Here is a 55091-nt window from a genome sequence, read left to right on the forward strand (position 1 = left end):
CGCCCGGCGCAGGGTCACCGGCGCGGTAATTTCCGCAGCGCGAATATTCTCAGGTCACGGCCGCTGCGGCCACCTGCGGCCGCCGGCGGCCGAGCAGGACAAGGATCAGCACCGTGGCGCAGGAGCAGACGAAGGTGAGACCGAGCGCGCCGCGGCTGCCGAACTCGGTGAGCAGGCCGACAAGGAGCGGCGGCGAGACCGCGGAGGCGAGATTGAGCGGCAGCGCGATCATCGACATCGCCTTGGCGAACTCGGCCTGATCGTAAAACACGAGCGGGATCGTCGCCCGCGCCACCGCCATCGCGCCGCTGCCGGCGCCATAGAGCAGGATGAAGGCCGCAACCGCCCAGGTCGCGCCATCGCTCGTCATCAGCAGCAGCATGGCGACCGGGAGCGCCGTGCCGGCGACGAGCCCGGTCGTGATTCCGTCCCACCGCCCTCCGCCGAGAAAATCGAGCCCGCGGGCGCTGACCTGGATCACGCCCAGCATCGAGCCGAACGCAAGCGCCTGCGCCGGGGAAAGCCCCTCCGCCCTCAACAATTCGATCATGATGGCGCCGATGCCGAAATTGACGAAGGCATTCAGCGTGATCGCGGCGACGACGAGGCTGAAGGTGCTCCTGGGAATCGCGGGCGGCGGTGACAACTTCACCGGCTCCCCGCCACGATCACCGGCGATTTTCCGGCGCGGTGCGAGGAACGCATAGAGCGGAAGGTTGATGACGACCATCATCGCCGCATAGACGAGGCACATCCCGCGCCAGCCGAGCAGACCGCTGAGGAACGACGTCGTCGGCCAGAAGATGCTGCTCGACAGGCCCGTCACCAGCATCAGCGCGCCGATGGCATTCTTGGCCTGCCGCCCGGCGACCTCGTTCAGCATGATATAGGCGCCGGTCGAAAGCGTGGCGCTGCCGGCAATGCCGAGGACGATCCAGGCCGCGAAATACAGCGTCGGCTCGCGCGCGAGGGACAGCAGGATGAAGCCCGGCACGGTGAGGACCGTGCCTGAGATCATGACCTTTCGTGCGCCGTGCCGCGCAAACGACTTGGCGAGCCAGGGCGCGCACAGCCCCATCGACACATAGAGAACGGACGTCCCGGCGAACACCGCCGGCAGGCTCATGCCGAGATCGGCCGCGAGATCGCGTCCGACGATGGCGGGAAGACCTATCGTACCCCACCCGACAAGCTGGGAGACCGCAAGCACCAGCAGGACCCCGATGAGCCTGCTGTCAGATTTCAAGAACCGCATTCCAACCGTCGCCTGCCCGGCAGGCGCCGATCACGCCTGTGACGCCAGTCTTACCCGGAGACTCAGCGTACGGAAACGCCGGCCGTCGAATGGCAGCAGGCGGCCGGGAGCATGTCAGGAGGCGGCAGGAGCCGCCTACCCCGCGAGCCCGAGCAGGGATCGCGCCTCGGCCGCAGTCGCCACGCGCCGGCCGTGGCGCGCGACAGCCTCACCGGCGATGGCCACGAGCTCGGCGTTGCTGGCCGCGAGGCGCGCCTTGTCGATCCTGATATTGTCTTCAAGCCCGGTGCGGACCGCATCGGCGCCCCGCGCGAGCGCCCAGCCCATGACCTCGGCCTGGTGGCGTCCGATCCCGGCTGCCGTCCACGTCGCCTTCGGGATCAGCCGCCTAAGCTCTCCCAGCAGGATGTCGAGCACATGCTCGTCCGCGGGCATGGCGTTCTTGACGCCCATGACGAACTGCACATGCGGATGCTGGTCGATCAGCCCTGCCTCGATCAGACGGCGGGCGCCATGCAGATGCGACAAATCGAAGATCTCGATTTCCGGCCGGATGCCATTCGCCTTCATCCCGGTGGCGAGGGTCTCGACCAGCGCGGCGCTGTTCTCGTACACGATGGTCGGAAAGTTCACCGAACCCGTGGACAGCGAGGCCATGTCCGGCTTCAGGTAGAGCGACGATCCGCGCGCCGAGGGATCGCGACCCCGCCCGCCGGTCGAGAACTGAACGATCATGCCAGGACAGTGCTTCCTGATCCCCGCCTGCACCACGGCGAAACGCTCGGGATCGGAGGACGGCGTCTCGTCATCGTTGCGAACATGGATATGGGCGAGCGTGGCACCGGCTTCGAAGGCCTGGTGCGTCGATTCGATCTGTTCGGACGGCAGGATCGGGACCGCGGGATTGTCCTTCTTGCGCGGAACGGAGCCGGTGATGGCGACAGCAATGACAGCAGGGTTCATCTTGCAACCTCATATTGATTGCGCTCACGCGCGCCAAATTCGAATCGGCAGCCTGACTATGCAGTGAGGCCCCGCCGCCGCGAACATCATCGATCGCGGCGGCAGTTGCCTCTACCATATCCGTCAGGTCCGAACCGTGGCAGCCCCGCTCACCGCATCGCCGGCGCGCTGACGGTCATAATCTGCCCGCGGCATCGGAACGGCATTGGGATTGCCGAGATCGTCGATCCTGATCCGATAGGTTTCCCGCGCGGTCAGGGCCGCCAGCGCGGCGATGACCGTGATAGCGAAGGCAATCGCCCCCACCGTCAACGGAATGTTGGTCGAGCCGGGAGGCGCGACGGTCGCAAACAGGGCGGGAAGCAATGCGGTGATGGTGGTTCCGATGTTCTGCGAGATCGCCATCGCCGAGACGCGGGTGCGGGTCGGAAACAGCTCCGGGTAAAAGCTCGGGAAGATCGCGTTGTAGCCCTGATAGACGACGCCCCACATCAGCAGCGACACCAATATTGCCAGCGGCACATTCCTGATGCTGATGGCATAAAGATAGCCGAAAGCGAGCGCGCCCGAGAGCAGCGCGCCGACGACGATCGGAGGCTTGCGGCCGACCTTGTCGGAGAGATTTCCGACGAAGGGAATGACGAACACCGCCAGCATATTTCCGAGCACGGGGATCCATAGATAGACGTCCTTGGCAAAACCGATCCCGTAGGCCGGCTGCACCGCATAGGCCGCGCCGAAGATGGTCGCAACCACAGGAATGACGTTCATCAGGGCCATGCAGATGACCCTGAGCATGTCGCGCCAGCTCAGCCTGATAGCCTGGACGATGGGCGCCCTCGGCGCTTCTCCCCGCTCGCCCTCTCGGGCAAAGGCCGGAGTCTCGTCGACTTCGCGACGAATGATGTAGCCCGCGACGATGACGAAGAAGCTGAGCAGGAAGGGAATGCGCCACCCCCAACTGTTGAAGGCCTCGGTCGGCATGTAGGCCGCCAAGGGCAGGAAGATTGCTGCGGCGAGGATCTGTCCGGCCTGCACGCCCTGAAGGGCGAAGCTGGCATAGAAGCCCCGCCGACCGAACGGCGCGTGCTCCAGGATCATCGAGCTTGCGCCTGAGATTTCGCCGGCAACGGCAAATCCCTGCACGAGGCGCAGAATGACGAGCAGAATTGGCGCCAGGATGCCAACCTGCTGGTAGGTCGGCAGGATACCCACGGCCATCGTCGAGATGCCCATCAGAAACATGCAGACGATGAGAACCGTCTTGCGGCCATGGGTGTCGCCCCAGTGCCCGAGGACGAAGGCACCGATGGGACGAGCCACATAGCCGACGCCATAGGTTGCCAGCGACGCAACGATCGCGACGGTGGGATTCTCCGACGGGAAGAAGATTTGCGGGAAGATCAGCGACGCGGCGGTCGCGTAGATGAAGAAGTCATAGTATTCGAGAGCCGACCCGATCCAGCCGCTCGCAGCGGCCTTCCTGGACTGACTCATCTGATGGGTCGCGGTCATCTCAAGATTCCTCCCTTGGGTTTCTGCTGACGTCCCGTTGGCGGGCTTCGCTCAAAATTGGGCAGCACTCTCCGGCCGCTCTGCGGAGTTTCGCGAGCGCTTGTCACTGCCGATGGGTGTCTGCTTGGTGGCGACGATAGGCTAACGCCGGGCTAACACAATTACCCGGTTATTCGACAAACCTAACACGATGTTATTTTGTGCGAGAGAGCCCACGTCCCGGCGAACACCGCCGGCAGGCTCATGCCGAGATCGGCCGCGAGATCGCGTCCGACGATAGCGGGGTGGGAGGTAGTTGACATTGGACCATTGCATGGTCCATTTTATGAAAATTGAGGAAGGACAATGAGATGCGGGTCTCCGTTACCGACGCAAAAGGACAATTGACCGATCTTGTCCGCCGCGCAGAGGCTGGCGACGAGGTGATCCTGACGCGGCATGGACATCCCGCGGTGCGGCTCGTCCCGGTCAAGCTTCCGCCGGACCGCGCCGCCCGCCGGACACTGCTCGAGGCGGCACGAAGGACCGGCGGGGCCAAAGCTATTCCCGGACCGAGCGCCGCGCGCAGTCAGGACTTTCTTTTCGGCGACGACGGACTGCCGGAATGATCGCGGTCGATACCTCCGCACTGATGGCGATCGTGCTCGACGAACCGCAGGCCGATGCTTGCATCACCGCGCTGGACACCGCCGACGAAATCCTGATCTCGGCGGCCTCCGTTGCAGAAAGCCTGATCGTCGCGGCACGGCGGGGCGTCGACGAAGAGATGAACAAGCTGATTAACGATCTCGGTTTGAACGTGATCTCAGTGACCCAATCTTCGGCCGAACGCGTGGCGCAAATCTACTCGCGTTGGGGCAAAGGCATTCGTCCTGCCGGTCTCAACTTTGGTGACTGCTTCGCCTACGATGTCGCCAAGGAGCATGGCTGCGCACTTCTTTACGTCGGCGACGACTTTGCCAAGACGGATATCGTTGCGGCGGCGTAGTCGACGACCGCCGGGGCGGCGACTTACCGGCCCGAACAGAAAAGCCGCGGGGCAGCCGTCAGGCTGTATGGCCGGGATCCACGTGCTTCGGCGTTTTCTTGTCGCGTTGGGGGGTCATCTTGGCCGGATCCGGCGCATTCGGCACGCCGCGCGGCCCGAGCTGGTCGCGCTGAATGTCGTCTTCGGAGCGGGAGGGCTCAATGCCGTTCGGCTCACGGGGCTTGGTCATCGCAGCCTCCTGAAGTGTTCTGCTCGGGGTGTCCCATCAAATTCCGAGCGCATTCTCGCCGGCTTCGCGGCCGGGCACGCTGACATGGACTTCGTGTCCCTCGCGAAGCGCCAGCGAAGCGGCAGCCACCGCCGACTCGAAGGCCGCTTCCTTGGTGGAGTATCTGTTCCTGACGTCGCCGTCGTGCAGCACGCCCCATTCATCCTGCACGGGCACGATCGTGTATTGAGCAAGGCCCATGGTGAAACTCCTCGAGATCTATCGCTGTGTGAGCTGCGGGTGCGCGGCGGTCACGCGCCACACCGTGTTGCCGCTGTCATCGGCGACCAGCAGCGCGCCGGTCTTGTCGACGGCGACGCCGACGGGCCGCCCGCGCGCCTGGTTGTCGCTGTTGAGGAAGCCGGTGACGACATCTTGCGGCGGGCCGCTCGGCTTGCCGTCCGTGAACGGCACGAACACCACCTTGTAGCCGTTCAAGACCTGCCTGTTCCAACTGCCGTGCTCGCCGACGAAGGCACCGCCGCGATAGGCGGCCGGCAAACTCGCGCTCGTGTTGAAGGCCATTCCAAGCGGCGCGACATGCGAACTCAGCGCATAGTCAGGCACGATCGCCTTGGCGACGAGGTCGGGCCGCTCCGGCTTGACTCGGGGATCGACATGCTGGCCGTAATAGCTGTAGGGCCAGCCATAGAAGCCGCCGTCCTTCACCGATGTCATGTAGTCCGGCACGAGATCGGGACCGAGTTCGTCGCGCTCGTTCACGACTGCCCACAGCGCCCCGGTCTGCGGCTCGAAACTGAGGCCGTTGGGATTGCGCAAGCCGCTTGCGAAGATGCGCCAGCGGCCGCTGGCACGGTCGATCTCGAGGATGGCGGCGCGATTGTGCTCGGCTTCCATGCCGTTCTCGGTGATGTTGCTGTTGGACCCGACGCCGGCATAGAGCTTTGAGCCGTCGGGGCTTGCGACCAGGCTCTTGGTCCAGTGATGGTCGATCGGTCCGCCCGGCAGCTGCGTCAGCACCGTGCCCGGTGCGGTGATCTTGGTATCCCCCTCCGTGTAGGGATATCTGACGATCGCATCGGTGTTGGCGACATAGAGGTCGTTACCGACCAGCGCGACGCCGAACGGCGAGTTGAGATGGTCGAGGAAGACGCTTTGCGTGTCCGGGACGCCGTCGCCATTGCTGTCGCGCAGCAGCGTGATGCGGTTGCTCTCGCCGGTGTCGCCGCCGGATGTCGCCCAGGACTCGATATATCCCATCACGATTTCCTTGGGCCGCTTGATCGGGGCGCCCTTCGGCGCCTTGGATTCCACCACCAGCACGTCGCCGTTGGGAAGCACGTAGAGGAATCGGGGATGCTGCAAGCCGGTCGCGAAGGCCTTGGCCTGCAAACCCTGCGCAACGGCCGGCGTCTCGTCCTTTTTCCAGCCGACGATGCGGGCGATGTGCATCGGCGGCAGCAGATATTGCTGGATGTCGGGTAGCGTCGGGTTGGCGCCCGTTTGCGCCTTCGGATCGCCACTGCCGTCATTGCAGCCGGCCAGAGACAGCAGCGAAGCGCACAACAGCGCCCGAGCGATTGCGGAGTTCATCGCGCAACTCCTACGCCGTGGCGATATACCATTGCCCAGCCGAGCCAGCCGGTGACCGGCAGGATCAATACGGTGATGGCTGAAAGAAGGAGCCCGGTCGGCCACACCGAGGTCCAGGCATCGCGCGTATGGATCAACGCATTGACGGTGGCCAGGACCAGCGCCAGCGCGTTGCCGATCAGATGCGGCCAGGCCGGCGCCTGTGCCCGCACCAGGCGGTTGCCGAGAAAATCGGTCAGACCGGCAATGGCGGCCAGCACGCCGAAGATGACGCCAACGACCAGAAGCCAGGCGGAAAAATCCGCCCACATGATCTCGGCACTGACGACATAGGCGATGTCGGTCAGCAGCGCCCCGATGAAGCACGCGATCGGGATCGGCACCAGCATCGGATGAATCGGATGGCCTGCGATTTGCGCGGTCGAGCGCACACGCAAATTGTCTTGCACGATTGACCTCTTGTCAGATCGCCACCCCTCCCCGGTGGAAAACACCCGCTTCCAGCGAAGGTTCCTGATGGTCGACCACAGCGCCGCCGTGCCTCAACAGCGCTGCGGCGTCGAAGCACTCACGAGGAACCCCTTGCCGGCGCGGGCCTTGATCCGGGCATTGAGATGAACCGGCCCTTCAGGAGACCGCGGAGTGGACCAGCCTGGCGACGGCGCCTCCTTCAATCCAGCCTCGAAGCTCGACGGCGTCTCGCGGCGCCAGACCGAGCAGATCGAATCCCAAAGCCGGCCGAATGCCGCACTCATCCACGAGACGATCCGTGCCGAGGGTGAGCAGGAACTGGAGCGGCGATGGTGGGCCATCGTGCTGTCCGGCCTCGCCGCCGGCCTTTCGATGGGATTGTCCCTGATCGTCCAGGGTGAGTTTCACGCGCTGATTTCCGACGAGGCCACCCGGCGCCTGGTGGCCCCGCTCGGCTACACCGTCGGTTTCCTGGTCGTGGTGCTGGGACGGCAGCAGCTCTTCACCGAGAACACGCTGACACCGATCCTGCCGCTGTTGCACAACAGGGATCTCGCCACGCTGTGGAGCGTGATCAAGCTGTGGGGCTTGGTGCTCGCCTCCAACATCGCGGGAACCTGGGCGGTCGGATCCGTGCTCGCGCACACCAGCATCTTCGAACCACGCATCGTGGACGCCTTCGTGGACCTCAGCCGCCACACCATCGAGGGCACGTTCACGACGACCCTTGTCAGGGCGATCTTTGCCGGCTGGTTGATCGCCTTGATGGCGTGGCTTCTTCCGGCGACCAAGGGATCGCGCGCACACATCATCGTCGTGATGACCTATGTGGTCGCGCTCGGCCAGTTCGCGCACATCATCGCGGGCTCGGTCGAGTGCGCCTTCCTGGTCCAGAGCGGCCGGGCATCGCTCTCACAATATGCCTCGGACTTCTTCGTACCGACACTCCTCGGCAATATTCTGGGCGGAACGACACTGGTGGCCCTGCTGAACTACGGACAGGTCGCCCCCGAAATCGACGACCACAGGGAATAAGGAGCCTGTACAAAAGCTGCCGCCTCGACAGGAACGATGGGCGTGAGCCGCGCTTGCCTCAGCAAATCAACGTGCGGCGACGAGCAGGATCAATCATGAGCACCAATACCAAGAGCCCATTCGACAAGGAACCGGCAGAAGGATCACGCGACATCGTCGATCGTGAATTGCGGCGTGCCGAAGACGCCGCCAACAACAAGGTCGATCATCTCCCCGGCGTGAAGGTCAGCGGGCAGCCCCAGGGCGGCGCAGTCGATCGTGCCCGGAAGCAGCGCGAGGAGAAGGATAGCGAACAGGAATAGAGTCGCTCTGCCGACCCGAAACGCCAAGTCGGTCAAGCGAGACGCATTCAATTCGTTCGGGACTGGCAATGACTGACAGCCCATCGTTCTGAGGAAACGTGGTTCTGGGGAAACGTGGAACTTCCCAGCCCCGCGTATGTTGTGGGCGATGAGTGATGCGGCGGCCAGCACAAGGCGGGGCGCCATTTCTTGCACAGGATTGCCCATCATCGAACTCAGGAGCCGGAAATGAGCCGCGGAATGCCATCGATGACCGCCCTCTTGGGTATGCTCGCAATCGCCGGTTATCAAAATCGGGACAAGCTCGCCGACATGTTTCGCAATGCGACCTCCGGTCAGCCGTCGGGTGCCAAGGATTCCCTGAGCGGCATCATCGGCAATCTTGGCGGCCTTGTGGGAGGCGGCGGCGTCGGTTCCCTGCTGAACGGCGGGATCGGCGAGTTGCTCGAGCACTTCAGACAGAACGGGCAAGGCGATGCGGCTCAATCCTGGATCAATCAGGGGCCAAACCGCGAAGTCAGCCCGCCCGAACTCCAGCAGGCTATCGGTCCGGACGTTCTTCAAAAACTTGAGCAGCAGACCGGCCTGTCTCAGCAGGAGATCCTCGACCGATTGTCGCGCGAGCTTCCGGCAGCGGTGGACAAATACACGCCCGACGGACGTCTTCCGGCGCAATCCGCGGGATAACACTCCTCAAGACTCGAGAAAAGATATGAGCATCATCTGGACGATCATCATCGGGTTCATCGCAGGCGTCATCGCGAAGTTCATCATGCCCGGCGACAACGAGCCCTCGGGTTTCATCCTCACCACGATCCTGGGAATAATAGGCGCGTTCGTTGCGACCTATCTTGGCCAATCCCTCGGCTGGTACCGGCCAGGAGAAGGCGCAGGACTCGTGGGGGCAGTGGTAGGCGCCATCATCGTGCTTTTCGTCTACGGTTTTGTAGCCGGTCGCAGCCGTCGGGCCATCTAACCACAGTGGACGGAATTCCGCGCGTTAGCGGAGAATTCGCCCGGCGCGAAAGGCGATCGGCAAGATGAAATGGATGCTTGTTGTCCTGGTAGGAGGCATGACCCCGGTCAACACCGACCTGGTTTTCGACAAGTTTGCCGATTGCCTTGCCGCCGAGGAGCAGATGCGAAAGCACTATACGGACGCTTTCGAGGCTTGGGACCGATGGGCCGCGGCCAATATCGAGCGACGACGCGAATACTCGAAGGTGCGCGACCTTCAGGCCAAACGGCTGCTCAGCAACATCGGTACGTGCGTTCCTCACGCAGGCGGCGAAGCCGCAGCGCCTCAGCAATTGAGCAATCCGGCACCTTCTCCGCAAGCCACACCTGCGCCGCAGCCAAGCCCAAAAACGTGACGTTTGAGCCCCTAAAAGCCCCCTGGCACGCCGCTAACCCGAGACTTTTTAAGGAGATCAGCATTGAGCGACAGGACCGGCAATGAACCTGCACCCTTGGTGCTTCTCGGCGTGGCAATTATCCCGATCGTTGCGGTGTTGGCGTGGTTCGCTTTCTAGCTTTGAACTTTTTCCGCGATCGCGCGTCATACAGTCGAAGCGTCCCTAAGCTTCACCCGAAAGCCCCGCTTCCCCCAGGCGGGGTTTTTGCTGTCGGCGCTGCATCAACGCACCGATCTTTTCAAGCGCCCTTTTGGCTTGACCACTTTTTCCCGATGCAGCAGCCTAGATATGGGCAGGGTTTTGAGGAGGCACAATTGCCGAAAACCCTAGTGGAATTCAGAGCGCAGAACCTTCGTTTACTTGAGCAGCTTTGTCCGGACGATCCGGGCTACATTCAATCGTGGATCAGGAAGTTCGACCAGCAGAATGGGATCGAACCTGAAGCTCCTGCGAAGTCCCGCCGGGAGCGAGGTGTTGCTTCACCCAAGAAGGCAAGGTCCGGCGCCCGAACCAATTGAGCGCGTGGTTTCCTTCGCTCGGCGCCGGACGCTACGGCCAAGAGGCGCTGGGCTTAGGCAGCTCGCTGCCTTTTCCGGGGAGCGCTCGCCTTTGCCTTCAACTTACACTCGCTGCCTGAAGATCAGCACCAGCTTTTCCGGGAGCGATCGCTTGTCGTGGGAGCCGTCGAGGGATCTGAGGAAGAGGATCATTTGGCAAGGATACGGTCACGACGGCACGCCGCATCTGACAGTCGATCTTCAGCCGTGCGTCGGAATGAGCCAAATCACAAGCTGGACAAGACCAACAAGCAAGCCAACGCATGCGCTGATACCCGCGACGAGCCGCGCCTTCCGGCTTTCGAGTAATCTGTCAATGAAGTTCAAGAAACCATGGCCGGCTGTTTTGAGCTTTCCCTTGACGGCCTGTGTAATAACGAAACTAAAAAAGCCAACCTTAGCTATGGTGGACGTATTCATTCTGATGAAGTCTTTGGCCTTAAATGCCTCAGATTCCTCTTTGCCGGATAGGAAGCCCTGTACCTTGCTGCCGTTTAGCTCCATCAACGACAGCATTTTTGGATCTGGAGCGTAGTCTTCGCCATAGCGATTTTTCAAAACGTCGTTCAGGTTGATCCGAACTTCAATCGGAATGCTTGGGGGTTCTTGGCCAGTAAGCACCCGATATCGATGTTCGATATGCTCAAAGCCAAAGGTAACATTACGCATGTTCCAATGGACCCAGTACTTTTCTCGCCGATCCCGCACGAAGTTGTAAAAATGCGTAAGCAACTCCCGCTCGATCTCGTCGTATTTTCCTTCCACCTCATCGGGCGGTATATGGAGATATTCTGCGGTCGTGTGCGTCGAAAAACTAACAGTCTGTGCAGACGTAAAGTGCCGCACCACGATGGAAGTTATTCTAGGAGACAACGCGCCCGCTTCGGCATCAAATAGCGACTGAGATGAATAGTGGATGATGTAGAAACGGTCCGGGTGCTCTTTAATCTCACTAAAGAATTTTTCCGCACTGGCCACAGTTCAGCTCCTAACGCATCTTCCTCGGCTGGCAGAAATTCCGCCAAGTTCACTCAGCGGATCCGGAGAGAATCGATATTCGAATTGGATAGCATGGAAACAATAAAAGCAACGCCAAGGAGAAACACGGTCGCATCGCAACCTATGTGCTGGCTGCAGAAAAACCACGGAGACCCACAATGACTATCGTTCAGTGGCTTGTTGCGGCTGGTACGAGCGCATTCGTTGCTTTGATCGGCTACTTTCAATATCGCACTGCAAAATTGAAACTTGCACTCGACCTGTTTGATCGCCGTCACGCCGTCTACCTGGTCGTAAGAGCCGCATTGAGAAATGTTTCATCCAAAGGGTCGCTAGATCAAAAAGAAGAGTTTGAACTCGGTGACACGATCGAGTCGGCATATTTTTTCTTTGGAGACGACGTCATCACATACCTGAAGGCTTTCCAGCAGAACGTTATCGACGTGAATGTTTTCTCCGCAGAGATGGTCGATATGCGAGACTCATCGGAGAAGGCAGAAGCGATCAAAAAGGTCAGGACCGCCAAAGAGCGTATCTTCAAATTTTACGAAGAGGGGCAGCCGCTGTTTGCTCGCTACATGCGGTTCGACGAACAGTTACCGTCTGGTCTGAGTGATCGGCTAACTGGATAACCAAGCGACGAATTCGCTCCATGACCACACCTCGACCGATAAGCCGGCGCGCTGAATCTTTGAGGCGAGCCGGGTTTCGTTTGTTACGAGAGCATCGGCCTGCCCCGCCGCCGTTGCCGCTATCAGCGCGTCCTCTGCGTGGTTTGGATTTCCAAACATCATGGCGACGATTGAGGCATTCACTTCGTCAGTGCCCCAACTGCTTTCATCCCACTTCGACACATCCCAAACCGCGCCGGTAGTCGGTACGCTCTCAGACATCCCGTAAATTTTCATCAGAGCGGCACGTTTCGGCTCTGGCGCCAGCGACAACTCATCGCGCTGAACATGCGTGCTCACGAGTCGCAATCGACTGTCAGCGATACGTTGATTGATCGCACTGAGTACGGACTGATCCGCTGCAATCAAGTCGTGCACGTTACTGTCGAGCATGACGCGCATGTGCAATTCCGACGTTCAGAAAACAGCCGCATAATCTTCTTACGTAACAGCGCGTACGTCATCGAACTTCACGCAAGCTCATAAAACCGCACGAAATCAATGAGAGCAATCATTCCTATTTTCGACATCTAGTTAAAGTGATTCAGTTATTTTCCTGCTGCGCCCGATAAGCGCCCCAAGAAAATTGCGCATAACTTTGGGGGACTCTTGACGGAGTTCACACTCAATGCAACACATTGAATCTTAAGTGATATTCGCGATATCGAGTTGGAGCGGGTGAAGGGAATCGAACCCTCGTATTCAGCTTGGAAGGCTGCTGCTCTACCATTGAGCTACACCCGCGACAGGGGCTCCCTAACACGGCCGGGCGGCGGTCTCAACTACCCAGGATCACCTGCCCAAGACAAGATCAACCGCCCAATCGACTGCTTTCCAGCGCCTTCCGGCCCTGCGAACAGCCGCTGGTTCCTCCGACCCGCCTCCCCTTAACAACACCGGAATTGCCGCCTATATTGATGTCTTCTGCAACCAACGAAAGGAGGTGATCCAGTGTCTCTTACCAAGCGCTGTCACCTCGCTGGGATCGCCCGCTAAGCTTTGAATAAAGGCTTGGCATCGGGGCGCTCTCAGCCCTGGACCAGCGAGCAAGAAATCGGGCGCGACGGGGCCTCCCCGCCGCGCCTTTTTCGTGGGTCACGCGCCTGCTGCGCAGGCGGGCGGCTCGCCGCCGAGCACCTCGCGGACCCTCAATGACAGGTCCGCCTTCCGGTACGGCTTCCTCAGCAGCGCAACGCCGGAACCGAGATGACCCTCGTGGTCGAGGGCGTTGTCGGTATAGCCGGACGTATAGAGCACCCTCATCCCCGGGCGGAGGCGCCGCACGGCCTCGGCCAATTCCTGCCCGTTCATGCCGCCGGGCATGATGATGTCGGTGAACAGCAGATCGAATTGGGCACCCTGCTGCACCAGCGCAAGGGCGGTTGCGCCGTCGCCGGCTGCGAGGGTGCGATAGCCGAGGCTGCCGAGCTGGGCGATGACATAGCCCTGCACCAGCGGATCGTCCTCGACGACGAGAATCGTCTCGTGCCCGCGTGCCGCCGCGGGCGCCTGCAGTGGCCCGGTCATGGCCTGCGCTCCGCCCGCAGATCGCGGCAGAAACAGCCGAATCACGGTGCCGCGGCCCTCCTCACTCTCGATCGCGACGCTGCCGCCGCTCTGCTTGGCGAAGCCGTAGACCATGCTGAGGCCGAGCCCGGTGCCGCGACCGACCCCTTTGGTGGTAAAGAACGGTTCGAACACGCGGTCGCGGAGGTCGGCGGGGATGCCATGGCCGGTGTCGGCCACCGCGACCATGATGAAGGCGCCGCGCGTGGCGTCGCCGTCACCAGCACCATCCGCGCCATCGAATTCGCGGTTCGCGGTCTCGAGCGTCAGCGTGCCCCCGCCAGGCATCGCATCGCGCGCATTGACGGCGAGATTGATGATCGCCGACGACAGCTGCGACGGATCGGCCATCGCCGGCCAGGCGTCGTCCGCGAGGCGGGTGACGATTTCGACGTTTCCGCCCAGGGTCGGCTTCAACAGCTTCGCCGTCTCGAGCACGAGGCCGTTGACGTCGATCTCGCGCGGCTCCAGCGGCTGGCGACGCGCAAAGGTCAGGAGCTGCGAGGTGATCTCCGCGCCTCGCGCCGCCGCATCGTCGATGAGCTGGGCGATCGCGGCCAGGTCGGGCTTGTCCGTCAGCCCCTCCCGGATGATCTCGATGGTGCCGGTGATGACAGTGAGCACGTTGTTGAAGTCATGCGCGACGCCACCGGTGAGCTGACCGATCGCATCCATCTTCTGCGACTGGCGAAGCCGCTCCTCAGTCTCGTGCTGCTCGGTCAGATCGGTTGCCGAACCACGATACCCCATGAATCGTCCGTCGGCACCCAACACCGGCTGGCCGTTGACGCTGAAATGGCGCACGCGGCCAGCCGCATCGCGGCCGCGATACTCGAACTTCCGGAACGGCTCGTGGCGATCCAGCGTCGCCAGGTGACCGCGCCATTTCTGCGGCTCGGCATCGCGGTCGAAGGCGGCATCTGAGCGGCGCCTCCCGATCAGCGTCCTCGGGTCCATGCCGAAAGCATCCGCCCGATCCGAAATGTAGGTGAACACGTGATCCGGGCCGGTCTCCCAGAACCAGTCGGATGCGGTCTCGGCATAATCACGGAAGCGCTGCTCGCTCGCGCGGGCGTTCTCCTCGGCGTGCCGCCGGATCTTCAGGTCACGCTCGAGATTCTCATTGGCCTCGCGCAGCTCGCCATAGGCATGTTCGAGGTTGGCGCACATCGCGTTGAAAGCAACAACCACCTTGTCCAGCTCGTCGGCCTCGTAAGGCGGCCGGCGCTCCAGGCGCAGCGGCGGCGGCGGCCGTCCGAGGCTGTATTTGCCGACGTACTCGGCGATGGCGACGAGATGCCGGGTCACCAGCAGATGAAACATGTAGATGATGAACAACGAGACGAGGAACGTCTTTGCCGCCTGGCTGGCCAGAATGACGAGGGCCCTGTTCAGCAATTGCTGGTAGACGTCGGTCAGCGTCGCCTCGACCCGGAGCGTGCCGATGGCACGCGAGGTCCCCTGCACCATGGTGCTCAGCGGAAATTCCCGGGTCATGATCGAACGGGTGTTTCGCTCGCCGACTTCGACACGGATCGGATTGGGCCGATCGGCGATTTCGCGGACCTCCGCCGCACGGATCTCAGGCAGCCGCAGAATGCCATCGAGCTGGAGCTTGAGCTGGTTCTGGTCGAGATTCCACAGGCTCTCTCCGAGGCTGCCCGTGGTACTGCGGCCGATCTCGTCCAGCCGCGTCTCGATCAGTCCGACCTCACGATTGTAATCCAGATAGAGCTGGAGCGCGGTCAGGGTCAGCGTCACGACCGAGGAGAACAGCAGCACGGCGGCAAGCAGCCGGGGCCCCACGCCGCTGCGCGACCAGTTGAAGATGCGCGACAGGAGTGCCGCGAACATCGCAGGCGCGAGCGCGGCGCCGATGCCGGTCAAATCCTGCTTCGCAGCCGCCGGCGCAATGGCGCGGCCGCGCTTGGTCTCATCGTCACCTGCGTTGCCCATGCACCACGTCCCCGAAAATGGCGGCACCTGCTCAGCCTACCGGCCGCAACCGCGAGCGAAGTGAACGGTTGAGGCCCTGCCTCAGCACGCGATACACGTGGCGATCCTGTCGGCCGATAATCCTGCCGGCCCTTGGGCGACTTGAGCTCGACGGGGTCATTCTTGCGCCCAGCAACAGGATTCCCAGGCAAACTACCATCTCGCGTGCTAGAATGACATCGGTGAAAGTCCGGAGCCGCCCGCACAGCAGGAAGGCGCTGTCAACGTTGCGGACCGGCGCAGCTGCCATCTCCGGTAGATCGCGCGGCACCGGAATCCGGTGGTAGCAGAGCACGCCCAAAAGGCATGACCAGGGAGATGCGGCATGAGGCGGATAGTCGTGGTCTGCCTCTTGCTGCTCGCGGCAAGCCCGTCGCAGGCGCAAGAGGTCATCCGGCTCGCACGCATCGCCGATATCCCCGATCAATATGTCGGCGGCGAGATGCTCCGCGCGGTCTATGCCCGGCTGAACATCAATCTCGAATTCGAGGATGTCCCCGGCAAGCGCGCACTCACGCTGTCGAGTACCGGCGAGGTCGACGGCGAGGTCCAGCGGATCGGAACGCTCTCTCGCGACTATCCGACGCTGATCCAGGTGACACCTGCGATCAATTACATCGAGCCCACTGTCTTCACCACGAAACTGCAGTTCGACGTCGCCGGCTGGAATTCAATCAGGGACTACAGCATCGGCATCGTACGCGGCGTCGGCTCGTCGGAAGCCGGTACGCGCGGCATGACCCGGGTCACGGCGACCACAAGCCTCGACAACATGGTCAAGATGCTCGATGCCGACCGCTTCGACGTGATGGTCACCGACCTCTTCAGCGGGTTGGCTGCGGTGAGGAAACTCAATCTCCAGGCCAGGATCCGTCCGCTCTCACCGCCACTCGAGCGCATCAGCATCTACCACCATCTGCATGAACGGCATCGCGATCTCGTGCCGAAGGTCGGAAGGATAATCGAGCAGATGGAGGCGAGCGGCGAACTCGCCCGGTTGCGGGAAACGCTGATCAAACAGGTGCTGAGCGGGATGTGACACCCGGTCAGTTCGTGCGAGTCCGCTCCCGCACCGCAACTGCGGCGATCAACAGCCCGACGCACCAGGCCATGGCCGCACGCGGCGGCTCGCCGCCGAGAAGCACGGTGAAGATGCCCGCAAGCAGGCATGGCGCGATCGCCTTGCCGGACCTGCTCGCGAGCGAGAGCAGGAACGGCATCGCGGCGATCGATATCTGCACGACGTTCATTGTCGCAGGCTGTTTTGCAAGCGTCGGGCTTAGAAGCCGCAAACGTTCATCGCGCGCGGGCGCTTGCCGCGCCGGCTTTCGACGATGCGCTCGCCGCCGCTCTCGGCCGAGCTGCCGTAATAGCGGTGGTGGCCGCTCTGGTCGTGCAGATCCGCAGCGTCCGACTTTCCCGCCCGACGCGCGTCGCAGATGATCTTGCAGATAATCTTGATGGTCGACATGGCCGCCTCCGAAGTGTTCTTGGTGGCCATCAGTCGCGCCGATTTCGAGCGGCGTTCACACCTTTCGGCCGCAATCGGGTTTCGGGAAGGTTTCGTCGCCGCACCCCGCGACGCAATATTTTCCGCAGCCCCATTGTCGGCTGCGACGGTGGTGATACGTCCTTGGGACGCGCGCAGCGAAAATCAACGAGGTGACGATGCTTTACGCCATCCTGGCCTATCACGTGGAAGACGAGATCTTGTCCTGGACGCCCGAGAAGGACGCCGCGGTCGTGGCCAAAGTCATTGAGGTTCAGGCTCCGCTGCGGGCAAGCGGGCATTTTGGCCCGGCCGCCCGCCTGGATGAGACGCGAAAGGCCCGCACCCTACGGGGCCCCGGCGCGGGCGTGGTGCTGGACGGCCCGTTTGCCGAGACCAAGGAGCAGCTTCTGGGCTTCCACCTCGTCGAATACGACACGGACGAGGAGGCGATCGCGGCCGCGCGGACCCTGCGCCAGGTCAATCCGTCAGCGGTCTACGAAATCCGCCCGGTCAAGCTTTACGTGCCGGCCGACGGGTTCGGCACGACACCTTCCGGCGAATGAGCGGCAGGCCTAATTGTCCGTCCCGGTCGGCCCGACATAGAAGCGCTGGATCAGCAGCCCGCCGAAGGCGATGAACCACACGAACGGCGCGACTTGCGGCGCGAACGCCGCAACGACGGTGCCCGGGATGAACACCAGCAGCGGAAACAGCGAGGCCATCATCTCGTGGCGCCAGCCGCCCAGGATCCGCCACCACAGCCAGGCATTGAGGCCGGCGATCGCGGTCAGGTGCAGGCCGTAGAGCACGGCGACCGCACTGCTCACGGGGTAGTTGGTGTAGAGGCCGTTGGTCACCGGCAGCAGCACGATCGACAGCAGGAAAAACAGATTGAGGATCACCGCGCCGCGGCTGCCGACGGGCTGGCGCGCCAGCCGCCGGTGATGGCTGATCCAGAACACGCCGGCGATGATGAAGCTGAGCGCAAGACCCGCGAGCTTGCCGGAGTAGACCCGGGCGAGATCGTTCCAGTCGGGCGCGCTGGTGAAGACCGCGGCCCTGGGCAGGTCGTAGGCGAGCAGCGTCATGGCGACGCCAAAGATGGTGTTGCTGAGCGATTCCAGCCGTCGCATCTCGAACTGGTCGGATTTGAGCTCGGTCATGCCGGGTGGGCGCTTTTTCGGACTGGAACCTCGGGCCGTCTTGTCCCTAGGTCTTAACATCGGTCTCGTCCAGACGCATTGCGATTCGCAGCGGGATCGCCGACTCTGGCTGTTTCACCGGGGCGATTCGTGGCGACATATCTGGACACGCTCAATGCGGAGCAGCGCCGCGCCGTGGAGCATGGCGTGGCCGATGGTGCGACCGTGGGCGCGCCCCTGCTCGTCATCGCCGGTGCGGGCTCCGGCAAGACCAACACGCTGGCCCACCGGGTCGCGCATTTGATCGTCGCGGGCAGCGATCCGCGCCGCATCCTGTTGATGACGTTCTCGCGGCGCGCCGCAGCCGAGATGGCCGGCCGGGTCGAGCGCATCGCCCGAAAAGTCCTCGGCGAGAACAATGCCGCGGTCATGCGCGACGCGCTCGCCTGGGCCGGCACCTTCCATGGCATCGGCGCACGGTTGCTGCGCGAATACGCCGAGCGGATCGGCGTCGATCCTGCCTTCACCATCCACGACCGCGAGGATTCCGCCGACCTGATGAACCTGGTCCGGCACGAGCGCGGATTGTCGAAGACGGAGAGCCGCTTTCCCGCCAAGGGCACCTGCCTGTCGATCTACTCGCGCTGCGTCAATGCCGAGATGGAGATCGAGAAGGTGTTGGGGGTGCATTATCCCTGGTGCGCAGGCTGGGCGGCCGAGCTGAAGGGCCTGTTCGCGGCCTATGTCGAGGCCAAGCAGGCCCAGCACGTGCTCGATTACGACGATCTCCTGCTCTACTGGTCGCAGATGATGAGCGATGCGCTGATCGCGGAAGAAATCGGCGGCCGCTTCGATCACATATTGGTCGACGAATATCAGGACACCAACCGCCTGCAATCCTCGATCCTGCTGGCGCTGAAGCCGGATGGACGCGGCCTCACCGTCGTCGGCGACGACGCGCAGTCGATCTATTCGTTCCGCGCCGCTACGGTCCGCAACATCCTGGATTTTCCGCAGAGCTTCTCGCCCCGCGCCGAGATGATCACACTCGACCGCAATTACCGCTCGACGCAACCCGTGCTGGCGGCGGCCAACGGCGTCATCGGTCTGGCGCGCGAGCGCTTCACAAAAAACCTCTGGACCGACCGCAGCTCCACGCAAAAACCACAACTCGTCACCGTGCATGATGAGACCGACCAGGCCCGCTACATCGTCGAGGAGGTGCTGGCCAATCGCGAGCAAGGCGCGCTCTTGAAGCACCAGGCGGTGCTGTTCCGGACCTCCTCGCATTCGGGCCCGCTGGAGATCGAGCTCACCCGCCGCAACATTCCCTTCGTCAAGTTCGGCGGGCTCAAGTTTCTCGACGCCGCGCATGTCAAGGACGTGCTGGCGCTGCTGCGCTTCACCGAGAATCCGCGCGACCGCGTCGCTGGCTTCCGCATCCTGCATCTGTTGCCGGGCATCGGTCCGGCGACGGCGCAGCGTGTGCTCGACCAGATGGCGGAGAGCTCCGATCCGCTCGCCGCGCTCGGCCAGCTCCCGGTGCCCCCGCGCACCGGCGCGGACTGGACCGACTTCGTCCGCACCATCGAAAATTTGCGCTATTCGGAATGGCCGGCCGATCTCGAACGCGTGCGGCTCTGGTACGAGCCGCATCTCGATCGCCTGCACGAGGATTCCGAGACCCGCCGCGCCGATCTGATGCAGCTCGAGCAGATCGCGAGCGGCTACGCCTCGCGCGAGAAATTCCTGACCGAGCTCACGCTCGACCCGCCGGATGCGACCAGCGACAAATCCGGGCCACCCTTGCGCGACGAGGACTATCTGATCCTCTCCACCATCCACTCCGCCAAGGGCCAGGAGTGGAAATCGGTGTTCGTGCTCAATGTCGTCGACGGCTGCATGCCCTCGGATCTCGGCGCCGGTACCAGCGCCGAGCTCGAGGAGGAACGCCGCCTGCTTTATGTCGCGATGACGCGTGCCAAGGACGATCTGCACCTCGTGGTGCCGCAGCGCTTCTTCGTCCACGGCCAGGCCGCCAAGGGCGACCGCCACGTCTACGCCTCGCGCACCCGCTTCATCCCGGAGCAGCTCGTCTATCTGTTCGAGCGGACCGCCTGGCCGAAAGCCGGCGCCGGCGCGGCCCGCACGGCGGCGCAAGGGCCGAAGATCGACATCGGGGCGAGGATGCGGGGGATGTGGCGGTAAGCGAAGCAAGCAAGAACCGATAATTACGAAGGGCGCCTTGCGACCCATCCGCGCCGGACGGATGACTTTCGCGATCTCATCATCGCTACCGGCAGGCCTCAGATCAAGAACATCGGAAATATGAAATCATTGACGGCGCTGAGCCCCCCTTTGCGTCTTCGATGAAATAGCCATTCTTGACCGACCACCGGCGACCCACGCCGAAATCATCTCCGCGGCTGCCAAGAACAGAACTGACAAACTCATCAAGGTCCAAACGGCTTCTGAAGCCAGCATACGGCACGAAGCGCAATTCAAAACCAACAATTCCTCCCTTGCACTCAGCCGGCCCGCCAATCAAGAATGTCTTCTCGAAGATGTCCCCCTGCCGGTCCGCACTGAATACGGATGCAGACTTGAACTCGGTCTCGGAGGGGATGTAGCCAAGCGTGCCCTTAAGCTCGTTAAACAGGGACTCTAAGTCGCGAGCCTTCGTAGTCGCCAATGTGTGAAGGAACACCGTCAAATCTCGGCGAACATGACGAGGCAGTTCGTGGGGAAAATCAAAGTCGTACAATCTTAGTGATCGCGGGCTGAAGGTCTTGCGGATCGCCGGAGGACCAGCGACCCCCCAATCGAAAATCCAATCCGATCCGCAGGCTGGACGCTGACGATTGGTCGCCAAGGCGCGTCGATAATCGTCGTCTTCCTCCGCGGACACCACCTCTTGGCCTCCTCGAATTCGCTCATACGGCAACCCTATCGTACCGGCTATATTCGCCCGACTTATGCAATCTATCTTTTCAATGTTTTTGGCATCTGTAAAATCAGCGCCGCGCAGATCCGCCATATATAGGTTCGCGTACTCCAGATCTGCGCCTCTAAATGCAGTGTTTCTTAAGTCAGCGCCGCGAAAGTCGGCGAAGGCAAGTCGCGCCTCACCAAAATCCGCACGTCGCATACTTGCTTCTATTAATCGAACCCTCGACATCTCAGCTGCCCGAAAGTTCGTCGCGACCGCCGTAGACAACTCCATGGTGGAACCACTAAGGGCGGCTCCTTGTAGGCTCGCATCGTCCAGCACAGCAAATTGAAGGTTCGCCTTGTCAAGTCGGGCCTCATTAAGCGTTGCTTCGCGCAAAAAGGCTTCCATAAGGTTGGCGTTACGCAGATCGACGTTAGAAGCACGTAGCTGGTAGGCGTCGACACGTCTGATATCGACGTTCGCCAAATGCTTCTGTTCCTCCGCTAAGGTTGTCTCCCGGAGACGGAGATCTGCGCGAATACGGAGAGCGTCGAGAAGAGAGAGACCGACACGACGCGTCCAAGTATCTAGCTCAGCATACACCTCAAACGGACGACTTGCATTTACGGCCGCGTCTGACGTTGCCAAAAGAGCCAATGGCAGCGCAAAAGATGCAGCAACCAACGCAACTTGCGCTGATCGAAGGCGACCACTAGCCGCTGACCTAAAAGTCGTACGACCGCGCTGCAGAAAGTAACCGGCCCCCAAGATGGAGATCGTGGTCATCGCCGTCAAAATCCATATCCCCGGCCAATCGTGGCGTCGGAGGTATACTGTCCAAGCGGCAAAGACGACGGATGGCACGACCATCCAAGTCAACACATAGAAAGTCGACAGTCGAGCAAGCTCAATTCCATCCAGCATCGACGTACCAGATCTCCGGCGGACATAACTACCCAGCAACCACAGCTCGGCTTTTCGATGCCTCGGTTCTCCGTCAGGAAATATGCTGGGCAGGTCAGCAAACTCCTCCCATACTTGTTGAAGGGTAAGTAGTAAGTATAGCCACAAGGCCACGATTAACGACGGCATCGCCACGACAAAAACGGCAGTCGGCACAGTTATTGTTGTGCCAAGAATTGGAAATGAACCACCGTTCGAGAGCAATGACTGATCGGACACGTTCAGGAGTCCGATGACTAGGGTAATACAAGCGCCGATTACAGAAAAAAGAAGAGTAATGGCCGACTTAGATATCTCCGACAGTCTCTTCAAATTTGGAAAATCAGCCGCGGCCCCCGGTAACGTTGCAGCTTCGAGGTTAGCGCCCGACAACTGCTTCGCGGTCATTCCCCGACAATCCACGAAGTTCGCGCCAGTCAAAACCGCTTGCCGGAAGCTAGTCCCTGCGAGCAAACACCCTCTAAAAACTGCTTGCCGCAAATTACTGCGATCAAAGCGCACGTTGGTCAAATCGCAATTTTCGAATTCGATATGGTCGAGGTTAACATCTGTAATATCGCGATCTTTAATCGACTTCTCGGACAGCCTTGCAGGCTTTCCCTCGGTGCCGCCCGACACAATCCAACGTTCGTGAGAAGCGAAGCAGTTGTCTATATCAAGACAGATCGCATCAATTTCCGCCATTTGCCCCTCGCAAATTCGACTAGAATTGCAGAAGCAGCTCGACTTAGCAACCTCAACGGGTAGACCAGTGGGTCGCCTCGCGCACCCGCTTCATCCCGGAGCAGCTCATCTATCTGTTCGAGCGCACCGCCTGGCCGAAAGCCGCCGCCGGCGCGGCCCGCACGGCGGCGCAAGGGCCAAAGGTCGACATCGGCGCGCGGATGCGGGGGATGTGGCGGTAGACGGTTGCAAATGGACCCGACGTTGCGAGAAGGCTCGGCGCACACAGACGTTGGCGATCGAAGGGGTTTGACGGATCGCATGTGAAGCTAAATTTCTGACTTCCTACTTCCCCGAAAATTGCCAAAGTGAAGAGGCCACGATCATGATTCCTATCAAGCAGACAGCATATCGCGGTGCACCCTTCATGGAGACTTTGTTGAGCCCTACCTCGATTGCGCCAGCGCCAGCTTGAGGCGCTTTATCTTCTGTCTTTTTTCCTCCTTTCTCACTGGCCGTCTTGGCCGTTGAAAAAATATCATCCGGAAGAAATGCACCGCCGAGGGTTACGACTATGCCAAGCATAAGCCTTGGCAGAGGCACAAAGACAACGAATAGTAGAAAAGCCCAAAAAGCGTTGAAGCTTGCGACAACGAGGGCCCATAGCCCGCCAATCCCCCAAACCAGCAGATACCATCCTTCAATCAGTATCCAAATGGGCCACGGAACGCGGATGGTCTCCGCGTGCGCGGTTTCGATCCCCGCCAAGTAGATGGTAACGACCGACAGCACCAGCGCTAACGTTGACATTTTCGGCGACATTGCAAATACCCCCGTGCCTTCGCAACCGAAACTAGAAATACGTATTAGAAAATGAAAACCACACCAATCCACCCCAAACGGGTGTGCAGATCCACACGCGAGAACACAATCTAACGTAGATAGATCAAGTTGTCACTTCGTAGCCAGGCCGCCAAGGGCAACCGCCATGTCTATGCCTCGCGCACCCGCTTCATCCAGAAATCCCTCATCCGTTTGTTCGAGCGCACCGCCTGGCCGAAAGCCGCCGCCGGCGCGGCCCGCACCGCGGCGCAGGGGCCGAAGATCGACATCGGGGCAAAGATGCGCGGGATGTGGCGGTAACGCCGGCTACGCGCCCAGCCGGTCGAACTGGACCTTGCCTGCCTTCATCACCAGCGGAATGTGCTCGCCCTGGCCGAGCAGGCAGGCCACGTCGCGCAGCGGATTGCCGTCGACCACCAGCAGGTCCGCAATGGCTTCGGGCATGACGCGGCCGAGCTTGCCCTCCATGCCGAGCACCTCGGCGCCGATCAATGTCGCGCTGGCGATGACGGCGCGCGGCCCGAGAATTTCGGCGCGGATGCGGAATTCGTCGCTCTGCAGACGCTGCGACGGTCCGAGCAGGTCGCTGCCGAACCCCATCTTCACGCCGGCGTCGCGGTAGATCGTGAGCGAACGCAGGCCGGCGTCGCGGACATCGGCGATCTTGGCCACGCTCTCCGGCGGCAGACCATATTGGGCGCCCTCGTTGGCCAGCGCCTCGTAGGTGACGAGCGTCGGCACCACATAGGCGCCCTTCTCGGCCATCAGTTGCGCGGTCGGAGCATCGACCAGATTGCCGTGCTCGATGGTGCGCACGCCGCAGCGCACCGCGCGCTCGATCGCGGCAGCGGTGTAGGCGTGGGCAAGCACATAGGTCTGACGCCCGCGCGCCTCCTCGACGATGGCGCGGATCTCGTCCTCGGAGTAGCCGAAGGCGCCGACCGGATCGGTCGGTGAAGCGACGCCGCCGGAGGCCATGATCTTGATCTGATCGGCGCCCATCTGGAGCTCTTCGCGGGCCGCCTTGCGCACGCCGTCGACGCCATCGGCAACGCGCGCCAGCGCGCCGACACGCACGCAGCAGGGGCACGGTGCGTCGCTGGCGAGATAGTCCGAGCGCGCCCGCATGTCGCCGTGGCCGCCGGTCTGGCTCAGCGCACGTCCCGAGACGAACAGCCGCGGACCGTCGGTGAGACCGGTCTCGATCGCCTGCTTCAGCGCATGGCCGGCGCCGCCGGCGTCGCGCACGGTGGTGAAGCCCCGCCGCAGCATGCCGCGCAGCAGCAGCGTCGAGCGCAGCGTCACCAGCACGTTGGGCATGTGCACCTGCTGCGCCAAATTGAGCTCTACGGCGATCGCATGCACATGCAGGTCGATCAGGCCGGGCATCAGCGTCTTGCCCTTCAGATCGATGGTGCGGTCGGCTTCCACCTGGAGCGGCCGATCGGAGACCTCCTTGATCAGATTGTCCTCGACCATCACGTGATGTCCCTCGAGGAGGTCCGGCTGAAGCGGGTCGAGCAGAGCGGCGTTCTTGAAGAGCACACGGGACATGACGACTTCCTGTCTGATCAGGACTGGGTGAGCAGCGCGGGCAAGGCGAGCTGGGCGAATGGAAGACACGCTGCGATATCGTCCTCGCCGTACCAGCCTGCCTCATGGAGTAGATTGAGCGAGCCGAGCGTGCGCCCGCGCCAGCACACGGGCATGTTGAGCACGCTTTCGCAGCCGAGCGAAGCGATCAGCTCGTGATCGGAAAACACCTCGCGCAGATCGTCCCGGGTGCGGCCGATATAGCCCTCGCCGCGGTCGAGCACGGCCTCGGTCCACGGCCCCGGCGCCAGGCGCTTGCGTCCGCCCGCGGGGTAAGGTCCGGGGAGATTGGAATACACCCGCGCTGCTTCCCTCGTGTCGTCGTCATAGGTCAGGATCGTGAACAGCTTGTGCCCGATCGCCGATTTCAGGGCGTCGTCCAGCGCCGAGTACAGGGCATCCGGCTGATCCGGCCTGCCCTGCGCGGCCGCCACCGCGCAGAGCAGCGGATCGGATCGGTGTTTCGTCTTCCTCATGCGACTTCGCCCGCCGCGATCTCTTCCAGCGAACGGCCGCGCGTCGGCACCCCCATCAGCACCACGGTGAGCGCGCCTAACAGCAGCACGCTCGTGGTGAGGCCGAACACGCCGGCGAAACCGAAATTTGGATAGAGATAGCCGACCAGGATCGGCGAGACGATCGCACCGATGCGGCCGATCGCGGAAGCGAGCCCGGCGCCGGTGGTTCTGACCGGCGTCGGAAAGACCTCGGCGGTATAGGCATAGACGCCGGCATAGGTCCCGTTCATGAAGAAGGACAGCAAGATTCCCGCCACCATGATGTGCTGGTCGCTCTGCGCGAACGCCAGCCCGAGCGCGCTGGCGCCGCCGAGCACCATGTAGGAGGCGATCGTCGCCTGCCGGCCGATGCGCTCGTTGAAGTACGCGGCGCTGAAATAGCCGGGGATCTGCGCGCAATAGATCGCAATCGAATAGGCGAAGCTCTTGGTAATGCTCATGCCGTTCTGGACCAGAAGGCCGGGAATCCAGACGAAGAAGGAATAGTAGCTGAACGTGATCGCAAGCCACATGATCCAGGTCATGATGGTGACGCGCGCCTGCCGGCCGGCGAGGAGCGCGGCGAAATTGGCAAGCAACGTCCCACCAGTCGCGGCAGGCGCCGCGGCTTCGACGACCGGTTGCGGCAGGACATGGCCTTGGCTCGCAAAGCCGGCCTCGATCCTGTCGAGCACGGCTGCGGCTTCCTTCTCCCGGCCCCGGCTTTCCAGCCAGCGCGGCGATTCCGGCAGCGCCCTGCGCCACCACAGCAGCATGACGACCGGCACCGCGGTGATCACCAGAACGATGCGCCAGCCGTTCTCATAGGCGGGCACGATGAAATAGCCGAGCAAGGCTGCCGCGACGAAACCGAAGGAGAAGAAGCCGGCCAGCGCGCCGGTAAAGCTGCCGCGGTAACGCCGTGCGACGAATTCCGCCAGATAGGGCGCAATGATTGCGCTCTCCGCGCCGGTGCCCATGCCCGCGACCACGCGGGCGGCGAAGAAGGACGACCAGTCGTTCACCGCCGCGCTGACGATGGATGCGACGCAATAGAGCGCCAGCGCCGACATCATCACCGCACGACGGCCGATCAGGTCACCCAGCGTGCCCGCCAGCAGCGCGCCGAACAGGAAGCCGATATAGGTGCTGCTGCCGAGCACGCCGATCTGCACGCTCGACAGATTCCAGGTCGTGCGCAGCACCGGCAGGATGAACGCCAGCACCGCTGCATCCATCGCGTCGAACGTATAGCCGAGCCCGCCCATCAAGAGCAGATGCTTATGGAAGCGCGCGAATGGAAGGCGCTCGATGCGCGCCGAGATCATCGACATGAAAGTCCCCTCTGTCTGGCGGCCCGGCACTCCGCTCATTCCCGCGGGGAACCATAGACAAGGAGATATTATCGTCATAATTTATAATCATGATCTAGTACATCACTGTGGTGAATGTTCTGTCGTTCCGAAAGCTCGACCTCAACCTGCTGAAAGTGTTCGAGGCCCTGATGACCGAGGGCAGCGTCACGCGCGCTGCCAACGCGCTTCTGATGACACAGCCGGCGGTCAGCAACGCGCTCGCACGCCTGCGGGACGCGCTCGGCGATCCCTTGTTCGTCAGGTCCGGCACGGGCATCCGTCCGACCCAGCGCGCCGTGGTGCTGTGGGAGCCGATCGGGGAAGCGCTCGAGACCGTCCGCGGCGCGCTCGATGAGCAGGTGTTCGATCCGCGCCGTGCGCAGACCGAATTCAGCCTGTCGATGTCGGATTACGTGGCTTCGCTGGTGATGCCGAACCTGCTGAACCATTTCGGCAAGGTCGCGCCCAAGGCGCGAATCCACACCGTCCCCAACACCGTCGTGGAGATCGCAGATCAACTCGAGGACAATCGCGTCGATTGCGTGCTCAGCGTCTATGTCAACGAGGCGCAGCAGCCGGCCGCCATCCGCTCGCGCTCGCTGTGGACCGTCGATTACGCCTGCTTCATGCGGCGCGGCCATCCGCTCGCGGAGATGAAGCGGCTGAGCACGCGCAGCTTCCTCAACGCGGGGCATGTCGATGTGAGCCTCGCCGGCAAGACCTTGCCGTCCTACGACCTCTTCCTCGCCTCGCGCGGGCTGTCGCGCAACCTGGTCGCGACCGTCAATCACTACAGCGCCGCCTATGAGGTCGTGCGCCAGTCCGACCTGATCGCGGTGCTGCCGAGCGATTTGCGCTCGCAATCCCGGCACGCGCCGTTCATGCACGCCATGCCGCTTCCGCTCAAGGCGCCGCCGCGCATCGTCAGCCTGTTCTGGCACCAGCGCAACGACACCGTACCGGCGCAGCGCTGGCTGCGCGAGACCCTGGTCGAGATGTTCGCCAGGTCCGACTGAAGCCACGGGCGGCGCGCCCCCCCGACACCATGAAAAAAGGGAAACAATGGGTTTCTCGAAGCAGCATTGTGCACCAGTCCGCGCTGCCTAGCTGCAACCGAGGCAATCCCCTCCCCCAGTGACAGGCGCGCAAGCCGCGCCCGCAGAGATCTCAGCAATGACCGCACCGCTCGAATTCGGACTGGACACCTTTGGCGACGTCACCAGGGACGTCTCCGGCGCGATGCTTCCGCACGCGCAGGTGATCCGCAACGTCGTCGACGAGGCGGTGCTCGCCGACGAGTTCGGCCTCGACTTCATCGGCCTCGGCGAGCATCACCGCGCCGACTTCGCGATCTCCTCCCCTGAGACCGTGCTGGCGGCCATCGCGTCGCGGACCAGCCGCATCCATCTCGGCTCAGCCGTGACGGTGCTGAGCTCGGACGATCCGATCCGCGTCTTCCAACGGTTTGCGACACTCGATGCGCTCTCGAACGGGCGCGCCGAGGTGATCCTCGGCCGCGGCTCGTTCACCGAATCCTTTCCGCTGTTCGGCTTTGATTTGCGGGCTTACGAAGCGCTGTTCGAGGAGAAGCTCGATCTGTTCGCAGCACTGCTGTCGCAAGAGCCGGTGACCTGGGAAGGCAAGCTGCGTCCGCCGCTCAAGGGGCAGCTGGTCTATCCCCCGGTCGAGAACGGCACGCTGAAGACCTGGATCGGCGTCGGCGGCAGCCCGCAATCGGTGGTGCGCGCGGCGCATTACGACCTGCCCTTGATGCTCGCGATCATCGGCGGCGATCCCGCGCGCTTCGCGCCCTTCGTCGATCTCTACCGCCGCGCGTTCAGGGAGTTCGGCCGCCCGGCACAGCCGATCGGCGTGCACTCGCCAGGCCATGTCGCCGAGACCGACGAACGGGCGCGCGAGGAGCTGTGGCCCGACTACAAGGCGATGCGCGACCGCATCGGCAAGGAACGCGGCTGGCCTCCGATGGGCCGCGACGAGTTCGTGAACGAGGCCGAGCACGGTTCGCTCTATGTCGGCTCGCCCGAGACGGTCGCGCGCAAGATCGCCAAGACCGCAAAGGCACTCGGCATTTCGCGGTTCCAGCTGAAGTATTCGGCGGGCCCGCTGCCGCACGAGAAGCTGATGAAGAGCATCGAGCTCTACGGGCGGAAGGTGGTGCCGATGGTCAGGGAGATGATGGGGTGACTTGCGCGCTACGAAAGCCCGCCTGCGCCGTCAGGCTACGGAGCGGCAGCCTCCGTTAGCTTCGCTTGACGCTGATCTGGGCTGGCTCGCCCAGCCGTAGCTCGCGAAGCGAGCGAAGGATGGTGGGGGAGGCAGGACTCGAACCTGCGAAGCCATAAGGCGGCTGATTTACAGTCAGCTCCCTTTGCCACTCGGGACACTCCCCCGCTCGACGGCAGCACAATCGGGCCGGACCTTGCCGGCGACCGAAGACGGCCATGGAACGTGAAGGCCGCGACAGCCCGGATGGGGGCGCGACCGGGCGCGGTTATCGGCGAAGCGGTGGGGTAAAGTCAACCGAGGCGAACAGCTAAAATCGCCCCCGACACCACCCAAATTGCCATATTCCGGGACCCGTGACACAAGCGAGCCCATGAAGGATCGAAAATTCAACCCGAGGGGCCCCCGCGGCGGGTCTAAGCCCTTCAACAGGCCCGGAAAATCGGCCGGTCGCCCGGCCCGGCGCGATCGCGATTCGGACACCGACGGACCTGTCATCCTCTATGGCTGGCACACCGTCACCATGGCGCTCGCCAACCCCCAGCGGCAGATCCGCAAGCTGACGCTGACCGAGAACGCCGCAAGGCGCCTGGCGGACGAGAACATCGCGATCCCGGTCACGCCCGAGATCGTCCGGCCCCAGGAGATCGACCGGCTGCTGTCGCCCGACGCCGTGCACCAGGGCCTGCTCGCCGAGGCCGATCCCCTGCCCTCCCCCGACATCGAGGATCTTGAGCAGGACGGCATCGTGCTGGTGCTCGACCAGATCACCGATCCGCACAATGTCGGCGCGATCCTGCGCTCGGCGGCGGCGTTTGCGGTGAAGGCCATCGTCACCACGGCGCGCCACAGTCCGGAAGCGACCGGCGTGCTGGCCAAGGCCGCCTCCGGCGCGCTGGAGCTGGTGCCGATGGTGACGGTGCAAAACCTCGCTCGGGCACTGACCACGCTGAATGAGCTCGGCTTCCAGACCGTCGGGCTGGACAGTGAAGGCAGCGCGGATCTCTCCGAGGTCACCCTGCGCGAGCCGCTCGCGCTGGTGCTGGGCGCTGAAGGCAAAGGCCTGCGGCAATTGACACGCGAGACCTGCAGCGTCGTGGCGCGGCTCGACATGCCCGGCGAGATCAAGAGCCTCAACGTCTCGAATGCCGCCGTGCTCTCGCTCTATGTCGGCGCCAGCCGTCTCGGGCTGATGAAGCGCTAACAAAACAAAACGCCCGTCCGCATCGCGGACGGGCGTCTCGTTGGTTCAGCCGATCAGGCGATCAGTAATAGCGGCGCAGCACGCGGTGGCCGCCATAGTACGGCGCATGGCGCGGGGCGTAGCCGTAGCGCGGACCGTAGCCGTAGTGCGTGCGCGGCAGATAGCCGGCGCGCGGGCCGTAGCCGTAGCGATACGGACGGTAATACGGGCGGCGGTAGGGATAGGCGGCCGGCGCTTCGACCGCGGCGGCGCGATAACCATAGCCGTGTCCATAGCCATAGCCACGGCCGTAGCCGTAATTGGCGGGCGCAACCACCGCGTCCTCACGATAGGTCGGATACGGCGCGAAGGCGCCCGGGCCGGTGTAGGTCGGGCCCTGGTTGACGTGATAATATTGCGTGGTGGGCTCGGCGAGACGCTCATAGGCGCCGTAGCCGTAGCCGTAGCCGGCCCCATAACCGCCGCAGCCGGTGTTGCAGCCGGAATAGACCGGCGCGACCGGCTGGCACGGATCGAAGCCGCAGGCCGCGGCGGGCGCGGTGGCGGCGAACATCACGGCAGCCGCCGCGACCAGTCCCGAAATCATCTGACGCATTACTCTCTCCTGTTGATTTCCGTTTTTTTGGATTTTGTCGTTTCTTAACCCGGCGGCCTGCCGGGTATCTCTGCATGCGGCCGCGGCCGAGGACGCCGCGGGTGGTCATTGATCTCAGGCGCGAGGATCACCGGCGGCGGATTGACGGGTACGTCCATCTGCGGCGGCAGCGGCGCCGATTGCGCGCCCCAGCTTTGGTAATAGCCCTCGGCGGGCTTGGGCAATTTGCGGTTCGCGGGCGGCTCGACCTCGAGCCGGCCATAGCCGGGCCGCAAGCCCAGCGTCGGGTAGTAGTGGCCGACGTCCGTGGGCTGGCGCTCGGCGACATAGCGCCCGCCATAGATCGTGGGCTGCACTTGCACGTTCTTCCCCAGGCCCCAGGTCCCCTCGACCACGGCATAGGACGCGTCGATGTTGTTGATGATGATGGGCACGCCGGGGCGGCCGGGGACGACGATATCGAAGCCGCCGCCGGCAAACGCCGTCGCGGGCAGTCCGATCAGAAAGGCGGCGAGCGCAGATGCGCGCATGAGGGGATCCCATTTATCCGGCGACAACCTACCCGATGGCGACGCAGAGAGGGTTAAGGCCCTGTCACCAATTGCCGGTAAGCCTAATGTGTAAGGATTGCGCGCCGCTCAAATCCTCCAAAGCGAGCTAGCGAAGCGTTAACGCCGCCGGATCCTGCAGTCCGGAACCATGGCGCGTGCTCACTTCCGTTTGACTATCGCCGACGAAAATCCCCCGGTTTCAGCGGAACGTCCGGCGTCCTTGGCGTTTAGCCCCCGTCAACAAAACGGGAGCCAAACAATCATGAACGTCAAACTTCTCGGAGCCACGGCGATTGCGGCGACCCTGGTGGCAGGCTCTGCCATGGCGCAGGCCGTGATCACCAATCCCGGCCGCTGCGCGGCGCAATTCCCCAACGCCAACTGCCAGAACGTCGGACCGGGAAATCCGTACACCGATAGCGGCTATCGGCATCGTCGCGTGTCCTATCGCCAGACCAACAACGGCGACTGGAATAACGACTGGAACAGGAGCCGCACCGGCTTCTGGCCGACCGACGTCGCCGCCGGCGCGGTCGGAACAGCCGCTGGCGTGGCCGGCGCAGCCATCGGCACTGCGGGCGCGATCGCCACCGCGCCGTTCCGTGCCCCGAACGACGCCTACGCCTACGACAATCGTTGGGATAATTCGTGGAATAATTCTTGGGACAATCGCGGGTGGGACACCCGCACCTACGCCCAGCGCAACGGCTTCGTTTGCACGCCCGGCACCTGGTTCAAGGGCCAAGACGGTCGCCGGCACATCTGCCAGTAAGGCGGCTTGAACCGAACGCGACAGATCAGGCGGCCCTCGGGCCGCCTGATTCATGTCTGCATCGGGGATCGCGGGTTCTGGCACTTTCCGGTCAAGTCTGGTATTGCGGCGCGCACGCGGGCGGATAGACCCGGCATACGCCGGCCCTGCCCGTGTCTCCAGGCGTCGCCGGCTTAGCTCAGCGGTAGAGCAGCGGTTTTGTAAACCGAAGGTCGGGGGTTCAATCCCCTCAGCCGGCACCAACGTTTACAATGACTTAGCGCAGAATGTAGCCCCGATTTTTCTAGATCAAGGCGCGAATGGTGTTGGGGGATACAGGGGCTACACTCCGGTAGTGAAACTCGCAGAGGTGTCAAGCCAGCGAGAGATGCTGCGCCAGAAGCGGGGATGGCGCGACATGCGGTTCTTGCTGCTCTGCTCGAGCTACATTGACCTTGACCGCGAGATTGGCGTCCTCGGTACTGTCACGACACGCGCCGTCCAATACTTGCGCGGTGTGAAGGATGAAAGGCGCGAAGTAGAGATCCTCGCGGCGCCGCGCTCGATTCGGTTGCCAGCATTCCCGGAAGGCGATCGCGAGACGAACCTACTGGCCCTCATGCTCCAATTGTTCGGCAAGTCCGTCATATTCTTCAGTCAGATCCTTCAGCTTTTCAGCGAATTCCGGGTGAGCCGCCCCTTCGGCTAGTTGACGCAACCACACGGCCCTTTTGCGCGACCTTTCCGCGTCAAGATCGATCGGAGCTTTCAGATGCATTTGCTCTTCCTCCTATGCTCACAGAAAAGCCGCCCCGAAGAGCGGCCTTTCCATTCTTGAACGTGATTGTGTGCGGCGTTCCAGCGCCGTCTTTGGCAGACGTCGCAGCATACTCCCACTCCTCGGGAGATTACCATCGTGCAACCCACCAGACCTTTCGTGCTGCCGACAGTGTTGCGCTAGGCTCGCGGACACGCCGTGCTTTCGTGGCTTGATCACCGAAAAACTTTCGAAATGTGCCAAGCCATACAGGCAAGTAGAGCAATGCAGATGCCCCCCTGCCAATTGAGGTTTTTGACACAGAGCCACATTCACGACCGAACCTTCCCGCCCGAACGGATGTCCTGATAGTCAGGATTTTCCCGACGGGCGACAAGCGATCTCCCGACTGCCTGGCGAGCTGCCAATCACTACATTCCGTTCGGCCTAAAGTGATCGTTCATGGAAAATCCCGGCGAAACGCATATTTTTGAGAGCGCCCCGGCCGGCATCTTTTTTCCGCAGCATCAGAAACACGTAGAGCCGAAAACCTTTGCGTGTAGATGCCGGCAAGTCTCAGGCTGCAGGCATGGCCTTGCGTGCGTACACTTACCTGCCTGCTTCTGTCCGCATGTGCAATTGCTTGATCGTCAACTTCACTCTACCCCTCCACGCACGTTGTCGAACCACGCGCTCCTCACAAGAGCCGCTCGGCAGGAGTCATCTGAATGTATGGCAGCCTGCTGCTACTCGTTATTCTAATCGCTGTCTCCGCCTTCGGCCTCGTTGCCTTAGAGGTCGCGGCACGTCGATCGTCTGGCGGTAAATCTCAAGTCACCAGGCCGAAGCGGCGTGTGAGATAATCCACGTTTCGCAGTCGGTCCGCTGGAGATTGCTCAGTCGATAGCGACCGTGCAACGGCAGCTATCGCGGCGGCCTGTCCTTTACCGGCAGATGCGCATTCGGAGGCGAATTCGGTGCGCCACTCGCTGCATATCATTGTCCGCTTCATCGAATGGAACGCCCCGGCTTCTCCGGTGGTCCATCACGCTTTGCTTTGGGATGCTTGTCCAGCAGTATCGATAGAACCCGGGGATGGCGCGCAACCGTAAGCATCAGGCGCTGCTTGGGATCAAGGGCTTCGTGCGCCAGGGTCCTGCGACAGTCGGTGATCTTGCGCGCTTTGCCGCGAGCCAACTCTACTCCCGCTTGACTGATGCCTGGGAGTGCCGACATGCGCTACGCATTCGCCTCCTGGACGATGGCTTCCAACCCACGCCGTGACCGATTGCATTTTGGGCGGGTTTGTAGGGTCGTCTCTACGTCTCGAAAGGCGACTATCTGGTGAGCAGGCCTGAAATCAGGGCCGCAGCGCCGAGGCCAATGAACGACAAGATCATTGGAGGATACAGAACCAGCGCTGCTTCAAAGCGCAGGAACTTCGGTTGCACGCCGGTCCGATCGGGAAGCCCGATGAAGATCAGGATGCCTGCTACCGCAAGCATCGCAGCTCCGATCAGCATGTTCATATTCGCCTTCCTCCACATCACGGAGCAAAAATCGCAAGCACGAGAGTGCGACTGAGCTGTCGTTTTGGAAAGAACCAACCGTACGCTTTGGTACCGATTTTCTTGAAGACCGCTTTTGAAGAGGCCCCTCAGATCTGCTTCACGCCATGACCGGCATTGGTGGCCAGGCCAAGAACCCGCTCGCGAGTGCGACTTCGCGCTGCGTCCACCAGCATCGTGCCTGCCCAGCGATAGACGTTATGCTCCTTGACCTGCTGTCGCATAAGCTTCATGCGCTCGGCCTGCTCCTCGATTGGCATTGTAAGTGCAAGCTTGATAGCCGATGCCATTTCTTCGGTGTCATAGGGATTGACGATGAGAGCCTCGGATAATTCTCGTGACGCCCCGGTGAAGCTCGACAAGATAAGAACCCCAGCGTTGTCTTCTCGCGAGCTAACGAACTCCTTCGCGACGAGGTTCATTCCGTCATGCAGGCTGCTGACGACGCAGGCATCGGCCGCTCTGAACAGCCGGAACACGTCTGACGGCTCGTAGTGCCGCGCGACCAAATGCATCAAGGGTTGGCGACCGCGGTGCCGCTCGTTTATTTCGGCAGCGAGCGCCTCCGCTTCAGCCTGGAGCTTCGAGTACGCGTTGAGTTTGCTGCGCGTCGGTGCTGCGACCTGGATGAAGGCAAGCCGATCTGTCCAGGCCGGATTTCGCGACAAAAGCGCGTCTACAGCCCGCATGCGATCAAGAATGCCTTTGGTGTAATCGAATCGCTCAACGCCTACGATCAGCCTCGTATCCTCCGCCAATCCGAACTGGGCGAGGATGCTAGATCGGCATTCCGTGGGAGGTGGTAGCTTTTCCAGTTCCCTTGGCGGCCATTCGATCGAGATTGGATAAGCACGTATTCTGGTCTCATGTCCTCCAAGGCTGACTGCCTGCACTTCGCGATCGATCCTGCTCTCCAAGAAGCGATCCACACCCTCGATGAAGTTGTTGCAGTGAAATTGGGTATGAAATCCAACAATGGTGCTGCCGAGCAATCCTTCGATAATCTCCGCCTTCCATGGGCAGATGCTGAATGTTTCCGCATTCGGCCACGGAATGTGCCAGAAGGTTATGATCGTCGCCCTGGGCAGGCGCTCACGGATCATTCTTGGAGCAAGCGCGAAGTGATAGTCCTGGACCAGCACAATGGGGTCCTCGGCGCGCGCCTCGGCAACGACTGCATCGGCAAAGCGCTGGTTGATCTGCCGATACATTTGCCAGTCGCTGGACCTGAACGTAGGGCGCACGAAAGCGATATGGCACAATGGCCAGAGCCCTTCATTGGCAAAACCGTAGTAATATCCGTCCTGCTCTTTCTCAGAGATCCAGATGCGCCGAAGCGTGTAGGCCGGGGCTGCCTCGGGGACGCGGAGCCTATCGTGGTCGTCGACGGTCTCCCGATCGGCGCTGCCGCTGCCGTGTGCGATCCAAGTGCCACCGCAGGCACGCATGATCGGCTCCAGGGCCGAGACCAATCCACTCGCCGGCCGCTGCACCACAGTCCCCGCTTCCGAAGTGTTGTGAATGTAGGGCTCCCGATTGGAAAGGACGAGAACTTCGGCGCCCGGGAGGACGCTTTGCAGCACCTCTTGAAGCGATTTCGGCGTCCACTCGATCTGGCTTGTAAACGTAACTTGTTCGGCGCTACGCAACAGCTTGTGAATTTCTCGATCAATAGACGAGCCACCGAGTTGAAGGTGCACTCCCTGAGCACCTCGACGGACCTCCTCGACCGCGCGTCGCAATGCCTTCATCCAGCCGCGCATCATGAGGACGGCGAAAATGATCGTGCCAACGGTCAGGACCAGAACGACGCCGGCAAGCGCGGCAAGCAGATACGCCAGCACCTGGCTGGACCTGGCCGCCGCGAAGCTGAGGTCGGTTAGAATGACGAGGTAGGAACGACCTCGGCTACTCGCGATCGGAAACGCAGCTACAAGAATTCGTCGCCCGCCGCTGGCGATGCTTGCGAAACTCTCGTTCTCGGATTTGGCCGACTTTTCACAGGAGAAGCTCGCCGGCATCTCCGGTGTTGGCGCGAGCAACGAGCCTTCCGGATCACAAAATCCAACCGCGAGAATCTTCTTGTCGAGCGCCACTCTCTTGAAAAGGTCCGAGAGCCGGTCCCAGGCCTGGTCTTCCACATCACGACTAAGCAACGGCTGGATGGCGTTGAAGACCAGCTTGGATCTGGCTTCAACATCGCTTCGCGACCACTGCTGTACGATTCCTCCGGTAAATGGCGAGATACCGAACGCCACGACTGCGGCTACCGCCAGGCCGAAAATGCCATAGCGGAAGAACTCCTTGTACGATATCGGGGTCACTCCGGAGCTACCCCGACTGTCCGCAGGCATTTGCTCAAGCCGTCTAGCAGGCGCAGCTCTCGCGGCGCATTGGGCACTGCCGATTGCGCTAAGCAATAGTGAGCGAACATATACCAGACCAAAGGACGGCTGCTGTTAGCTCGGATTGGCGAGCCGCTTCCCCTCCTCAAAGCCCGTACGCTCGTTGTTGCAGGTGAGACAAGTCGCACGTGCCATTTGCGTACCGTGGATTGCCAGCCGTTCATGCCGATGCGGCGTCTTTTCCTCGCAAGACAGGCAGTACGCTTGCGGAAAGACATTGAGTGCCGTTTGATTCGATTTGCTGATCATGAAAGCCCCCTGCGCAATATCCTTCGGAGGTCGCCCGCGAGCAAGCAACAGCGGGGCAGATCGGCTACCTATTGTACAGAACTGTACCGTGTTTCGTCACATAGCAAGCTGTGCGCGCTCTGCCGAAGATCACTCCTGTCCCACACAGCAGCCCGCCAACGTGCGGGTGAATTAGCGCGCGGCGGGAGTTGGAATCCCAGCGTTCCTCGGCTGGGGTCCGCCCCTCCTGACGGCATGACCTGTCCATCCGTCCCGGGCAAGGTCGGTGGTCGATTCCCCTGCCCGTCGTTCAAAGCGCGAAACCGGTTGTACGGTTGCACCCCGACTAACCTTGCAAGTCAGCGCCTCTTGAATTCGCGCTTCACTTGCGCTTCTTCGGCAGCGCGTTCTTCCCGACGATCGAAAGCGCAATCAGACCGAATGTGATCAGGCGCGGGATGAAGTACACCGGCTCGCTCGCATTCGTCACTTGCACCACAGCCAGGACAAACCTCGCGACGGCGTCGATCACAAACGCAGCCGCAAAGAGCAGGAAAAAGGTGTCGCCCGTCTTACGCCAAAACTTCAGGAAATATATGCTCGCCAGGAGCGATGCGAATGCCGTCGCACCTGAAAGAACGGGATTCAAATGGTCCATCAGTCGGCCTCCCAGATCATGCCGATAAGCAGGACCGTCATGGCGAACAGGCCGATCGATAGACGCACGGCGGAAAGATCAACTTGAGGAAATACGATCTTATCGATCCAGAGAGCAGCATTTTCGAAAGTCAGACCCGCGAAGCAGACCGCGCTCCATAGGAGCAACTTCGACCTGTTACCGATATATGCCCGAATGAGCAGCCATGCACAAAAGCCGCTCGTGATCGCGCAAAGTGTGTAAATCACCGCAGCCATGACTAATCCTTTCGAATCCTGAAGGCATCTGAAAATGCCTGGATGCGGTGTGGGCTGTTGTGGATGATATGTGTGATCGGGATCAAATGCCGCGAATACGCCAAGGCCAAGCTATCGACCACTGGCCGCAATTCGGGCCGCGGCGCAAACGCATAGATCCCCGCTTCGCCGTCGAGGAAGCCATCCTTCCTCAGGGACGCTAGAGCATCGGCCATCTCGGTCTTGCCCGCGTAAAGGCGTGCAGCGAGCGACTCCACGTCGAAGCGCTCGCCGGGCCGCTTGTGGAAGAACAAAAGGGCTTCGAGCTGCGCCACAGAGCGAATGTAGCGTCGGACAAGCTCCTCTACCTCTTCCGGCAGTGCTTCATCAGACATCGTCGACCTCAGCCAGCGGCAAGCAAGCTGATCGATTCAATGCGGAAATTCAAGACTGCTTTTCCTGCCACTACAAATCTAAGCCGACCGGATCAAAGACAACTGGAAAAGGCGGCGTCGTCTCAGATGACACCGCCGATAAGCATGCTGGAAATAGGGACCGAGATCGGCTCAGTACTTGAATTCGGGCATCTTCTTCAGCTGATCCTTGTTGGCGTTCAGCACCACGTGATCCGGATACCAATTGTCGCTTCGGTGGGCCGACGTTGATGCGCTTCCCGTCGTGCTCGTCGAACCGGCATTGCCGGTCTTTCCAGCGCCATCGCTGGACGCAGTCTTCACCGGTTCTTTGGCGAATTTGAGCTGATCGAACGTTACGGCGACGTTGTGTTCGCCCATTCCAAGGAATCCTCCCACCCCGATCACCACGTTGGCAACCCGCCCGCTGGAATCAAGGATCAGATCATTGATGTCGCCGATCTTCTCGTTGCTATTGTTATAGACGTTCACGCCAACGAGTTTCGATGCACGCCATTCGCCTTCCTTGTGCATGGAGGCGGTCGAGGCAGCCGGCTGCACGTTGGGCGCCGCGGTCGTCGCGCTGTTCTGGGACGACTGCGCCATGACCGGCGTAGCCAGCAGCATCGCGGAGGCAAGAATGCAAAGTGATGTCTTCATGACGATTGCTCCTAGTTGTGTTGGATCATCGTCAACTCATCGCACGCTCGCAAGTTTCGTTTTCCTGAATGCGAATGTACGCTCCCGCACGAGACTTATCCGACCAACTTGAGGCGGCTGCGCATCTTTTGATGAAGCATTGCACGTGTCACGGAAGGGTTGCATATGATGAACTCGACCATAGCGATAATGTCGTCCCTGGTGCGATTGCAGCAAGGGTTCTCGTAAGCGGCAAGAAGCCTTTGGGCCTCCTCCAAGGCTCCCACCAGAACTTCGGTATCGGTTCGGATCCGGCTTTCTTGCGATGACATCTCCGCCTCTATCGCTTCAAGAATATCTGGATTCTATTGGCTGCCGTACAGGCGACTTAACGGCAGTAGGGAATCGCGTTCACGAATATGCAATGCGGAGGGGCGGCACCGCACAAGGACGGTTGTGCGCCGACAGGATTATCCCCTGACAATCGCAAGACATCGCTTTCAGCCTGGCCTCGTCCATGACGACGATCCCTGCTCTGCGACAGCCAATCACTCCGTCGCGCATCATACTCCCGAGAGCGACCGTAACGCCGGCGCGCCGGACCGCGAGAGCATTGGCTATGTAACTATGCGTGAAAGGTATCTCGCGAGACCCGAGCCTGTCGCTGGCAACCAGGAGCCACCGCGCGAGGCGCTGGTGCAGCGTGTGCCTGGAATTGCAGGCTGATAGCTGCGAACTGTGAATCAGGATCGCCTGAACATAGCCTAAAAGCATCTTTTCAAGCTCGACGTCCCTCTTGATCAAAGAAATCAGCTGATCGGACTGGATCCGAAGCGCTTGGCCCGGCACTCTCACGCTGCAGCGGTGCGGCGAAACGTGCATGCCCAGGACCAACGGCACGCCGACAAAATCCTTCATCCCGAGCGTATGGATCTCGACCGGCAGGCAGTCGCCCGCACGGGTCGTGACAGAACACCCGCCGGACTCGATGAAGTAGGCATGGCGAAGAGGAGTGCCGCGATCGTAGAGAATTTGTCCTTTGTTCAGAGACACCGTCTCGCAGCTTTCGAGCAAACGGCACTGCGATGAAGCCGACAGTCGGGAGACGAGTTCGTTGCGGCTAGTCCCGCAGAGGGGCTCGTCCAAACCAAGCCGCTTCGAGTTGAATTCGTTTTCTATCAACCGCAGCGGCGATGAAGAATGTTCCATGTCAAGCCCAATTCTAGACCGCTACAATGATTGCCTGTACGATGGGATCGATCGAGCGATCCTGGGAGTCAGGGTGACCGATAGTAGTGTCGGGAAAAACCTGACAAGAACCAGAAAACATCGAGGAAGTGCCAGCACGTGGGCGTTTTGCTGTCTCATTTGATACGCACCCGCAGGGAGGCGCCCACCTCAATGTCCCGTCGCGCAGCCCGCCGCCCCTTGATTCTCGTCTTCATCGCGGCAGCGATGCCTCTTGCGCTTTTTGCGGGTTGGGTCGTTTTCCTGAACGCGCAGCAGCAGCGCAGGGGTTCTCAGGCTGCCGCCGTGGAGACGCTCGATAGCGTCGTCAACCGGCTTGCCTCCGAGATCAGCCTCCAGCTCGAGATCGCCGAGACCGTCGCGGCTTCCGCAACACTCGACAAGCCGGACCTTGACGCGTTCTATCGGGAAGCGACGCGTGTCAACGAAGCACGTCCTCTTTGGCAGACGATTCAGCTCGTCGACCCCGACGGGAATCAGGTGCTTGATGTCAGCCGTCCACTCGGAGATGGGATGCGCGCCACCGCCGACCGAGAGAATTTCGAACAGATCCTGAAAACGAGAAAGCCGGCGATCGGCGGAATTGGGCCACGTGGTCCCATCACCGGCAAACGCGTGGTGGCCGTCAGGGCCCCCGTTGAGCGCGATGGGCAATTGAAGTTTGTCCTCACGGTGGCCTTGGTGCCCGATGCAATAAGCCAGATTTTGAAGAGCGCAGGAGCCCCGGCCGGCTGGGTGGGTTTCGTGGTCGATGCCAAGGGGAACATCGTCGCCCGCACCTTCGGTGAACAATCCGAACTCGGACAATCTGCCAGCGCTACGGTCCGCCAGGCGATAGCCTCAGCGCCAGAAGGAAGCTACGTCAAAACCACGCCTGCCGGCGAACAAGTCGACTCGATCTACAAAGTCATCCCCGGAACCAGCGGATGGTCGGTCCATTTCGGAATACCGACGCAGGAACTGAATGGTCCCGTCCAGCGCTCAGCCATTTTTCTTGCCGGGGGTGGGGTATTGAGCTTTGTCTTGGCTCTGACTTTGGCCTGGTACACCATACGCGACATTTCGCTTCGCCGGCGCGAGCAAGAGGCGCAGGCAGCATTGGCACTCAGCGCAAGTGAAGAGCGACGGAGGCTGACGATCGATGCCGCAGATCTCGGCGTGTTCAGCTGCGATTTTGCGAGCAGAGAAGCGATCGTGTCGCCCCGCGCCCGGGAGATGCTCCGGATAGACGGTTCGCGCTCCGAAGGAGATACGATCGTTCCGATAGGTCGGATACTGAGCTGTATTGATCCCGCCGACCAGCGGAACTTTGAGGCTTCCTTGCTGAGTTGCCGTTCGGGAAACGTGGCGATTGCTGATTTCCGGACCGCTCCCCCTCACAGCCGGTGGCTGCGGGCCAGCGGACGGCTGTCTCGACTCGACGAAAACAACCTAGACGTCGTGTATGGCGTCATTCTGGATATCGACGAGACCAAGCGAGCTGAGCTGGAGCGACAGCAACTGCTTCGACGTCTTTCCGAAGCGGAAGAAAATGAACGCCGTAGAATCGCAAGAGAGCTTCACGATCAGATCGGCCAGACGGTCACAGGTCTCCTTCTCGGTCTAAAGAACCTGGAGCCGCTTCTTGGCACGAGCCCGAAACGCAAGCTCGGATTGGAGAGGCTCAATTGGTTGCAAGGACTCGCGAGAGGGATTGGGCGCGATATCCATCAAATCGCCTCTGACCTGCGCCCGACCGCCCTTGACGACCTGGGCCTTTACAAGGCGCTGGAGGCATTCTGCGCGGAGATCCAGCGCCGGTTCGGGATCAGCGTGGATTTTCAGCCTCTGGGCAGAAGAGATCGTCTCGGCCAGGACGTCGAAATCGCGGTCTACCGCGCCGTCCAGGAGGCCGTGAACAACGTCGTCAAACACGCGCAAGCTCGAAACGTCAGCGTGGTCATCGACCGACGCACAACTGAGCTTAGGATCGTCGTCGAAGACGACGGGAACGGCTTCGACTTTCAGGAATTCTCGCAGGGCGAGAGCCGCCACGCAAAATTGGGCCTGTCCGTCATCGAGGAGCGCCTCACGCTGCTCGGTGGATCTTTGGCGATCGAATCTGAACCCGGCCACGGCACCTCTCTTTTCATGAGAATACCGGTACCAATAGAGGAGATGGGCTATGTGCCCGATCCGGATCACGTTGACTGACGATCATCCGCTTGTTCTGGCCGGAATGAAGGCGTTGCTTCAGGACGTGCATGACATTGAGATCGTCGGGGAAGCAACGGATGGACAGGCCGCCCTAGACATCATTCGCCAGGCCACACCGGACATTGCCATCCTGGACATTTCACTTCCCGGTATCAGTGGCCTCGAAGTTGCTCGAACCTTAGCGACGCAGCTTCCTCAAGTTCGTCTTCTGGCGCTGACCGTGCACGAGGATCACGCCTACGTTCAGCCGATGCTGCAAGCGGGAGCTCGCGGCTATTTGCTGAAGCGCTCTGCGGCCGACGAGCTCGAGCGCGCAGTTCGCGCGATCGCTGGAGGTGGTTTGTATCTGGATCCAGCAATAGCGGAGAAAGCACTTCCATCCGCGCAGGGCGCCCACTCGTCTTCCGGCGCTTCCACAGCCGGCGAGCTGACACCGCGCGAGAGTGAGGTTCTCAGATTTATCGCGCAAGGCTTCAGCAACAAGGAAATTGCCAATCAGCTAAGCATCAGCATCAAGACCGTCGAAACTTACAAGGCCAGGGCGGTCGAAAAGCTCGGACTGTTCACGCGTGCCGACATCGTGCGCTACGGCGTGGCCCTTGGCTGGTTGAGTCATTCGGGAAAGAGTGCGGATCAAGTTTGAGCGGGAAGTAGGTGGGCCAAACGGCCCTGCATGGCATGAGGACGTCAGGATTATCCCGACAGGCCCCGCTCATCTCCTGACTGCCCGATGGGACGCCGTCCACTATCTTCCATGAAGCGGACGAGAGAACCAACGCGAATCGCCGGCCGAACGGCTTTTGCACTCCGCACCTTTTTGGACGGATCAAGTTGCTTGGAGGCATATATGAGAAATGTACTTTTCCGAGGACGTGCCCGTCGTCGGCTCTTTGCACAGTATGAGAAACTGCCCGAGCTCGCGACCCGGACGAACTCGCGGCTAGATGCCCGCACCGCTAGAACCGCGGGCATTTTCCTCGCTTGCGTCTACATCACCTGTCTCCTGTTCTCGGCGTACGCGATTGCTTGATGGCAACAGGCGTGTGAGAACCGACAGAATCACGAAGTTGGATTCATTGTCCCGATCCCTTGCAGGAACTCGTTCGATTATGGATACAGTCGTGGTTCTCCTGGTCCTCGGTATGTTGTTCACGGCTCTTTGTTTTGCGGCGCTGGAGATCGCGGCACGTCGATTTTCCGGACTTTTGGACGTCAGCTTCCGATGTAATGTGCGGCGCACCCATCTCACTGCGCGATGAAGATTGCTGTTATGCAAGATGAGGGCCGCCTCGATCGACGGCCCTCCAAGTTTGCGTTTATCGGCAGACACGCACGTGCTTGACGATACGCCGACCATGATAGCCGCGCGTGACGATGGCTCGCACGGTGCAGACCCTCCGATGATGATGATAGTGATAGCCGGCCTGCATCGTCTCGGATGTTGCCGCTGCGCCGACCGGTGGCGCCATCATCGCATTGGCAGGAACCAAGAACTGAGTGCCCGCAAGCAGAGCAGCGGCCGCAAATCCATAGGCGATTTTCTTCATGGTTTTTCCTTGTCGTAAGCCCCCTCCGCACTTCTATGTCGTTGCAATGAATGCGGAGTGAACGACGATAATGCAATCGTCGTCGCGATCTTTCGCCGCAGATGCAGAAATGGATAGCTGACTCCGTCGCGGAGACGGCTTGGGGATTGAGGCGCATCCTAATCCGCTTACCGTCCCGCAGGAACTGCCGAAGTCGCTTTTGATTATTCACGTCTCAAAAGTCGCCATCTCGAACGCACTACCCTCATTGGGAGTAGAGCGAACAGCGGCCTTAACGGGAGGGAGTGAACAGGCACTCTCGCCAGGACACAAGGGAGCCTGCCGTGCTTTCGCTGATGGATGTTGCTGCCGTTCTGCTGACATTGTCTGCCGTCTTCGGCTGGCTCAATCACAAGTTCCTGCCGCTCTCCCGCAGCGTAGGTCTTCTCGTGATGAGCGTCCTGACGTCACTGCTCCTGATCGGCTTGGATGCGGCGTTTCCCACAATTCAACTACTAGACCAGCTTGCCAACGGGCTCCGGCAAATCGACTTTGCCGAAGTCGTGGTGAATGGGATGCTTGCATTTCTGCTGTTCGCCGGCGCGTTGCACGTAGATCTGGACACGCTCAGAAGCCGCGCCATTCCGGTATTTATTCTGGCCGTTCTCGGCACCTCAATTTCAACCGGCCTCGTAGGCCTGATGTTCTGGTTCATCTGCGGCCTTTTACACCTACCCGTATCGTTGGCTTGGGCGTTCGTGTTCGGCGCGCTGATCAGCCCGACTGACCCCGTTGCTGTCCTGAGTACGCTTCGCAACACCAAGGTGCCGAAAGAGCTGCAGATCGAGGCGGAAGGCGAGGCATTGTTCAACGACGGCGTCGGGATCGTTCTGTTCACGATCATGCTTCGCTTTGCGAGCACCGGAGACGGCGCTCAGGTTTCGGCCGCCGATGTCGCTGAGTTACTCGTTCGCGAAGCTGGTGGCGGATTAGTGCTGGGCTTGTTGACTGGCTATGTTGCGTATCGCGCGATGCGGCTCATCGACGACTACGCCATCGAGGTGCTGATCTCCCTTGCCCTCGTCACTGCAACCTACGCACTTGCGCTGCATCTGCACGTCAGTGGCCCGCTCTCCATGGTCGCCGCGGGCCTCCTCATCGGCGACCGAGGACCTCGATACGCAATGAGTGAGCGGACACAAGGATATCTGTTCGCGCTCTGGACCCTCATCGACGAAATTCTCAACTCGGTCCTTTTTCTGCTCATCGGGCTGGAGACCTTGATACTGCGCTTCGATCCTCGCAGCCTCGGTCTGGCAGCAGCGACGGTGCCAATCGTTCTCTTCGCCCGCTTTGCGTCCGTTTCGGTTCAACCATTCCTGTTCGGATGGACTCGCCTGCTCTCCTTGCGCAACGCGCCCTTTCTCACCTGGGCCGGCGTCCGAGGCGGAATTTCAGTTGCACTCGCCCTGTCCGTGCCGGATGGCCCGGCCAAGGCCGCAATGCTCGCCTCAACCTATGGGGTCGTCCTGTTCAGCATCATCATTCAAGGCTCGACTCTAGGCTGGGTGGCAAAGCGGACCGTCGGACAATACGTCTCGTCTCGAACTGTCGCTGAAGCGCGGGGCGACAAGCGCTCACTCTAACCGGTTCAATCCTCATAGCTGTCGATGACTGCATCTGCGATTACGCGTTTGGTCAGGACGCCGACGATATCCTTAACGCGCGGGCGCGAGGCAGAGCGGACAACGATTGCCGCGCCGGCCCGATGGCGCTTCAACCTGGCAAACACCAAGCTCAAAAGGTCCTGATCGCGGCAAATGACCATCCGCCGCTCGACGAATTGCTCGACGATGAGAGATGGATTCGATTGCGACTCCGCCCATAAGCCGGAACGTGGTGGGATCAGCCCGACAATCCGCCCTTCGCGCTCAATCACGATAGGAAGTGCATCGTCGATATCTTCCGCAGCCATGGCCTGTTTTAGTGTCGTTCCTACTCCGGCGACGATAAAGCGCGTTTCCATGATGTCCTGAGCCTGCTTCACCAAGTAGAGGTTGATATGCCGCTCCTTTGGAATGCGGTGACCGCGGTGGCGCAGCTTGACCGTGTAGATCGTCTCGTTGACGAGTGCACGCCTGACGCCTGCCGCCAACGCCACCGCAACGATCACCGGAACGATGATTGCGTAGTCGCGCGTCATTTCGAAGACCATCACGATCGCGGTCATGACGCCGCCCGTACCTGCACCGACCATTGCCGCCATTCCAATGATCGCGGCCGAAGATGGCGTCAGCCCTGAATGAGGCAGGATTGAATTGGTTGCGGCGGCAAAGGCGGCCCCCAGGGTGGCGCCAAGGTAAAGCGATGGCGAGAATATCCCGCCCGACGCCCCACAGCCGAGACTGACCGTCGTTGCCAACAGCTTCAACACAAACAGCAGCACCAGTAACCCCGCCGCCGTCATCTTGTGGTCCAGTATCTCCTGAATGACGGAGTAGCCGACGCCGTCGACGTAGGAGTGGCCAAAGGCATGGGTGAGCACCACCATCATCAGGCCGATTGACGACATGCCGATGATATTTTGAACATACTCGTTGCCAGACAGCTTCGGAAACCCGTCTTCCATGAAGACGAGCAGACGGATAAACGCCCAGGCTGCCGCTCCAGACAACAAGCCGAGCAGGACAAATGCGAGAGCTTCCTGCGCATTGAAGGATGCGACCATGCTGAATTGCATATCCGGAACCGAAAAGGCCGGGTCCGGACCGATCAGGATGCGCCCGATCGTGGTCGCAGCCCCCGTGGCCACGACGACTGGAAGGAATGTCCGGTTTGAAACTTCCGGCAGAAGAATTTCCAGAGCAAACAGCACGCCGCCCAGCGGAGTATTGAAGGTTGCGGCAATGCCCGCGCCCGCGCCCGCGGACAGCAGCGTGATCCTCTGCCGGGTCGAGAGCCCGATGAATTGAGCAAAGGCTGAACCAAGGGCTGAGCCTATCTGAATGATAGGGCCTTCGCGCCCGACAGCGGCGCCGCTTCCGATCGATATTGCGGACGCCAGCGCCTTTATCAAAGCTACCGAACCCCGAATTTTGCCGCGCTTGTAGAATATGGCGTCCATCACTTCGGGTACGCCATGTCCCTTTGCTTCTGGAGCGAACCACCTGACGAGAAAGACGACGATGAGGCCGCCGATCACAGGCGCAAGAAGAACAAAGTCGCCGAAAGGACTAGGGCCCTCACTGACGTTTGCGTCGTAAACGACGCTCAGCCTGCCATTGTAAGACAAGTTGTGCACGAGGCCGATCAGCGCGCGAAAGCCGACGGCGCCAAGTCCGGTCATGACGCCAATCACCAAGGCGAGCGCGCAAAGCACGAGAAGGCCGACCTTCCGCTCTTCAGCAAACGGCTTGATGCTGCTGCCGATCAGGGCTTTTCGCGTGCCATAAGTCAGGACCGAGGGCATTTGACCACTATTGCGCACAGACACCGATATGAACTCTGGTTCCGAAAGGCGGTTCCTGCCAAGAGGCATGGCGACAATCTGCGCCCATCACCGTCATTGGACACCCTTAGTCGCTGCCCGTCCATTCATGGTGCCCTCCCAGCGGTAGTCAGGAAGCTCCAGTTCGTCGGCGATGTCCCGCCCAATTGCGAGCCTCGCCAGCCCCGGTATCGAGAAACTTCTGACCACGACGTTGCGGAAGAGCATTCCCACACGCGTTCTCGGCGCCAGCGCCCCGGCAAAGCGCTCGGCACCCTGCTGTTTCCGGCCTATATAGCTCTTCAGCCGCGCCTCGTATCCGGCAAATGCCTCCAGATATCTTCCGCCGGCCATGGCGAGTTCACCGGCCAAGACATAAGCTGAAATCATCGCCAGCGCCGATCCCTGCCCTGCCAGGAGCGAGACGCAGAAAGCGGCATCACCAACGAGCGCCACCCGACCTCGTGACCAGTTCGGCATCCTGATCTGACTGACGGTGTCGAAATAGAGTTCACCGGCGCGCTCCAGTTCGGCGAGCATCTGATCGCACTCCCAGCCATCTCCGCCATAGATTTCACGAAGGAGCGCCTTTTGCGAGGCCGGCGCTTCCGGCAACACTGAGCGATGCTCGGCAAATACCAAGAGAAACAAGGTGCGATCATCACGCAGCGTGAAGCGGCCTACCATACGGCCCGGCTGACCGTAGATCAGATACACATCCTCGTCGCGCGGACGATAGCCGTGAGCTTCGAAAGCGGCCACGATATACCCCAGACGCCGCTCGAACTGAGCCAGCGGACCAAAGACCAGATTGCGCACCGCTGAATGCAGACCGTCTGCCCCGACGAGAAGGTCGAACCTGCGCCTGCCGCCGTGCTTCAGCTCGACTTCGACGCAATCTGGCTTCTCTTCGACGAGAATGATCTCGTCTCCGAAAATGGCTTCAACGCCGCTGGTCCGTTCGAACAGCATGCGCGAGAGGTCACTGCGCTGAAGAGTAACGTATCGTCCATTCGTCAACTCGGAGAAGACTTCGGTACCGAAGCCGGCCAGTCGACGGCCAGCTTCATCTACGATCCGAAACTCTCGGGCGTAGTAGCCGTGGCGATTGATCTCCGGCATCAATCCCATCCGTTCAGCGATGGTGTAGCCGAGCCCCCAAAAGTCGATGACATAGCCTCCGCTCCGTAGAGCGGAGGCGCGCTCGAGGAGCGTCGGCCGGAAGCCGGCTGCTTTCAACCAATAGGCAAGCGTGGGTCCGGCAATTCCAACCCCGGAGATTAGAACGCTGTTCATGCCATCTCCTTAGAAACGAACGACGATCAGCAACACGATGCCCGAGCTCGCTCTAGTGCTTCGGTGGTCTTCGGATGAGAATTATTCGCTTGCGTACAAGAACATTTGAGGCCGCAACAGAGTATTACATACATCGCGACGCGATCGCCGCGATGATGTTCCGAGTAGTCTCGCCTGCGCAACTTCAATGTCGAGCTTCGGAAGCTGGACTGTTCCGACAAAGGAGACGAATTGGAAGACAAATTGACTGTTCATGTGAGGCATATCGAGCGCACCCTTCGTGTAAGCGCAATCGCTCTATTTCTCGCGCTCTCGGTCTGGCTGCTTCGCGACATACTGTTGCTCTTGTTCAGCGCCGTGGTCATCGCTTGCGTTTTGCGCGGCGCCAGCAACGCGGTCCGTCGGGTAACGCGCCTCGGGCCATACACGTCGTTGATTTCCGTCATTCTCGTGACAGGGCTCGCACTCGGTGCGCTGCTGTGGTGGCGCGGCAGCGCTATTTTCATCCAGGCCGACGAGATCAGCCAGCAACTGAGAACCCAGCTGGCACGGATCTGGAGCGAACTGCAAAACAGCTCGTGGGGTTCGATTTTGGCTCAACAGTTGCAGATCGCCGGCAAGTCTCTGCGCACTGGCCTGACAGGCTACGTCACCGGCGTCGTTGGCTCCGTTCTCGGCATAGGTGGCACTCTCGTCGTGACGGCGGCGACAGCGATATTCCTCGCTACGTCGCCCCAATTGTATCTCGAAGGCTCGCTTCGTTTGCTTCCAATGGCCTGGCGACCTCGCGGCCGAGAAGTTGCCGGAGAGCTCGGTGCTACGCTTAGGCTCTGGTTTCTTGGTCAACTCGTCGACATGCTGATCGTGGGCCTGCTCCTCGGATTGGGCCTTCTCCTCATCGGTTCGCCCCTGCCACTATCACTGGCCCTGCTGGCGGCCCTCCTGAACTTCGTGCCATACATCGGGGCACTTGCAGGCGCAGTGCCGGCGATCCTCGTGGCGCTGGCACAGTCTCCTGTCCTCGCCGCTTGGGTCGCTCTCTTGTTTTTGACGATCCAGCTGTTGGAAGGAAATGCCATCGCACCTTGGATTCAGAAACGAACTGTCTCGCTGCCACCCGCACTGACGATACTTTCCCAAACGATCCTTGGCACTCTCTTCGGTTTGATCGGGCTGATCGTTGCCACGCCCCTGATCGCCGTTCTGCTCGTTGCTGTCCGCATGATCTATGTCGAAGGCTTCCTGGAGCGCGAAAGTAAACAGGCTGCCTAGTTCAGGAATACTACTGAAAAGGTACGGAGGCGATGGAGTTGGTACGGTGTCGTACACTCGTGTGTCTGACCGGAAATTGGCGCGACATAGTGTCCCGAACGCTTGACTCTAGAAACCAAGATTGCAGGCTGATGTTGAGACCGCATTCTGAAATGACAGGAGCCACAGATGCGGAGACTCACACTTGCCCTTTCTCTCACCGGCCTGATCGCGATATCTCCTATCAGCAGTACCCAGGCTGCGCCTCTGACACCGCTCTCGGCAGCCGCGAGCCCGGCGGAGCACACGTCGGCAGTGCAAGATAGTCTCACCCAGGTTCGCTGGCATGGCGGCTGGGGAATTGGCGCCGGCCTGCTGGCAGGAGCCTTGATCGGCTCCGCCATTGCAACTCCGTACTATGAGGAATATCCGCCATACTATGGTTACAGATACCCCTACGGCTATGGTGGGTACTACCCGGCTTACGCCTATACACCTTACTGGGGTGGCTACGGTTGGGGGCCGCGACCATACGCCTGGGGCCCGCGCCCCTGGCGCTATAGCTACGGCTGGTCCGCGCCGAGGCCGTGGGGATATACGGTCCGGCGCGCGCACCCTTGGCGTCATAGCTACGGCTGGGCGCCGCGGCACTATCGGCACCACCATCACGGCGTGATCCGTGCGCACCATCGGTGGTGACGCGTTGCGCGTGTAGCAAAGTGCCCGGCGCATTCAGATGTGCCGGGCGACGATGGGTATTTCGTTGGAGAAGCCGCAACATGGCGGAATTGCTGCAGGACGTCCGTCAGCCGTTCGAAAGACTTCGAGAGGCGATCACGGTGCAAGATTGGCTGTTGACGTCCTGCTTCCGAGTAAAATTTGCACCTACGGCTCGTTCCGCCGGGTGTCGAAGCTTGTGCTTCCACAATGCGGACATTTCGGAATCTTGTGTCCTTTTGTGACGTGAGTGGCCTGATGACATCGCTCACACCTGAAGTCTCCAGTCTCTTGGGCTGTCTCACCTGCATGCGCCGCCATGATACTTCTCCCTGTTGAGCGCGGGCGCCCCATATGGTCCAAGCGTCGCGCGCGGAAAGAGTTGCTAATTGTGTTCGGGGTCGCCAAAGCAACACCCTCTTGGCCTACATGCGTTCTTTCACGCCGGTCTCTACGAGCCACCAATTCACTGGATAGCTCGTGAGAAATCCCGCGATCATCGCAATCTGCATCATGAACCAGAACTCTGGCATCGACGGCTCGAGCCTCACCCCGAACAGATTCCTGAAGATCGCGAACTGCGCGACTGCCATGAAACCGTACATCCCGATTTGCCACGCAGTCAGGGAGAGAGTGTCTGCCTTCACGGCCTGGACGATTCCTGCGCCCGGCGACAAGTCGCGCATCGGTTTGATCGTGAAGTACTGGAATGCAACGCCGAGCACGAAGGCGAACAGGAAATCCACAACCCAGATCGCGAACATCTTCTCTGAAAACAGGCTCTTCCATCCCGCCCAGATCGCAATCACCGGAAACGCGAGCGCAAGGCTCTCGGCGATGATGTCCCCGAGTGTACATCCGGCGCCACAGTGCATGGCACCTTTCGCGACCATGACCGGAAACGGCGTCTCCTTCCTGCTGTCGGAGTGCTTGTTCTGCTCAGTCGCATCCCGGGCCGCAAGCCGGCCGAACCGGTAGTACAGCCAGAACGTCAGTACGGTGCCGAACAGACCGTTCACTGGCCAGACAACATTCATGATCCACATCCGCTGTGGGTGGCGGGTTAGGTCGATCGCGATGATGATTGCGCAAACAAATCCGACAGCCAGACTAGCCAGCGCCAGATCTTTCAGCCAAATCGGAGTCATTGGCTCCTCCGTTTATCGGAGAAGAAACGTTGTGAAGATCGCCTTCGTTCAAATCGGGCTTGTGGTTTCCCACGATCATCGCGGGGCCGAGCTCTGGAGAATTGATTATTTCACATTCAATTCTCAGACACGCAGGCGACGTCCGATTTGCCGATCGTACTCGCGCTGTATCAATCCAGAGCACGAACAGGCGGAATGCTCCAGCTGGGCCCGGTCGACCAGAGTTATCGCTGCTCGGGTGTTGCGGATGATGCCGGCCTGTTCGAAAGTCTCGAGACATTCGCTGACACTGGCTCGACGGATCCCCAGCAATTGAGCCAAAACAGCATGCGTGATCGGCAGTTCTCCAGAGTCCATTGCGCTTGCCGCGACGAGAAGCCAGCGGGCAAGTCGCTGCTTGACGGAATGGAGTGAGTTGCAGGCTCCCACCTGTGACGTTTGAAACAAGACAAGGTTGATGTAGGAGAGGATCACTCCACGGAGGGCCCCAAGATCGTCAAGCGCGGCGAGAAAGGCCGGCGTCGGAATTCGCAGTGCCGTTCCGCCCACCTGAACGACCCGACGGTGCGGCGGCATCGGATCCTCCGGCGCCAAAACGCAGGGGGCGCCGATCATTCCCTCGGAGCCGACCAGCCAAGCCTCGACGAAGCGCCCGGCTTCGACCTTGGCAGAGACCGATACGAGACCACTGCCGAGGAAGTAGACATACTCCATCGGCAAACGCCAATGATGAAGGACTTGACGCGGCTTGAGCTCGACGACGGTCCCGATCGACCGGAGTACTGTCAGCTCCGCTTCTGGGATGCAGCGCAGGAGCTTGTTCCGTGCAGCCAGGGGCTGAACGCGGGCTTCAGGCTCAATCGATCTCGGAACCAGGCCTGTCGCCTGACCGTCCTGCATTGCTGCTGCTCCCCGCAATCTCCGAGGATCGGTCGGAACGGTCCACGGGTCTGCGGAGAGTACGCACTCGGGGCATCGGCGGTTCCTTTTTCAGGACTACTCCTATTCTCCGTTCCATCATCCTGATTTGAGGCCTTCTCCTCGAACCGAGGGGGCTCGGACCGACGCGCTGGAGGGCTTCGGACGTTCCGGCCCAAACAGTTGAGTGATGCGATGTCGGTACGAGACCGAACGAAGGCATACGACGTTCTCTGGGACGGAGCTGGTTCTTAAGGTCTCGCGGAAAGCAATTCAGAGCCGGCCAGCGCGGGGGAATCCAACTCTTCCTCTCCAAAGATCAGTCGGCCAGCGTGGCTAAATATTTCGTAGCCATCATCGCGCGCGACCGCGACGAGCGTTACGCCGGCACGCTCAGCGGTCTCGATCGCCAGCGAAGTCGGTGCGGAGACGGCGATGAGCAACGGCACGCCCATTCGTGCCGTCTTCTGAACCAGTTCGACGGAGACCCGACTGGTCATGAGGACAGCCCCCCGCGACGTTTCGAGGCCGGCTCTGGCCGCCGCACCAGCGAGCTTGTCCAGTGCATTGTGACGTCCGACATCTTCCCTTACCAATCGGATGTCATGGCCGTCCCAGAAGGCCGCAGCGTGCATCGCGCCCGTCGCCTGGTTTTGATGTTGGAGCGGTCGCAAGGAGCGCATCGCCTCCAGAATGTCGAAGGGGCGAAACCCGCCCTCGCTGACGACGCGCGTCGGCCGCGGGCAAGCCTGTTCCAGGCTCTCAATTCCGCACAGGCCGCAGCCGACCGGCCCAACCATCGCCCTCCGCCTGTTGGCGAGGAGATCACCATAGGATTCGTCGAGCCAGATCCGCACTTCGCAACCGAGCTCGAGCTCGACGACTTCGATGCTGATGATGTCCCCGCCATGCTCCACGATGCCCTCGCTCAAGCTGAAGCCTACGCCGAAATCCAGGAGGTCAACGGGAGAGGCCATCATCACCGCGTAAGTCGAGCCGTTGTACGTGAGCGCTATCGGCCGTTCCTCTGCGACCTTGCGTGAGGATGGAATCGGGCTACGCCCGCGCCACACCAGCTCTGGTTTGTCGCGCGTACAACGATCCTGCATATCCCGCTCCGAGGTTGGCTTCTGGCAACCTCAGCCATCGGGCCGCGTTCCCTGGCCATCATCCATTGTCGGGCCCCGCTCCCGCTGTTCAACATCGCGCGATCAAAACCATTCCGCTGGTACGGCACCGCGCACAGATTTCCTGAGCGGAGAATGCGTGTGTCGCCCGTCCGTCGATGGTCTTGCAGGTGCTGGGTTTTTTCACGCGCTTGCCGCTCAAGCCGCCGTCCCGCCGAGAAGCGGCTGCTCAGGAACCCGCGCGGGGAACATACGTTGCCGATGCACAGGCTGGCCGGTTCCCGAAGAGAGCAAGATCATGGCGCGACCCAACGAAGCTGGTGACCACACTCCAGACACGGTTGAATACGACGGCCCAGCTGGCGGATGGGGGTCCCTGAAAGGAATAGCGCGGATCTTCGGCAAGGAGTGGGATTCGCCCGCGGCCTTGAACACCCTTCGCCGGCAGAACAAGCCGAAAGGCTTCATGTGCGTTTCCTGCTCATGGGCCAAACCTGCGGATTATCATGCCTTCGAATTCTGCGAGAACGGCGCCAAGGCAACGCTCTGGGAGCTAACGTCGCGCCGCTGTACGCCGGAGTTCTTTGCCGAGCATACCCTAACCGAGTTGTTGTCATGGAGCGATTATGACCTCGAGCAGCAGGGGCGCCTGACGCATCCGCTGCGTTACGACAGCACTACTGATAAGTACGTTCCCTGCTCCTGGGACGAGGCATTTCATGCTATCGGATCGCAATTGAGGACGCTCGATCCGAAATCGGTCGTGTTCTATTCGTCAGGGCGCGCCAGCCTCGAGACCTCCTACCTGTATGCTCTCTTTGCACGGGTGTACGGCAACAACAATCTGCCGGACAGCTCCAACATGTGTCACGAAACGACCTCAGTCGCTCTCAA

The 55091-nt window shown here is 61.0% G+C and carries 57 protein-coding genes and 3 tRNA genes (1 of these 60 running past the window's edge); 23 read left to right on the forward strand and 37 right to left on the reverse strand.

From position 1 onward, the window contains the following. Positions 1-49: 49 nt before the first annotated feature. From AC0L3C_RS30570 to AC0L3C_RS30580, 3 genes are all read right to left on the reverse strand, one after another. Complete coding sequence (locus AC0L3C_RS30570; RefSeq protein ID WP_473409795.1) at positions 50-1255, reverse strand: MFS transporter; 1206 nt, start codon at positions 1253-1255, stop codon at positions 50-52. Between the two features lie 135 nt (positions 1256-1390). Next, the gene (locus AC0L3C_RS30575; protein WP_473409796.1) at positions 1391-2218 is read right to left on the reverse strand and encodes a 3-oxoadipate:acetyl-CoA acetyltransferase; all 828 of its coding nucleotides are present in this window, start codon (positions 2216-2218) and stop codon (positions 1391-1393) included. Positions 2219-2341: 123 nt separating this feature from the next. Next, positions 2342-3733: an MFS transporter gene (locus tag AC0L3C_RS30580; protein WP_473284529.1), complete on the reverse strand. Its 1392-nt coding sequence runs from the start codon at positions 3731-3733 to the stop codon at positions 2342-2344. Between the two features lie 350 nt (positions 3734-4083). On the opposite strand from AC0L3C_RS30580, the gene AC0L3C_RS30585 reads away from it, so the two are divergent. Together AC0L3C_RS30585 and AC0L3C_RS30590 are read left to right on the forward strand one after the other, a co-directional pair. Next, positions 4084-4341, forward strand: coding sequence for a type II toxin-antitoxin system Phd/YefM family antitoxin (locus AC0L3C_RS30585; RefSeq protein ID WP_027567528.1), 258 nt, complete (start codon positions 4084-4086; stop codon positions 4339-4341). After that, positions 4338-4721: a type II toxin-antitoxin system VapC family toxin gene (locus AC0L3C_RS30590; RefSeq protein ID WP_473284531.1), complete on the forward strand. Its 384-nt coding sequence runs from the start codon at positions 4338-4340 to the stop codon at positions 4719-4721. Before AC0L3C_RS30585 ends, AC0L3C_RS30590 begins: the two co-directional genes overlap by 4 nt. Before the next feature lie 58 nt (positions 4722-4779). Here AC0L3C_RS30590 and AC0L3C_RS30595 read toward each other — a convergent pair whose 3' ends face one another. The 4 genes from AC0L3C_RS30595 to AC0L3C_RS30610 are packed head-to-tail and all read right to left on the reverse strand — an operon-like array spanning position 4780 to position 6992. Further along, positions 4780-4950 carry a hypothetical protein gene (locus tag AC0L3C_RS30595; protein WP_473287601.1) on the reverse strand — a complete coding sequence of 57 codons (171 nt, stop codon included), beginning with the start codon at positions 4948-4950 and terminating at the stop codon, positions 4780-4782. A gap of 36 nt (positions 4951-4986) precedes the next feature. Then, positions 4987-5190: a hypothetical protein gene (locus AC0L3C_RS30600; RefSeq protein ID WP_007602912.1), complete on the reverse strand. Its 204-nt coding sequence runs from the start codon at positions 5188-5190 to the stop codon at positions 4987-4989. An 18-nt stretch (positions 5191-5208) separates the two neighbouring features. Then, complete coding sequence (locus AC0L3C_RS30605; RefSeq protein WP_473409797.1) at positions 5209-6543, reverse strand: PQQ-dependent sugar dehydrogenase; 1335 nt, start codon at positions 6541-6543, stop codon at positions 5209-5211. Continuing rightward, entirely contained in the window at positions 6540-6992 is a 453-nt protein-coding gene (locus tag AC0L3C_RS30610; RefSeq protein ID WP_473409798.1) for a DUF2231 domain-containing protein, read from the reverse strand. The genes AC0L3C_RS30605 and AC0L3C_RS30610 overlap by 4 nt, the downstream gene beginning before the upstream one ends. A 193-nt stretch (positions 6993-7185) precedes the next feature. Here AC0L3C_RS30610 and AC0L3C_RS30615 point away from each other — a divergent pair, with 193 nt between their 5' ends. The 5 genes from AC0L3C_RS30615 to AC0L3C_RS30635 all read left to right on the forward strand — a co-directional run bounded on the left by AC0L3C_RS30615 (position 7186) and on the right by AC0L3C_RS30635 (position 9724). Further along, positions 7186-8049, forward strand: a complete 864-nt coding sequence (locus AC0L3C_RS30615; RefSeq protein WP_473409799.1) for a formate/nitrite transporter family protein — start codon at positions 7186-7188, stop codon at positions 8047-8049. 95 nt (positions 8050-8144) lie between these two features. Further along, positions 8145-8351, forward strand: coding sequence for a hypothetical protein (locus AC0L3C_RS30620; protein ID WP_473409800.1), 207 nt, complete (start codon positions 8145-8147; stop codon positions 8349-8351). Between the two features lie 228 nt (positions 8352-8579). Beyond that, positions 8580-9038 carry a YidB family protein gene (locus tag AC0L3C_RS30625; RefSeq protein ID WP_473409843.1) on the forward strand — a complete coding sequence of 153 codons (459 nt, stop codon included), beginning with the start codon at positions 8580-8582 and terminating at the stop codon, positions 9036-9038. Positions 9039-9063: 25 nt separating this feature from the next. Further along, positions 9064-9327: a GlsB/YeaQ/YmgE family stress response membrane protein gene (locus AC0L3C_RS30630; protein WP_473409801.1), complete on the forward strand. Its 264-nt coding sequence runs from the start codon at positions 9064-9066 to the stop codon at positions 9325-9327. Positions 9328-9391: 64 nt separating this feature from the next. Then, complete coding sequence (locus tag AC0L3C_RS30635) at positions 9392-9724, forward strand: hypothetical protein (protein WP_247287070.1); 333 nt, start codon at positions 9392-9394, stop codon at positions 9722-9724. Positions 9725-10524: 800 nt separating this feature from the next. Here the strand turns inward: AC0L3C_RS30635 and AC0L3C_RS30640 are convergent. Then, on the reverse strand, positions 10525-11301 hold the full coding sequence (locus AC0L3C_RS30640) for a hypothetical protein (RefSeq protein ID WP_473409802.1): 777 nt from the start codon (positions 11299-11301) through the stop codon (positions 10525-10527). Between the two features lie 179 nt (positions 11302-11480). Between AC0L3C_RS30640 and AC0L3C_RS30645 the strand changes: the two genes are divergently transcribed. After that, the gene (locus AC0L3C_RS30645; RefSeq protein WP_473409803.1) at positions 11481-11954 is read left to right on the forward strand and encodes a hypothetical protein; all 474 of its coding nucleotides are present in this window, start codon (positions 11481-11483) and stop codon (positions 11952-11954) included. On the opposite strand, the gene AC0L3C_RS30650 is transcribed toward AC0L3C_RS30645, so the two are convergent. The 3 genes from AC0L3C_RS30650 to AC0L3C_RS30660 form a co-directional block, all read right to left on the reverse strand. Further along, positions 11943-12395, reverse strand: coding sequence for a hypothetical protein (locus tag AC0L3C_RS30650; RefSeq protein WP_473409804.1), 453 nt, complete (start codon positions 12393-12395; stop codon positions 11943-11945). The two genes, AC0L3C_RS30645 and AC0L3C_RS30650, sit on opposite strands and share 12 nt — an antisense overlap. Before the next feature lie 268 nt (positions 12396-12663). Next, a tRNA-Gly gene (locus AC0L3C_RS30655) sits at positions 12664-12737 on the reverse strand. 351 nt (positions 12738-13088) lie between these two features. After that, the gene (locus AC0L3C_RS30660) at positions 13089-15515 is read right to left on the reverse strand and encodes an ATP-binding protein (protein ID WP_473409805.1); all 2427 of its coding nucleotides are present in this window, start codon (positions 15513-15515) and stop codon (positions 13089-13091) included. 364 nt (positions 15516-15879) lie between these two features. Here AC0L3C_RS30660 and AC0L3C_RS30665 point away from each other — a divergent pair, with 364 nt between their 5' ends. Then, positions 15880-16593: a substrate-binding periplasmic protein gene (locus tag AC0L3C_RS30665; RefSeq protein WP_473409806.1), complete on the forward strand. Its 714-nt coding sequence runs from the start codon at positions 15880-15882 to the stop codon at positions 16591-16593. A gap of 7 nt (positions 16594-16600) precedes the next feature. On the opposite strand, the gene AC0L3C_RS30670 is transcribed toward AC0L3C_RS30665, so the two are convergent. Together AC0L3C_RS30670 and AC0L3C_RS30675 are read right to left on the reverse strand one after the other, a co-directional pair. Next, entirely contained in the window at positions 16601-16804 is a 204-nt protein-coding gene (locus tag AC0L3C_RS30670) for a hypothetical protein (protein ID WP_473258498.1), read from the reverse strand. A gap of 29 nt (positions 16805-16833) precedes the next feature. Then, a complete protein-coding gene (locus AC0L3C_RS30675) occupies positions 16834-17025 on the reverse strand; it encodes a hypothetical protein (RefSeq protein WP_473258500.1) in 192 nt (63 codons plus the stop codon). Positions 17026-17222: 197 nt separating this feature from the next. On the opposite strand from AC0L3C_RS30675, the gene AC0L3C_RS30680 reads away from it, so the two are divergent. Beyond that, entirely contained in the window at positions 17223-17609 is a 387-nt protein-coding gene (locus AC0L3C_RS30680; protein ID WP_247287075.1) for a YciI family protein, read from the forward strand. Between the two features lie 9 nt (positions 17610-17618). Here the strand turns inward: AC0L3C_RS30680 and AC0L3C_RS30685 are convergent, their stop codons facing one another. Continuing rightward, positions 17619-18209, reverse strand: coding sequence for a TMEM175 family protein (locus AC0L3C_RS30685; protein WP_473284545.1), 591 nt, complete (start codon positions 18207-18209; stop codon positions 17619-17621). A 129-nt stretch (positions 18210-18338) separates the two neighbouring features. Here AC0L3C_RS30685 and AC0L3C_RS30690 point away from each other — a divergent pair, with 129 nt between their 5' ends. After that, positions 18339-20396 carry an ATP-dependent helicase gene (locus tag AC0L3C_RS30690; protein ID WP_473409807.1) on the forward strand — a complete coding sequence of 686 codons (2058 nt, stop codon included), beginning with the start codon at positions 18339-18341 and terminating at the stop codon, positions 20394-20396. 103 nt (positions 20397-20499) lie between these two features. Here the strand turns inward: AC0L3C_RS30690 and AC0L3C_RS30695 are convergent, their stop codons facing one another. Both AC0L3C_RS30695 and AC0L3C_RS30700 read right to left on the reverse strand, forming a co-directional pair. Further along, positions 20500-22767, reverse strand: a complete 2268-nt coding sequence (locus AC0L3C_RS30695) for a pentapeptide repeat-containing protein (protein ID WP_473409808.1) — start codon at positions 22765-22767, stop codon at positions 20500-20502. Positions 22768-23091: 324 nt separating this feature from the next. Continuing rightward, on the reverse strand, positions 23092-23568 hold the full coding sequence (locus AC0L3C_RS30700) for a hypothetical protein (RefSeq protein ID WP_473409809.1): 477 nt from the start codon (positions 23566-23568) through the stop codon (positions 23092-23094). Between the two features lie 129 nt (positions 23569-23697). Between AC0L3C_RS30700 and AC0L3C_RS30705 the strand changes: the two genes are divergently transcribed. After that, positions 23698-23889 (forward strand): hypothetical protein, encoded by a 192-nt coding sequence (locus tag AC0L3C_RS30705; RefSeq protein ID WP_473280318.1) that lies wholly within the window; start codon positions 23698-23700, stop codon positions 23887-23889. Positions 23890-23895: 6 nt separating this feature from the next. On the opposite strand, the gene AC0L3C_RS30710 is transcribed toward AC0L3C_RS30705, so the two are convergent. The 3 genes from AC0L3C_RS30710 to AC0L3C_RS30720 are packed head-to-tail and all read right to left on the reverse strand — an operon-like array spanning position 23896 to position 27013. Next, positions 23896-25143 carry a metal-dependent hydrolase family protein gene (locus AC0L3C_RS30710; protein ID WP_473409810.1) on the reverse strand — a complete coding sequence of 416 codons (1248 nt, stop codon included), beginning with the start codon at positions 25141-25143 and terminating at the stop codon, positions 23896-23898. A gap of 17 nt (positions 25144-25160) precedes the next feature. Then, positions 25161-25658, reverse strand: a complete 498-nt coding sequence (locus tag AC0L3C_RS30715) for a GAF domain-containing protein (RefSeq protein ID WP_473280307.1) — start codon at positions 25656-25658, stop codon at positions 25161-25163. Continuing rightward, positions 25655-27013, reverse strand: coding sequence for an MFS transporter (locus AC0L3C_RS30720; RefSeq protein ID WP_473409811.1), 1359 nt, complete (start codon positions 27011-27013; stop codon positions 25655-25657). Before AC0L3C_RS30720 ends, AC0L3C_RS30715 begins: the two co-directional genes overlap by 4 nt. 107 nt (positions 27014-27120) lie before the next feature. Here AC0L3C_RS30720 and AC0L3C_RS30725 point away from each other — a divergent pair, with 107 nt between their 5' ends. Both AC0L3C_RS30725 and AC0L3C_RS30730 read left to right on the forward strand, forming a co-directional pair. Continuing rightward, positions 27121-28050, forward strand: a complete 930-nt coding sequence (locus AC0L3C_RS30725) for a LysR family transcriptional regulator (RefSeq protein WP_473409812.1) — start codon at positions 27121-27123, stop codon at positions 28048-28050. A 157-nt stretch (positions 28051-28207) separates the two neighbouring features. After that, positions 28208-29239, forward strand: a complete 1032-nt coding sequence (locus AC0L3C_RS30730; RefSeq protein WP_473409813.1) for an LLM class flavin-dependent oxidoreductase — start codon at positions 28208-28210, stop codon at positions 29237-29239. A gap of 120 nt (positions 29240-29359) precedes the next feature. Here AC0L3C_RS30730 and AC0L3C_RS30735 read toward each other — a convergent pair. Beyond that, positions 29360-29445: transfer RNA gene (locus tag AC0L3C_RS30735), tRNA-Tyr, on the reverse strand. A gap of 206 nt (positions 29446-29651) precedes the next feature. Between AC0L3C_RS30735 and rlmB the strand changes: the two genes are divergently transcribed. After that, positions 29652-30482: a 23S rRNA (guanosine(2251)-2'-O)-methyltransferase RlmB gene (rlmB, locus tag AC0L3C_RS30740; RefSeq protein WP_473409814.1), complete on the forward strand. Its 831-nt coding sequence runs from the start codon at positions 29652-29654 to the stop codon at positions 30480-30482. A 61-nt stretch (positions 30483-30543) separates the two neighbouring features. On the opposite strand, the gene AC0L3C_RS30745 is transcribed toward rlmB, so the two are convergent. Together AC0L3C_RS30745 and AC0L3C_RS30750 are read right to left on the reverse strand one after the other, a co-directional pair. Continuing rightward, positions 30544-31077, reverse strand: a complete 534-nt coding sequence (locus AC0L3C_RS30745; RefSeq protein WP_085383403.1) for a hypothetical protein — start codon at positions 31075-31077, stop codon at positions 30544-30546. A gap of 44 nt (positions 31078-31121) precedes the next feature. Then, entirely contained in the window at positions 31122-31607 is a 486-nt protein-coding gene (locus AC0L3C_RS30750; RefSeq protein ID WP_473258525.1) for a hypothetical protein, read from the reverse strand. 283 nt (positions 31608-31890) lie between these two features. On the opposite strand from AC0L3C_RS30750, the gene AC0L3C_RS30755 reads away from it, so the two are divergent. The 3 genes from AC0L3C_RS30755 (at position 31891) to AC0L3C_RS30765 (ending at position 33088) form a co-directional block, all read left to right on the forward strand. Beyond that, positions 31891-32400: a hypothetical protein gene (locus AC0L3C_RS30755; RefSeq protein WP_473258527.1), complete on the forward strand. Its 510-nt coding sequence runs from the start codon at positions 31891-31893 to the stop codon at positions 32398-32400. A gap of 167 nt (positions 32401-32567) precedes the next feature. Continuing rightward, positions 32568-32642, forward strand: a tRNA-Thr gene (locus tag AC0L3C_RS30760). Positions 32643-32767: 125 nt separating this feature from the next. After that, positions 32768-33088: a hypothetical protein gene (locus tag AC0L3C_RS30765; RefSeq protein ID WP_473258529.1), complete on the forward strand. Its 321-nt coding sequence runs from the start codon at positions 32768-32770 to the stop codon at positions 33086-33088. A gap of 1385 nt (positions 33089-34473) precedes the next feature. Here AC0L3C_RS30765 and AC0L3C_RS30770 read toward each other — a convergent pair. The 8 genes from AC0L3C_RS30770 to AC0L3C_RS30805 all read right to left on the reverse strand — a co-directional run bounded on the left by AC0L3C_RS30770 (position 34474) and on the right by AC0L3C_RS30805 (position 40492). Further along, entirely contained in the window at positions 34474-34665 is a 192-nt protein-coding gene (locus AC0L3C_RS30770) for a hypothetical protein (RefSeq protein ID WP_473258531.1), read from the reverse strand. A gap of 128 nt (positions 34666-34793) precedes the next feature. Then, complete coding sequence (locus tag AC0L3C_RS30775; protein WP_473409815.1) at positions 34794-37058, reverse strand: alpha,alpha-trehalose-phosphate synthase (UDP-forming); 2265 nt, start codon at positions 37056-37058, stop codon at positions 34794-34796. 105 nt (positions 37059-37163) lie between these two features. Next, positions 37164-37358 carry a hypothetical protein gene (locus tag AC0L3C_RS30780; protein ID WP_007607496.1) on the reverse strand — a complete coding sequence of 65 codons (195 nt, stop codon included), beginning with the start codon at positions 37356-37358 and terminating at the stop codon, positions 37164-37166. A gap of 361 nt (positions 37359-37719) precedes the next feature. Then, positions 37720-37995 carry a DUF5985 family protein gene (locus AC0L3C_RS30785; RefSeq protein WP_007607495.1) on the reverse strand — a complete coding sequence of 92 codons (276 nt, stop codon included), beginning with the start codon at positions 37993-37995 and terminating at the stop codon, positions 37720-37722. Next, positions 37995-38252, reverse strand: a complete 258-nt coding sequence (locus tag AC0L3C_RS30790) for a DUF5985 family protein (protein WP_007607494.1) — start codon at positions 38250-38252, stop codon at positions 37995-37997. The genes AC0L3C_RS30785 and AC0L3C_RS30790 overlap by 1 nt, the downstream gene beginning before the upstream one ends. Positions 38253-38254: 2 nt before the next feature. Further along, positions 38255-38626, reverse strand: coding sequence for an SMC-Scp complex subunit ScpB (locus tag AC0L3C_RS30795; RefSeq protein WP_473258536.1), 372 nt, complete (start codon positions 38624-38626; stop codon positions 38255-38257). Between the two features lie 171 nt (positions 38627-38797). After that, positions 38798-39271: a PRC-barrel domain-containing protein gene (locus AC0L3C_RS30800; RefSeq protein ID WP_473409816.1), complete on the reverse strand. Its 474-nt coding sequence runs from the start codon at positions 39269-39271 to the stop codon at positions 38798-38800. A gap of 423 nt (positions 39272-39694) precedes the next feature. Continuing rightward, positions 39695-40492, reverse strand: coding sequence for a Crp/Fnr family transcriptional regulator (locus tag AC0L3C_RS30805; protein ID WP_473280293.1), 798 nt, complete (start codon positions 40490-40492; stop codon positions 39695-39697). Positions 40493-40684: 192 nt separating this feature from the next. Between AC0L3C_RS30805 and AC0L3C_RS30810 the strand changes: the two genes are divergently transcribed. Both AC0L3C_RS30810 and AC0L3C_RS30815 read left to right on the forward strand, forming a co-directional pair. Further along, complete coding sequence (locus AC0L3C_RS30810; RefSeq protein ID WP_473409817.1) at positions 40685-42724, forward strand: sensor histidine kinase; 2040 nt, start codon at positions 40685-40687, stop codon at positions 42722-42724. Beyond that, the gene (locus AC0L3C_RS30815; RefSeq protein WP_354098735.1) at positions 42696-43370 is read left to right on the forward strand and encodes a response regulator transcription factor; all 675 of its coding nucleotides are present in this window, start codon (positions 42696-42698) and stop codon (positions 43368-43370) included. Before AC0L3C_RS30810 ends, AC0L3C_RS30815 begins: the two co-directional genes overlap by 29 nt. Before the next feature lie 673 nt (positions 43371-44043). Here the strand turns inward: AC0L3C_RS30815 and AC0L3C_RS30820 are convergent. Further along, the gene (locus tag AC0L3C_RS30820; RefSeq protein WP_473409818.1) at positions 44044-44274 is read right to left on the reverse strand and encodes a hypothetical protein; all 231 of its coding nucleotides are present in this window, start codon (positions 44272-44274) and stop codon (positions 44044-44046) included. Positions 44275-44597: 323 nt separating this feature from the next. On the opposite strand from AC0L3C_RS30820, the gene AC0L3C_RS30825 reads away from it, so the two are divergent. Further along, entirely contained in the window at positions 44598-45899 is a 1302-nt protein-coding gene (locus AC0L3C_RS30825; protein ID WP_473409819.1) for a cation:proton antiporter, read from the forward strand. A gap of 5 nt (positions 45900-45904) precedes the next feature. On the opposite strand, the gene AC0L3C_RS30830 is transcribed toward AC0L3C_RS30825, so the two are convergent. Both AC0L3C_RS30830 and AC0L3C_RS30835 read right to left on the reverse strand, forming a co-directional pair. Then, positions 45905-47722, reverse strand: a complete 1818-nt coding sequence (locus AC0L3C_RS30830) for a chloride channel protein (protein WP_473409820.1) — start codon at positions 47720-47722, stop codon at positions 45905-45907. A gap of 93 nt (positions 47723-47815) precedes the next feature. After that, positions 47816-49036 (reverse strand): FAD-binding domain, encoded by a 1221-nt coding sequence (locus AC0L3C_RS30835; protein WP_473409821.1) that lies wholly within the window; start codon positions 49034-49036, stop codon positions 47816-47818. A gap of 231 nt (positions 49037-49267) precedes the next feature. Between AC0L3C_RS30835 and AC0L3C_RS30840 the strand changes: the two genes are divergently transcribed. After that, a complete protein-coding gene (locus tag AC0L3C_RS30840; protein WP_473409822.1) occupies positions 49268-50308 on the forward strand; it encodes an AI-2E family transporter in 1041 nt (346 codons plus the stop codon). A gap of 864 nt (positions 50309-51172) precedes the next feature. On the opposite strand, the gene AC0L3C_RS30845 is transcribed toward AC0L3C_RS30840, so the two are convergent. From AC0L3C_RS30845 to fdhD, 4 genes are all read right to left on the reverse strand, one after another. After that, entirely contained in the window at positions 51173-51358 is a 186-nt protein-coding gene (locus tag AC0L3C_RS30845; RefSeq protein ID WP_371449366.1) for a zinc ribbon-containing protein, read from the reverse strand. 71 nt (positions 51359-51429) lie between these two features. Continuing rightward, complete coding sequence (locus tag AC0L3C_RS30850) at positions 51430-52152, reverse strand: DUF4396 domain-containing protein (RefSeq protein ID WP_473409823.1); 723 nt, start codon at positions 52150-52152, stop codon at positions 51430-51432. A gap of 123 nt (positions 52153-52275) precedes the next feature. Beyond that, positions 52276-53052 (reverse strand): Crp/Fnr family transcriptional regulator, encoded by a 777-nt coding sequence (locus AC0L3C_RS30855; protein WP_473409824.1) that lies wholly within the window; start codon positions 53050-53052, stop codon positions 52276-52278. Positions 53053-53321: 269 nt separating this feature from the next. Next, positions 53322-54179 (reverse strand): formate dehydrogenase accessory sulfurtransferase FdhD, encoded by an 858-nt coding sequence (gene fdhD / locus AC0L3C_RS30860; RefSeq protein ID WP_473409825.1) that lies wholly within the window; start codon positions 54177-54179, stop codon positions 53322-53324. A gap of 316 nt (positions 54180-54495) precedes the next feature. Between fdhD and AC0L3C_RS30865 the strand changes: the two genes are divergently transcribed. Further along, positions 54496-55091 carry the 5' portion of an FdhF/YdeP family oxidoreductase gene (locus AC0L3C_RS30865; RefSeq protein ID WP_473409826.1) on the forward strand. It continues 1699 nt past the right edge of the window, so the window shows 596 of its 2295 coding nt (coding positions 1-596); the start codon lies at positions 54496-54498; its stop codon lies beyond the right edge, outside the window.

Source organism: Bradyrhizobium sp. WSM4872 (genome assembly GCF_055811715.1).

Coding starts and splice junctions, on each gene's coding strand:
- AC0L3C_RS30570 (WP_473409795.1), bottom strand. CDS start 1,255: ATGCGGTTCTTGAAATCTGACAGCAGGCTCATCGGGGTCCTGCTGGTG.
- AC0L3C_RS30575 (WP_473409796.1), bottom strand. CDS start 2,218: ATGAACCCTGCTGTCATTGCTGTCGCCATCACCGGCTCCGTTCCGCGC.
- AC0L3C_RS30580 (WP_473284529.1), bottom strand. CDS start 3,733: ATGACCGCGACCCATCAGATGAGTCAGTCCAGGAAGGCCGCTGCGAGC.
- AC0L3C_RS30585 (WP_027567528.1), top strand. CDS start 4,084: ATGCGGGTCTCCGTTACCGACGCAAAAGGACAATTGACCGATCTTGTC.
- AC0L3C_RS30590 (WP_473284531.1), top strand. CDS start 4,338: ATGATCGCGGTCGATACCTCCGCACTGATGGCGATCGTGCTCGACGAA.
- AC0L3C_RS30595 (WP_473287601.1), bottom strand. CDS start 4,950: ATGACCAAGCCCCGTGAGCCGAACGGCATTGAGCCCTCCCGCTCCGAA.
- AC0L3C_RS30600 (WP_007602912.1), bottom strand. CDS start 5,190: ATGGGCCTTGCTCAATACACGATCGTGCCCGTGCAGGATGAATGGGGC.
- AC0L3C_RS30605 (WP_473409797.1), bottom strand. CDS start 6,543: ATGAACTCCGCAATCGCTCGGGCGCTGTTGTGCGCTTCGCTGCTGTCT.
- AC0L3C_RS30620 (WP_473409800.1), top strand. CDS start 8,145: ATGAGCACCAATACCAAGAGCCCATTCGACAAGGAACCGGCAGAAGGA.
- AC0L3C_RS30625 (WP_473409843.1), top strand. CDS start 8,580: ATGAGCCGCGGAATGCCATCGATGACCGCCCTCTTGGGTATGCTCGCA.
- AC0L3C_RS30630 (WP_473409801.1), top strand. CDS start 9,064: ATGAGCATCATCTGGACGATCATCATCGGGTTCATCGCAGGCGTCATC.
- AC0L3C_RS30635 (WP_247287070.1), top strand. CDS start 9,392: ATGAAATGGATGCTTGTTGTCCTGGTAGGAGGCATGACCCCGGTCAAC.
- AC0L3C_RS30645 (WP_473409803.1), top strand. CDS start 11,481: ATGACTATCGTTCAGTGGCTTGTTGCGGCTGGTACGAGCGCATTCGTT.
- AC0L3C_RS30650 (WP_473409804.1), bottom strand. CDS start 12,395: ATGCGCGTCATGCTCGACAGTAACGTGCACGACTTGATTGCAGCGGAT.
- AC0L3C_RS30660 (WP_473409805.1), bottom strand. CDS start 15,515: ATGGGCAACGCAGGTGACGATGAGACCAAGCGCGGCCGCGCCATTGCG.
- AC0L3C_RS30665 (WP_473409806.1), top strand. CDS start 15,880: ATGAGGCGGATAGTCGTGGTCTGCCTCTTGCTGCTCGCGGCAAGCCCG.
- AC0L3C_RS30670 (WP_473258498.1), bottom strand. CDS start 16,804: ATGAACGTCGTGCAGATATCGATCGCCGCGATGCCGTTCCTGCTCTCG.
- AC0L3C_RS30675 (WP_473258500.1), bottom strand. CDS start 17,025: ATGTCGACCATCAAGATTATCTGCAAGATCATCTGCGACGCGCGTCGG.
- AC0L3C_RS30680 (WP_247287075.1), top strand. CDS start 17,223: ATGCTTTACGCCATCCTGGCCTATCACGTGGAAGACGAGATCTTGTCC.
- AC0L3C_RS30685 (WP_473284545.1), bottom strand. CDS start 18,209: ATGACCGAGCTCAAATCCGACCAGTTCGAGATGCGACGGCTGGAATCG.
- AC0L3C_RS30695 (WP_473409808.1), bottom strand. CDS start 22,767: ATGGCGGAAATTGATGCGATCTGTCTTGATATAGACAACTGCTTCGCT.
- AC0L3C_RS30700 (WP_473409809.1), bottom strand. CDS start 23,568: ATGTCGCCGAAAATGTCAACGTTAGCGCTGGTGCTGTCGGTCGTTACC.
- AC0L3C_RS30710 (WP_473409810.1), bottom strand. CDS start 25,143: ATGTCCCGTGTGCTCTTCAAGAACGCCGCTCTGCTCGACCCGCTTCAG.
- AC0L3C_RS30715 (WP_473280307.1), bottom strand. CDS start 25,658: ATGAGGAAGACGAAACACCGATCCGATCCGCTGCTCTGCGCGGTGGCG.
- AC0L3C_RS30720 (WP_473409811.1), bottom strand. CDS start 27,013: ATGTCGATGATCTCGGCGCGCATCGAGCGCCTTCCATTCGCGCGCTTC.
- AC0L3C_RS30730 (WP_473409813.1), top strand. CDS start 28,208: ATGACCGCACCGCTCGAATTCGGACTGGACACCTTTGGCGACGTCACC.
- rlmB (WP_473409814.1), top strand. CDS start 29,652: ATGAAGGATCGAAAATTCAACCCGAGGGGCCCCCGCGGCGGGTCTAAG.
- AC0L3C_RS30745 (WP_085383403.1), bottom strand. CDS start 31,077: ATGCGTCAGATGATTTCGGGACTGGTCGCGGCGGCTGCCGTGATGTTC.
- AC0L3C_RS30750 (WP_473258525.1), bottom strand. CDS start 31,607: ATGCGCGCATCTGCGCTCGCCGCCTTTCTGATCGGACTGCCCGCGACG.
- AC0L3C_RS30755 (WP_473258527.1), top strand. CDS start 31,891: ATGAACGTCAAACTTCTCGGAGCCACGGCGATTGCGGCGACCCTGGTG.
- AC0L3C_RS30765 (WP_473258529.1), top strand. CDS start 32,768: ATGCTGCGCCAGAAGCGGGGATGGCGCGACATGCGGTTCTTGCTGCTC.
- AC0L3C_RS30770 (WP_473258531.1), bottom strand. CDS start 34,665: ATGAACATGCTGATCGGAGCTGCGATGCTTGCGGTAGCAGGCATCCTG.
- AC0L3C_RS30775 (WP_473409815.1), bottom strand. CDS start 37,058: ATGCCTGCGGACAGTCGGGGTAGCTCCGGAGTGACCCCGATATCGTAC.
- AC0L3C_RS30780 (WP_007607496.1), bottom strand. CDS start 37,358: ATGATCAGCAAATCGAATCAAACGGCACTCAATGTCTTTCCGCAAGCG.
- AC0L3C_RS30785 (WP_007607495.1), bottom strand. CDS start 37,995: ATGGACCATTTGAATCCCGTTCTTTCAGGTGCGACGGCATTCGCATCG.
- AC0L3C_RS30790 (WP_007607494.1), bottom strand. CDS start 38,252: ATGGCTGCGGTGATTTACACACTTTGCGCGATCACGAGCGGCTTTTGT.
- AC0L3C_RS30795 (WP_473258536.1), bottom strand. CDS start 38,626: ATGTCTGATGAAGCACTGCCGGAAGAGGTAGAGGAGCTTGTCCGACGC.
- AC0L3C_RS30800 (WP_473409816.1), bottom strand. CDS start 39,271: ATGCTGCTGGCTACGCCGGTCATGGCGCAGTCGTCCCAGAACAGCGCG.
- AC0L3C_RS30805 (WP_473280293.1), bottom strand. CDS start 40,492: ATGGAACATTCTTCATCGCCGCTGCGGTTGATAGAAAACGAATTCAAC.
- AC0L3C_RS30810 (WP_473409817.1), top strand. CDS start 40,685: ATGTCCCGTCGCGCAGCCCGCCGCCCCTTGATTCTCGTCTTCATCGCG.
- AC0L3C_RS30815 (WP_354098735.1), top strand. CDS start 42,696: ATGTGCCCGATCCGGATCACGTTGACTGACGATCATCCGCTTGTTCTG.
- AC0L3C_RS30820 (WP_473409818.1), bottom strand. CDS start 44,274: ATGAAGAAAATCGCCTATGGATTTGCGGCCGCTGCTCTGCTTGCGGGC.
- AC0L3C_RS30830 (WP_473409820.1), bottom strand. CDS start 47,722: ATGCCCTCGGTCCTGACTTATGGCACGCGAAAAGCCCTGATCGGCAGC.
- AC0L3C_RS30835 (WP_473409821.1), bottom strand. CDS start 49,036: ATGAACAGCGTTCTAATCTCCGGGGTTGGAATTGCCGGACCCACGCTT.
- AC0L3C_RS30845 (WP_371449366.1), bottom strand. CDS start 51,358: ATGGGGCGCCCGCGCTCAACAGGGAGAAGTATCATGGCGGCGCATGCA.
- AC0L3C_RS30850 (WP_473409823.1), bottom strand. CDS start 52,152: ATGACTCCGATTTGGCTGAAAGATCTGGCGCTGGCTAGTCTGGCTGTC.
- AC0L3C_RS30855 (WP_473409824.1), bottom strand. CDS start 53,052: ATGCAGGACGGTCAGGCGACAGGCCTGGTTCCGAGATCGATTGAGCCT.
- fdhD (WP_473409825.1), bottom strand. CDS start 54,179: ATGCAGGATCGTTGTACGCGCGACAAACCAGAGCTGGTGTGGCGCGGG.